This window comes from Providencia sp. PROV205 (assembly GCF_028479505.1).
In the GTDB taxonomy this organism is placed as follows: domain Bacteria; phylum Pseudomonadota; class Gammaproteobacteria; order Enterobacterales; family Enterobacteriaceae; genus Providencia; species Providencia huaxiensis.
In genome coordinates this window covers 57,672-115,342 of sequence record NZ_JAMPNU010000001.1, presented here as the reverse complement: position 1 = coordinate 115,342, position 57,671 = coordinate 57,672, and the positions used below count along the sequence as shown (strand labels likewise).

Annotated in this window: 54 protein-coding genes and 1 other annotated feature (2 of these 55 cut by a window edge); of the genes, 25 read left to right on the top strand and 29 right to left on the bottom strand. The window is 39.8% G+C overall.

What is annotated here, in order from left to right; translation table 11 throughout:
* The 3 genes from rlmC to PR800_RS00525 all read right to left on the bottom strand — a co-directional run.
* A protein-coding gene (gene rlmC, locus PR800_RS00535) for a 23S rRNA (uracil(747)-C(5))-methyltransferase RlmC (protein ID WP_272529938.1) crosses the window boundary here: on the bottom strand, positions 1-37 show its 5' portion. 1,097 nt of this gene lie to the left of the window's left edge; 37 of the gene's 1,134 nt are visible here — the first part of the coding sequence; its start codon is at positions 35-37; its stop codon lies off the left edge, out of view.
* 9 nt (positions 38-46) lie between these two features.
* Positions 47-562 carry a YbjN domain-containing protein gene (locus PR800_RS00530; RefSeq protein WP_102138430.1) on the bottom strand — a complete coding sequence of 172 codons (516 nt, stop codon included), beginning with the start codon at positions 560-562 and terminating at the stop codon, positions 47-49.
* Between the two features lie 152 nt (positions 563-714).
* Positions 715-1,038 (bottom strand): YbjC family protein, encoded by a 324-nt coding sequence (locus PR800_RS00525; protein WP_272529937.1) that lies wholly within the window; start codon positions 1,036-1,038, stop codon positions 715-717.
* A gap of 160 nt (positions 1,039-1,198) precedes the next feature.
* Between PR800_RS00525 and PR800_RS00520 the strand changes: the two genes are divergently transcribed.
* Positions 1,199-1,462, top strand: coding sequence for a GrxA family glutaredoxin (locus PR800_RS00520; RefSeq protein WP_004256424.1), 264 nt, complete (start codon positions 1,199-1,201; stop codon positions 1,460-1,462).
* A gap of 247 nt (positions 1,463-1,709) precedes the next feature.
* Here the strand turns inward: PR800_RS00520 and PR800_RS00515 are convergent, their stop codons facing one another.
* Positions 1,710-2,138: a secondary thiamine-phosphate synthase enzyme YjbQ gene (locus tag PR800_RS00515; RefSeq protein ID WP_102138427.1), complete on the bottom strand. Its 429-nt coding sequence runs from the start codon at positions 2,136-2,138 to the stop codon at positions 1,710-1,712.
* 196 nt (positions 2,139-2,334) lie between these two features.
* On the opposite strand from PR800_RS00515, the gene ybjG reads away from it, so the two are divergent.
* The 3 genes from ybjG (at position 2,335) to PR800_RS00500 (ending at position 6,556) form a co-directional block, all read left to right on the top strand.
* Positions 2,335-2,943 (top strand): undecaprenyl-diphosphate phosphatase, encoded by a 609-nt coding sequence (ybjG, locus tag PR800_RS00510; RefSeq protein WP_102138426.1) that lies wholly within the window; start codon positions 2,335-2,337, stop codon positions 2,941-2,943.
* Positions 2,944-3,797: 854 nt separating this feature from the next.
* Positions 3,798-5,114, top strand: coding sequence for a serine/threonine transporter (locus tag PR800_RS00505; RefSeq protein WP_102138425.1), 1,317 nt, complete (start codon positions 3,798-3,800; stop codon positions 5,112-5,114).
* Between the two features lie 74 nt (positions 5,115-5,188).
* On the top strand, positions 5,189-6,556 hold the full coding sequence (locus PR800_RS00500; protein WP_102138424.1) for an L-serine ammonia-lyase: 1,368 nt from the start codon (positions 5,189-5,191) through the stop codon (positions 6,554-6,556).
* Positions 6,557-6,634: 78 nt separating this feature from the next.
* Here the strand turns inward: PR800_RS00500 and PR800_RS00495 are convergent, their stop codons facing one another.
* On the bottom strand, positions 6,635-7,840 hold the full coding sequence (locus PR800_RS00495; RefSeq protein ID WP_166266484.1) for a serine hydrolase: 1,206 nt from the start codon (positions 7,838-7,840) through the stop codon (positions 6,635-6,637).
* Between the two features lie 217 nt (positions 7,841-8,057).
* On the opposite strand from PR800_RS00495, the gene PR800_RS00490 reads away from it, so the two are divergent.
* A complete protein-coding gene (locus PR800_RS00490; RefSeq protein WP_102138422.1) occupies positions 8,058-8,681 on the top strand; it encodes a glutathione S-transferase family protein in 624 nt (207 codons plus the stop codon).
* Here the strand turns inward: PR800_RS00490 and PR800_RS00485 are convergent, their stop codons facing one another.
* Positions 8,682-9,509, bottom strand: a complete 828-nt coding sequence (locus PR800_RS00485) for an SDR family oxidoreductase (RefSeq protein WP_272529935.1) — start codon at positions 9,507-9,509, stop codon at positions 8,682-8,684. It lies immediately after the preceding gene.
* Positions 9,510-9,777: 268 nt separating this feature from the next.
* Positions 9,778-9,905: a sequence feature (His leader region), on the top strand.
* 53 nt (positions 9,906-9,958) lie between these two features.
* Here PR800_RS00485 and hisG point away from each other — a divergent pair.
* From hisG to hisIE, 8 genes are read left to right on the top strand one after another with little or no spacing between them, the layout of a single operon-like run.
* Positions 9,959-10,858, top strand: coding sequence for an ATP phosphoribosyltransferase (hisG, locus tag PR800_RS00480; protein ID WP_004256451.1), 900 nt, complete (start codon positions 9,959-9,961; stop codon positions 10,856-10,858).
* A gap of 6 nt (positions 10,859-10,864) precedes the next feature.
* Positions 10,865-12,181, top strand: coding sequence for a histidinol dehydrogenase (hisD, locus tag PR800_RS00475; RefSeq protein ID WP_166266478.1), 1,317 nt, complete (start codon positions 10,865-10,867; stop codon positions 12,179-12,181).
* Between the two features lie 3 nt (positions 12,182-12,184).
* Positions 12,185-13,255 (top strand): histidinol-phosphate transaminase, encoded by a 1,071-nt coding sequence (hisC, locus tag PR800_RS00470; protein WP_166266476.1) that lies wholly within the window; start codon positions 12,185-12,187, stop codon positions 13,253-13,255.
* 13 nt (positions 13,256-13,268) lie between these two features.
* Positions 13,269-14,336 carry a bifunctional histidinol-phosphatase/imidazoleglycerol-phosphate dehydratase HisB gene (gene hisB, locus PR800_RS00465; protein ID WP_166266474.1) on the top strand — a complete coding sequence of 356 codons (1,068 nt, stop codon included), beginning with the start codon at positions 13,269-13,271 and terminating at the stop codon, positions 14,334-14,336.
* A complete protein-coding gene (hisH, locus tag PR800_RS00460) occupies positions 14,336-14,929 on the top strand; it encodes an imidazole glycerol phosphate synthase subunit HisH (protein ID WP_115167675.1) in 594 nt (197 codons plus the stop codon). The genes hisB and hisH overlap by 1 nt, the downstream gene beginning before the upstream one ends.
* Positions 14,930-14,934: 5 nt before the next feature.
* Entirely contained in the window at positions 14,935-15,672 is a 738-nt protein-coding gene (gene hisA, locus PR800_RS00455; protein WP_102138415.1) for a 1-(5-phosphoribosyl)-5-[(5-phosphoribosylamino)methylideneamino]imidazole-4-carboxamide isomerase, read from the top strand.
* Positions 15,654-16,430, top strand: a complete 777-nt coding sequence (hisF, locus tag PR800_RS00450) for an imidazole glycerol phosphate synthase subunit HisF (protein ID WP_004909328.1) — start codon at positions 15,654-15,656, stop codon at positions 16,428-16,430. The genes hisA and hisF overlap by 19 nt, the downstream gene beginning before the upstream one ends.
* Positions 16,424-17,035, top strand: coding sequence for a bifunctional phosphoribosyl-AMP cyclohydrolase/phosphoribosyl-ATP diphosphatase HisIE (gene hisIE / locus PR800_RS00445; protein ID WP_102138414.1), 612 nt, complete (start codon positions 16,424-16,426; stop codon positions 17,033-17,035). The genes hisF and hisIE overlap by 7 nt, the downstream gene beginning before the upstream one ends.
* A 34-nt stretch (positions 17,036-17,069) precedes the next feature.
* On the opposite strand, the gene PR800_RS00440 is transcribed toward hisIE, so the two are convergent.
* Both PR800_RS00440 and PR800_RS00435 read right to left on the bottom strand, forming a co-directional pair.
* The gene (locus tag PR800_RS00440; RefSeq protein WP_102138413.1) at positions 17,070-18,056 is read right to left on the bottom strand and encodes an ABC transporter substrate-binding protein; all 987 of its coding nucleotides are present in this window, start codon (positions 18,054-18,056) and stop codon (positions 17,070-17,072) included.
* 63 nt (positions 18,057-18,119) lie between these two features.
* Positions 18,120-20,297, bottom strand: coding sequence for a TonB-dependent receptor (locus PR800_RS00435; protein WP_272529933.1), 2,178 nt, complete (start codon positions 20,295-20,297; stop codon positions 18,120-18,122).
* A gap of 332 nt (positions 20,298-20,629) precedes the next feature.
* Here PR800_RS00435 and PR800_RS00430 point away from each other — a divergent pair, with 332 nt between their 5' ends.
* Entirely contained in the window at positions 20,630-21,127 is a 498-nt protein-coding gene (locus PR800_RS00430) for a YbaK/prolyl-tRNA synthetase associated domain-containing protein (protein WP_166266462.1), read from the top strand.
* A gap of 48 nt (positions 21,128-21,175) precedes the next feature.
* Here the strand turns inward: PR800_RS00430 and PR800_RS00425 are convergent, their stop codons facing one another.
* Positions 21,176-21,817 carry a CatB-related O-acetyltransferase gene (locus PR800_RS00425; RefSeq protein WP_102138410.1) on the bottom strand — a complete coding sequence of 214 codons (642 nt, stop codon included), beginning with the start codon at positions 21,815-21,817 and terminating at the stop codon, positions 21,176-21,178.
* A 301-nt stretch (positions 21,818-22,118) separates the two neighbouring features.
* On the opposite strand from PR800_RS00425, the gene PR800_RS00420 reads away from it, so the two are divergent.
* Positions 22,119-25,268 (top strand): M66 family metalloprotease, encoded by a 3,150-nt coding sequence (locus PR800_RS00420; RefSeq protein WP_272529932.1) that lies wholly within the window; start codon positions 22,119-22,121, stop codon positions 25,266-25,268.
* Between the two features lie 72 nt (positions 25,269-25,340).
* Here the strand turns inward: PR800_RS00420 and PR800_RS00415 are convergent, their stop codons facing one another.
* Both PR800_RS00415 and gndA read right to left on the bottom strand, forming a co-directional pair.
* The gene (locus PR800_RS00415) at positions 25,341-26,537 is read right to left on the bottom strand and encodes a multidrug effflux MFS transporter (RefSeq protein WP_166266456.1); all 1,197 of its coding nucleotides are present in this window, start codon (positions 26,535-26,537) and stop codon (positions 25,341-25,343) included.
* Positions 26,538-26,728: 191 nt separating this feature from the next.
* Entirely contained in the window at positions 26,729-28,135 is a 1,407-nt protein-coding gene (gene gndA / locus PR800_RS00410) for an NADP-dependent phosphogluconate dehydrogenase (RefSeq protein ID WP_166266453.1), read from the bottom strand.
* Between the two features lie 242 nt (positions 28,136-28,377).
* Here gndA and PR800_RS00405 point away from each other — a divergent pair, with 242 nt between their 5' ends.
* Both PR800_RS00405 and PR800_RS00400 read left to right on the top strand, forming a co-directional pair.
* Complete coding sequence (locus tag PR800_RS00405; RefSeq protein WP_272529930.1) at positions 28,378-29,961, top strand: TerC family protein; 1,584 nt, start codon at positions 28,378-28,380, stop codon at positions 29,959-29,961.
* Positions 29,962-30,144: 183 nt separating this feature from the next.
* A complete protein-coding gene (locus tag PR800_RS00400; protein WP_102138405.1) occupies positions 30,145-30,684 on the top strand; it encodes a hypothetical protein in 540 nt (179 codons plus the stop codon).
* Between the two features lie 79 nt (positions 30,685-30,763).
* On the opposite strand, the gene asmA is transcribed toward PR800_RS00400, so the two are convergent.
* From asmA to apbC, 6 genes are all read right to left on the bottom strand, one after another.
* Positions 30,764-32,602, bottom strand: coding sequence for an outer membrane assembly protein AsmA (asmA, locus tag PR800_RS00395; RefSeq protein ID WP_166266444.1), 1,839 nt, complete (start codon positions 32,600-32,602; stop codon positions 30,764-30,766).
* Positions 32,603-32,730: 128 nt separating this feature from the next.
* On the bottom strand, positions 32,731-33,312 hold the full coding sequence (gene dcd, locus PR800_RS00390; protein WP_004909269.1) for a dCTP deaminase: 582 nt from the start codon (positions 33,310-33,312) through the stop codon (positions 32,731-32,733).
* Positions 33,313-33,350: 38 nt separating this feature from the next.
* A complete protein-coding gene (gene udk, locus PR800_RS00385) occupies positions 33,351-33,995 on the bottom strand; it encodes a uridine kinase (protein WP_102138403.1) in 645 nt (214 codons plus the stop codon).
* A 178-nt stretch (positions 33,996-34,173) separates the two neighbouring features.
* Positions 34,174-35,130, bottom strand: a complete 957-nt coding sequence (gene htpX / locus PR800_RS00380; protein WP_102138402.1) for a zinc metalloprotease HtpX — start codon at positions 35,128-35,130, stop codon at positions 34,174-34,176.
* Positions 35,131-35,216: 86 nt separating this feature from the next.
* Positions 35,217-35,777: a LemA family protein gene (locus tag PR800_RS00375; protein WP_004909264.1), complete on the bottom strand. Its 561-nt coding sequence runs from the start codon at positions 35,775-35,777 to the stop codon at positions 35,217-35,219.
* A 223-nt stretch (positions 35,778-36,000) separates the two neighbouring features.
* The gene (apbC, locus tag PR800_RS00370; protein ID WP_102138401.1) at positions 36,001-37,113 is read right to left on the bottom strand and encodes an iron-sulfur cluster carrier protein ApbC; all 1,113 of its coding nucleotides are present in this window, start codon (positions 37,111-37,113) and stop codon (positions 36,001-36,003) included.
* A gap of 258 nt (positions 37,114-37,371) precedes the next feature.
* Between apbC and metG the strand changes: the two genes are divergently transcribed.
* The 4 genes from metG to cdd all read left to right on the top strand — a co-directional run bounded on the left by metG (position 37,372) and on the right by cdd (position 41,797).
* The gene (gene metG / locus PR800_RS00365) at positions 37,372-39,399 is read left to right on the top strand and encodes a methionine--tRNA ligase (protein ID WP_210843584.1); all 2,028 of its coding nucleotides are present in this window, start codon (positions 37,372-37,374) and stop codon (positions 39,397-39,399) included.
* Between the two features lie 142 nt (positions 39,400-39,541).
* A complete protein-coding gene (locus PR800_RS00360) occupies positions 39,542-40,009 on the top strand; it encodes a CidA/LrgA family protein (RefSeq protein ID WP_166266438.1) in 468 nt (155 codons plus the stop codon).
* Positions 40,009-40,704, top strand: a complete 696-nt coding sequence (locus tag PR800_RS00355; protein WP_102138398.1) for a CidB/LrgB family autolysis modulator — start codon at positions 40,009-40,011, stop codon at positions 40,702-40,704. The genes PR800_RS00360 and PR800_RS00355 overlap by 1 nt, the downstream gene beginning before the upstream one ends.
* A 205-nt stretch (positions 40,705-40,909) precedes the next feature.
* Positions 40,910-41,797 (top strand): cytidine deaminase, encoded by an 888-nt coding sequence (cdd, locus tag PR800_RS00350; RefSeq protein WP_004256516.1) that lies wholly within the window; start codon positions 40,910-40,912, stop codon positions 41,795-41,797.
* Positions 41,798-41,954: 157 nt separating this feature from the next.
* Here cdd and PR800_RS00345 read toward each other — a convergent pair whose 3' ends face one another.
* The 5 genes from PR800_RS00345 to PR800_RS00325 form a co-directional block, all read right to left on the bottom strand.
* Positions 41,955-42,605 (bottom strand): hypothetical protein, encoded by a 651-nt coding sequence (locus PR800_RS00345; RefSeq protein ID WP_272529922.1) that lies wholly within the window; start codon positions 42,603-42,605, stop codon positions 41,955-41,957.
* Complete coding sequence (locus tag PR800_RS00340) at positions 42,592-43,260, bottom strand: hypothetical protein (protein WP_272529920.1); 669 nt, start codon at positions 43,258-43,260, stop codon at positions 42,592-42,594. Before PR800_RS00340 ends, PR800_RS00345 begins: the two co-directional genes overlap by 14 nt.
* Positions 43,261-43,413: 153 nt before the next feature.
* The gene (locus tag PR800_RS00335) at positions 43,414-44,796 is read right to left on the bottom strand and encodes a serine protease (protein ID WP_272529918.1); all 1,383 of its coding nucleotides are present in this window, start codon (positions 44,794-44,796) and stop codon (positions 43,414-43,416) included.
* 10 nt (positions 44,797-44,806) lie between these two features.
* On the bottom strand, positions 44,807-45,529 hold the full coding sequence (locus PR800_RS00330) for a hypothetical protein (RefSeq protein ID WP_232368199.1): 723 nt from the start codon (positions 45,527-45,529) through the stop codon (positions 44,807-44,809).
* Positions 45,530-45,600: 71 nt separating this feature from the next.
* Positions 45,601-46,206 carry a hypothetical protein gene (locus tag PR800_RS00325; protein ID WP_272529915.1) on the bottom strand — a complete coding sequence of 202 codons (606 nt, stop codon included), beginning with the start codon at positions 46,204-46,206 and terminating at the stop codon, positions 45,601-45,603.
* 430 nt (positions 46,207-46,636) lie between these two features.
* Between PR800_RS00325 and PR800_RS00320 the strand changes: the two genes are divergently transcribed.
* Both PR800_RS00320 and PR800_RS00315 read left to right on the top strand, forming a co-directional pair.
* A complete protein-coding gene (locus tag PR800_RS00320; protein WP_102138392.1) occupies positions 46,637-48,334 on the top strand; it encodes an NAD-dependent malic enzyme in 1,698 nt (565 codons plus the stop codon).
* A 161-nt stretch (positions 48,335-48,495) separates the two neighbouring features.
* Positions 48,496-49,377, top strand: coding sequence for a rhomboid family intramembrane serine protease (locus tag PR800_RS00315; protein ID WP_272529912.1), 882 nt, complete (start codon positions 48,496-48,498; stop codon positions 49,375-49,377).
* Positions 49,378-49,441: 64 nt separating this feature from the next.
* Here PR800_RS00315 and PR800_RS00310 read toward each other — a convergent pair whose 3' ends face one another.
* The 5 genes from PR800_RS00310 to PR800_RS00290 all read right to left on the bottom strand — a co-directional run bounded on the left by PR800_RS00310 (position 49,442) and on the right by PR800_RS00290 (position 54,288).
* Positions 49,442-50,224, bottom strand: coding sequence for a sulfite exporter TauE/SafE family protein (locus PR800_RS00310; RefSeq protein WP_102138390.1), 783 nt, complete (start codon positions 50,222-50,224; stop codon positions 49,442-49,444).
* Entirely contained in the window at positions 50,224-51,069 is an 846-nt protein-coding gene (locus tag PR800_RS00305; protein WP_102138389.1) for a MurR/RpiR family transcriptional regulator, read from the bottom strand. Before PR800_RS00305 ends, PR800_RS00310 begins: the two co-directional genes overlap by 1 nt.
* Before the next feature lie 15 nt (positions 51,070-51,084).
* Positions 51,085-52,446, bottom strand: a complete 1,362-nt coding sequence (locus PR800_RS00300; protein ID WP_102138388.1) for a PTS transporter subunit EIIC — start codon at positions 52,444-52,446, stop codon at positions 51,085-51,087.
* Between the two features lie 60 nt (positions 52,447-52,506).
* A complete protein-coding gene (gene murQ, locus PR800_RS00295) occupies positions 52,507-53,424 on the bottom strand; it encodes an N-acetylmuramic acid 6-phosphate etherase (RefSeq protein WP_239979130.1) in 918 nt (305 codons plus the stop codon).
* A 168-nt stretch (positions 53,425-53,592) separates the two neighbouring features.
* The gene (locus PR800_RS00290) at positions 53,593-54,288 is read right to left on the bottom strand and encodes a carbohydrate-binding family 9-like protein (protein WP_206275898.1); all 696 of its coding nucleotides are present in this window, start codon (positions 54,286-54,288) and stop codon (positions 53,593-53,595) included.
* Positions 54,289-54,655: 367 nt separating this feature from the next.
* On the opposite strand from PR800_RS00290, the gene sanA reads away from it, so the two are divergent.
* Positions 54,656-55,360 (top strand): outer membrane permeability protein SanA, encoded by a 705-nt coding sequence (sanA, locus tag PR800_RS00285; protein ID WP_004256559.1) that lies wholly within the window; start codon positions 54,656-54,658, stop codon positions 55,358-55,360.
* A 20-nt stretch (positions 55,361-55,380) separates the two neighbouring features.
* On the opposite strand, the gene yeiB is transcribed toward sanA, so the two are convergent.
* Both yeiB and folE read right to left on the bottom strand, forming a co-directional pair.
* Positions 55,381-56,526 carry a DUF418 domain-containing protein YeiB gene (gene yeiB / locus PR800_RS00280; protein WP_210848336.1) on the bottom strand — a complete coding sequence of 382 codons (1,146 nt, stop codon included), beginning with the start codon at positions 56,524-56,526 and terminating at the stop codon, positions 55,381-55,383.
* A gap of 3 nt (positions 56,527-56,529) precedes the next feature.
* Positions 56,530-57,189, bottom strand: coding sequence for a GTP cyclohydrolase I FolE (gene folE, locus PR800_RS00275; RefSeq protein ID WP_004256561.1), 660 nt, complete (start codon positions 57,187-57,189; stop codon positions 56,530-56,532).
* Positions 57,190-57,638: 449 nt separating this feature from the next.
* On the opposite strand from folE, the gene moeA reads away from it, so the two are divergent.
* Positions 57,639-57,671 carry the 5' end (the start) of a molybdopterin molybdotransferase MoeA gene (gene moeA, locus PR800_RS00270; RefSeq protein WP_239979128.1) on the top strand. It continues 1,209 nt past the right edge of the window, so 33 of the gene's 1,242 nt are visible here — the first part of the coding sequence; it begins with the start codon at positions 57,639-57,641; the stop codon falls past the right edge of the window.

Below are 57,671 nucleotides of genomic sequence, written 5' to 3'. Positions count from 1 at the left end.
AATGGCACTGCCCTGCGGCATATTTTTCACAGTGCATAACAGAGACTTAGTGGATAATTATCGAAGGTTTGTCGTCAAGGGAATGCTCAGAGTCTTCATCAACATTGTCATCATCTTCGCTGAAATCATCCTGACTCGCATACAGCAAATTATTGCTAAAGATTTCAAATACAATGGCTGAAATTTGGTCTTCTGCTTGCTGTAAAAAATGGCCGAATTGACGATACGTCATCCCTGCTTCTAATGAAAATGATTGGCTAACAATCAATTTAGGCAAGTTTTCATTGTTTATTTCAAGGAAAACTTTCGCTGTTAATGAGCTGGCATTGATTTGGCTGATATTCGCCACTAACGTCACAATCGCTGTCGGTTTAAGCTCAGCTAATGCAGATAACACCAAAACATTATTTAAAATATCGAGCTTCGCATCAAAAATACCGTCGATATTTTGCATATGGGGTAAATGTAATGCAGAGCAGGAATCACACTCGAAATAAGAGGTTTTGAGTTGGTCTAGCCATTCACGTAGCTTAGTGATGTCAGGGTAACAAATAGAATCCATGGGCAATAACCTTCTTCAACTCAAAATAGTCGTGCAATATCGATTTGTTAGGGTTTTGGCACATTTCCCCCTAACGAAAAAAACGAATAATTCTCACATATTGTAGAGCGAAACACCAGTAAAACTGCGCTTAATCTACTTATTCATCAGGTTTATTCAGGTTTATTATCTACAGAGTCTGACTTTTTAGATGCGCTCTTTTCTGGCTGTTTATGATCAATACCCAAAAAACTCAGACCATGAATTGCTCGCCAGACAATGTTGATCATTGCAGGCACCAAACAACCAATACCGACCATAATCATGCTCACGATCACCCCTGACTGCATTAAAGGCTCTGGCAGTGTGATGTAGTCATTTAGTGCTAACAAAACAATAATAAGCAGAATGATCCCCACACCTTCTAACACGATAATGGGCTTTGGCATATCAGCCAATGAACGCATTGTCCCTTTAGATTGAGGTTTATGACTCATTCTTTTTCTCCTCTCATTATTGTGTCTCTTTCTCAAACTGTGAATTATATGCCATACCTATAGGTATAACAGGAAAATTCGACTTTTATTTCATAAGTTATATAGGCATAGTATTGAGCATTGCAATTAGAATCTGAGCTCAAGATAAAAAGGAGATACTATGTATACTGTTATTTTTGGTCGTCCTGGCTGCCCATACTGTGTTCGTGCAAAAGAACTCGCTGAAAAACTGAAAAATGAGCGTGAAGATTTTGACTACCGCTATGTTGATATTCAAGCTGAAGGTATTTCTAAAGAAGATTTATCTAAAACTGTCGGTAAACCTGTTGAAACCGTTCCACAAATATTCATTGATGAGCAACACATCGGTGGGTGCACAGATTTCGAAGCTTACGCTAAAGAAAACTTGAATCTATACAAGTAATTAGTCACATCCGTTTTTCATCCCAACAAGCAAAGTTGTTCACTTATTTATAGGTGTTAACACTTTGCTTGTTCTTTTTGTGCTATTTAAGCCAAATTTAATAAAAATATTGCACTTTTTTTCATCTAAGTGAGAACTTTCTTTTTTAGACGGGGTCTTAATTAGTGCCACTGCTTTTCTTTGATGTCCCCATATTGAGGAGCCCGATAGCCAACTGTTTGTTTTCATGCTATCGGGTTTTTTGTTTCTAACGGCTGGGTTCGCCTTGCAATGTAATGATTAACCTACGCTTTCCACCATGATTTCTATGTTCACATAAATAAATCCCCTGCCACGTTCCCAAATTTAAACGCCCTTTCGTAATCGGAATCGTTAAACTTGCACCCAATAAACTGCTTTTTAGGTGCGCAGGCATATCATCACTTCCTTCATAATCATGCTTATAATAAGGCTCATTTTCAGGAACGGCCTGATTAAAAAAACTCTCGAAGTCTTCTCTGACAGTGTAATCCGCATTTTCATTGATCGTTAAAGATGCCGATGTATGTTGAATAAAAATATTGGCTAAACCAACCTTAATTAAGCTAAGTTCAGGAAGCTGCTTGAGAATTTCTTCTGTCACTAAATGAAACCCTCTTACTTTTGCGCTAAGTTGTATCTCTTTTTGCCACCACATCACTTCTTCTCCCTTTTACTTATCTAAGTCTGTTACTGCACTAAATAATTATTGAGTAATAGTTAAACCGCAAGTAAATTTGTCGCACAAAGCTTTCAATAATAAGACAAAGGGACTTTACCTGCTCATTAAGAAACTTTAATCTCCCTTTAATACCTATTCTGTCTTACTAACTATCTGTCCGAGGTACTGAACTGTGCTGGAACAACTTAACCTTGATCTATTCAATTTGATCAATGCTACTCCAGAAACTGCAAGTGGAACCATTGCTGTAGCTAACGTGATTGCAAAACGCTTAATTCTGTTATTTCCACTATTTACTGTTGCTTGTTGGTTTTGGGGCGCCCAGCCAAATATGACTCGCCAACGTGCCTTTGCCTGCAAAGCGGCCATTGCTATTGTCATTGGTTTAGCAATTTCGTGGTTAGTAGGCTATTTCGCGCCGCATGACCGCCCATTTGTCATGGGAATTGGCACCAATTTCTCTGAACATAAAGCCACGCCTTCATTCCCGAGCAACCATGGCACGATTGTCTTTACATTCGCTTTCGCGTTTCTTTTCTGGCTAAGGACCTGGGTAGGGCTTGTCATGATGATCCCCGCTATTGTCATTGCTTGGTCGCGTATTTACCTCGGTGTTCACTGGCCTTTAGATATGGCAGGCGCCTTTATACTTGCGATTGTCGCATGCGGTTTAGCTCAAATTCTCTGGTCTATTGGTGCGAATAAAATTCAATCACCTATTACTCAGCTATATAGTTTCATTTGTGCCCCTCTTATTCGTAAAGGTTGGTTTCAGCCATAACAACCTATATCCAAATACTGGCATTAATTAATGCCAGTTCATTTCCCATGATAAAAACTGAGCTAGATCAAAGTTTCTGTTTATTTTTATATTCAGCATTAAAATCTTTTTGAAGTTATCAATAAAATTATTAAAACAATCAGTTAACAAATATTTTGTTACCTATTTTAATTATTTTTTTCGTTGCGAAAAAAGTGGCAAATATAAGCATGAAAAAAATTCAAATTAATTAATATATAGCACTATCTCTTCCAACTCCCAAACTAATTAATCACGCAAAGAACCATTCTAAAAACCAAAACAATAACCATAATTATCAACATATTACTGAGAAATAAAATCGACTGAATCGTACTTCCATTACAGTACAGTTCAATATTTATATTGATATGGATGATATTTTAATCAGCTCAATTTTAATCATTAATATAATAATATTTTTTCAGCAGAATTTAATTCTGTCAAAAATTAAGAAAATCTAAACTTATTTAATTAGCATTTAGCCTCTAATAAAAGCAAGCCTAACGCAAATTTTATTAACATTTTTATAAAATATGATTATCTATCGCAATCTAAGGAGATATTTCTCTTTTGAGATAATGATCACGGCATTTTATTCTGGTAAACTATAAATTCACACCCTCAAAATCCACTTTTAAAAATTTATGATAAAAATGCAAAACTGATTGAAAATAAATTTAGACCTAATATTAGTTTTATTTCCAATCAGATTGTTACGCAAAAGAAAACAATTGTTATTGAGTAATTGTTCGTACCAAAAGATTAAAAGTTCGTAATGCATTTGCCGTTACGCTAAATGATTTTTTTTTTGACTTATATTTTCGGAGACTATTATGGATGCAACAAAAGTTGGTTCCATCGACAAAACAGCCTCGCAAACAGTAACTAGCAATGCTTGGCGCAAAACTGACACAGTATGGATGCTGGGTTTATATGGTACAGCTATCGGTGCTGGGGTACTGTTTTTGCCCATCAACGCAGGTATGAGTGGTTTATTACCTGTTTTACTGATGCTGGTATTAGCCTTCCCAATGACATTTTTTGCTCACCGTGGGTTAACACGCTTCGTTCTGTCTGGTTCAAAACCGGACGGTGATATTACTGAGGTCGTAGAGGAGCATTTTGGTCGCACAGCAGGTAACTGGATTACCCTACTCTACTTCTTTGCTATTTATCCTATTCTTCTTGTTTATGGTGTTTCCATTACCAATAACGTCAATAAATTCTTAACCGAATTATTAGGCGTTGGCGCACCACCACGCTGGCTACTTGCCTTGATCCTTGTAGGCGGAGTGATGGCGATTGTGGCATTCGGTGAGAAATACATCGTAAAAGTCATGAGTATGTTAGTGTTTCCATTTATCGCCGTGCTGGTTGCATTCTCACTGTATATGATCCCACATTGGTCTGGTGATGTACTGAATACATTAACTTGGGAAGGTATCACTGAAGCAACAAAAAATACCGGCGGACAAAGCATCTGGGTCACTATTTGGCTGACAATCCCAGTGATGGTATTCGCATTTAACCACTCGCCGATTATTTCTGCTTTCTCCGTTGCAAAACGTGAAGAATACGGTGATGCAGCTGAACAAAAATGTTCACGAATTCTTGCTTCTGCACACATTCTGATGGTGCTGACCGTTATGTTCTTCGTGATCAGCTGTGTCTTTACCTTATCTTCAGCAGATCTTGCACAAGCTAAAGCACAAAATATCAGTATTCTTGACTACCTGTCTGGCTATTTTGACCAGCCATTCATCAAATATGCAGCTGCAATCATTGCCTTTATCGCAATTATTAAATCTTTCCTAGGTCACTACTTAGGCGCACGTGAAGGTTTCAATGGCTTGGTTGAGCGTGCTTACCGTGCAAAAGGTAAAACAATTGATGTTCGCAAGTTAAACCGTGGTACTGCTATCTTCATGTTAGTCACAACATGGATAGTAGCAACATTAAACCCAGGTGTGCTAGATATCATCGAGAGCCTCGGTGGCCCAGTAATCGCAATTTTACTGTTCTTAATGCCAATGTATGCAATTAGCAAAGTACCTGCGATGCGTAAATACTCAGGTAAAATCAGTAATATATTTATTGTAATTATGGGTCTGGTCGCTATCTCTGCGGCAACATATAAGTTATTCTTCTAATTGAAGCCACTAGGTAGCGTCCTAAATGGAAGCTACCTAATTTCAATGACTTTCTACAAAAGGAAGCACTGAATATGATTAGTGTATTTGATATCTTCAAAATTGGCATCGGCCCTTCAAGTTCCCATACCGTCGGCCCAATGAAAGCGGGCAAACAATTTGTTGACGACCTTATCCAGCAAGAAATACTCACTCGCACAACACGAATTGCAGTTGATGTTTATGGTTCGCTCTCTTTAACAGGTAAAGGCCATGCAACGGATATGGCAATTATTATGGGCCTTGCGGGTAACTTACCGGATACCATTGATATTGACGCTATTCCTGCTTTTATGCGTAATGTTGAGCAAACTGAAAGGCTCTCCCTTGCTCATGGGCAACATGAAGTTGATTTCCCTACTGAAGGTGGCATGAATTTTCATACTACCAACCTACCGCTCCATGAAAATGGAATGAGTATTACAGCATTCAGTGGTGATGATGTTATTTACAGCAAAAATTACTATTCTATCGGCGGCGGTTTTATTGTCGATGAAGAACATTTTGGCCAGTCAGACGAAAATGCCGTTCAAGTCCCTTATCCATTTAAATATGCGGCTGACCTGCAAAAACACTGTAAAGAAACCGGTTTATCGCTTTCCGCGCTCGTGATGCAGAATGAATTAGCACTGCGTAGTAAAGAAGAAATTCAGCAATATCTCTCATCCATATGGGATGTCATGAAAGCGGGTATTGAGCGCGGTGTCACAACTGAAGGCTTATTACCTGGCCCATTGCGTGTTCCTCGTCGTGCAGCGGCTCTACGTCGCCAATTGGTCACAACAGATAGCACTAATATGGACCCAATGGCGGTAATAGACTGGATCAACATGTATGCCCTTGCTGTTAACGAAGAAAATGCAGCGGGTGGTCGTGTTGTAACAGCGCCAACTAACGGTGCTTGTGGCATTATACCTGCCGTTTTAGCTTACTATGATAAATTCATTCGCCCGGTGAATGAAAATTCCTATACCCGTTATTTTTTAGTTTCCGGTGTCATTGGTGCGTTATATAAAATGAATGCGTCAATTTCTGGTGCAGAAGTTGGTTGCCAAGGGGAAGTGGGTGTTGCTTGTTCGATGGCCGCTGCGGGATTAGCCGAGCTAATGGGCGGTAGCCCTGAGCAAGTCTGTATTGCGGCAGAGATTGCCATGGAGCATAACTTAGGCTTAACCTGTGACCCTGTTGGTGGACAAGTACAAGTACCTTGTATTGAACGTAATGCCATTGCTTCCGTTAAAGCCGTCAATGCAGCCCGTATGGCACTGCGTCGCGTCAGTGACCCACGAGTTTGCCTCGATAAAGTCATTGAAACCATGTATGAAACGGGTAAAGACATCAACGCTAAGTATCGTGAAACCTCCCAAGGCGGCTTAGCGATTAAACTGGCTCACTGCGAATAGTTTGTGTCTTAATCACCTCGATAAAAATGCCTGCTAATGCAGGCATTTTTTGTTCACATCATTTTCATTTAATCATTATTAACCGAAAATGGCACTCCACCAGCCACTAATCGTTTTCATGATGTAATCCCAAATACGACCGAAGAACCCCGCTTCCTCAACGGCACTTTTTGCAACTAAAGGGTGCTGTTCGATGACTTCATCATTAAGAATAAAGTTAATCGTACCTACCGCTTGGTTCTTAGCCAGTGGCGCTTCAAGTGAATCATTGGTCAGTTGAATATCCACTTTTAAGTTTTGCAGCTGCCCTTTAGGAATAGTAACAGAAACATCATCGGCAACGCCTAAATCAACTTCTGAAATATCACCAAACCAAACGCGTTGTTTTTTCAGTGTAGCATCAGCCTTAATTGGCGTGACAGTTTCAAAGAAGCGGAAGCCCCATGTCAGTAATTTTTCACTTTCAGAAAAACGCACACGGTCACTTGGCGCCCCCAACACGACTGAAATCAAACGCATATCACCTTCTGTTGCAGAGGCGACTAAGTTATGGCCTGCTCCACTCGTGTGCCCAGTTTTTACGCCATCCACTTTTAAATTTTGGTTCCATAACAGACGATTACGGTTTGGTTGACGAATTTTATTAAAGGTAAATTCTTTTTCCTTGTGCAGTGCGTATTCATCAGGCACATCGCGGATCATTGCTTGGGTTAACAATGCCATATCCCGCGCTGTACTATATTGCCCTTCTGAATCTAGACCATGAACCGTTTTAAAATGGGTATTCTTTAAACCAATCTTTTGCACGTATTGATTCATTAAACTCACAAATGAGTCTTGGCTACCTGCAACATAATCGGCAAGAGCAATACTGGCATCATTCCCTGACTGGATCACAATCCCTTTATTTAGATCCAATACAGAAACACGGTCTTTAGGCTTTAGAAACATCAAAGAGGAGCCTTTAAGAACAGGGTTACCCGTCGCCCACGCATCTTCCCCTACTGTGACCATGTCTTGTGGCGTGATTTTCCCTGCATTGACGGCCTGGCCAATCACATAGCTGGTCATAATTTTTGTTAAACTTGCGGGATCTAAGCGTTCATCTGGATTCCCAGACGCTAAAATTTTACCGCTATTATAATCCATCAAAACAAACGCTTTTGCATCGACTTGAGGAGCAACCGGTGTCTGCGCCGCATAAGCACTGGTACTTACGGCAACCAAAAGACTCAACCCAATTCCAGCTCGGCGGGTTTTTAAAGACAACATTTTCTTACTCATCGGTTATTCCTTCACTTAATTCTGTACATTTAAATTACTGTCATTGACTCAACATCACTAAACGAGAACCCATCGCTGTGACAAAATTTGATAACTAGACCTAATATAAGACTTTAATTTCACTGAGGCCACTGATAACAAATAAACATTTGCCTCTGAGTAAATTTAATCTATCTTAACCATGGTCGATGCCAAAAAATCAATTTAGGAGACTGCCATGTTAACTGTTTGGGGACGCGTCAACTCTTCCAATGTCAAAAAAGTACTTTGGTGCTTAGAAGAATTAAATATCGCTTACAATCAAAAAGATGTGGGTGGCCCATTTGGTGGGCTAGATACACCTGAATATATAAAAATGAATCCAAACAGCACAATTCCAACTCTACAGGATGATGACTTTGCGCTGTGGGAATCGAATGCGATTTTACGTTACCTTACGGAAAAATTTGATCATTCTCACTTATTACTCGCACAAGACCTACAAGAACGAGCGGCCGCTGATAAATGGATGGATTGGAGTGGTGCTAATTTATTCGACCACATTAAACAGATGATGAACAAGATTGTTCGTGTCCCAGAAGCAGATAGAGACCCAGAACAAGCTAAAATTATTTATGGCAATATCAACCGGTTACTAACCATTGCTGATAATGCATTAGCTAACCAAGCCTATTTCAGTGGTAACAAATTTGGTATCGCTGACATTGCTATCGCACCACTATTTTACCCTTGGCATGAAATTGTCACGCAGCGCCCTGAATTTAAAAATTTGGAGCGCTGGTACCAGCAACTGACCACACGCCCTGCGTTCCAAAAAATTGTCATGATCCCGATTAAATAATCACAGGGTCATATTCATCAAACTTGGGTTTGGGTACTGGTATTCAAACCCGAGTTCTTGGCAAATTTTATTACCGTTAATGGTTTTCCCCACTAACGTATTCTTCTCTTCAATAAATTGAGGCGGGGTTAACCCGATAGATTGTGCTGCATGAGTATAAAATTCGGCTCGTGTTGGGTGGACGGGCGCACAGAGGTTATAAATATGTCCCCCTTGCGGTTGCTGGAGCAATAATAAAATGGCGGCAATCACATCATCTTGATGCACCATATTCACAGGTTGGTTTGCCCCCTTAACCCCAGTTTTCCCCGCTAAAAAACGTCCTGCATGGCGTTTTTCACCGACTAATCCCGCTAATCGCAGAATATCCACCGATATGTTCGGTAACTGATGCAACCACTGTTCTGTCGCCACCAAGGCTTTAGCTGATTCCGTCACTCCATCCAATGGGCTATTTTCAGTCATTTCGCCATTTTGTTCCCCATAAACTGCCGTAGATGATGTGAAAATAACTTTAGGCACCTGAAATGCTATCGCGCTATTTACCAGTGCTTCAACCGCGGTCACATAGTATTCAGTATTAATTTTAGATGGAGGTAGCAAAATGATGATAGCATCACTTTGTTCCATCAATTGTGCTAAATCATCGTCATCACATTCAAGTTCTGGGGTTAATTTCAATGCATAGCACTCTATTCCTACCGCTTGAGCGGCTTCAATACCATCTGGTGTTGTTTTAGTTCCAACCACATGAATGCCTTGAGACAATAAGGCCTGAGCAAGAGGTAACCCAACCCAGCCTAACCCGATGATAGTGACTTTCTTCATATGATAACTCCCCAATCGTTCAACTGACTGAAATTAATCACAGAGTAGCTGAAAACCATAAAACTTCCGAATACAATTTCTGAGGGATTTATCACTATAAAAAGTGAACAACTAATTATTATTGGTTATTTTTAAAAAAAAGGTTGCATTCATAGGGGGAAATCGGATAGGTTGAATACCAATGAGTATTTAGTTAGCACAATGAATGTTTAGTCATTCACTTAAATAACAGAACGGAAGACATTATGAATCGTATTTCACGCAACCATCATCATCACCATCATCCTGACTAGTCTTTCGGGCGATGTGTGCTGGAAGACGTTCAACGAATCTTCCGGTGGCTGAAATGCGAATTGAGAGAACCCTCGGAAGATAATCTTCCGAGGGTTTTTTTATTCTTGAACAAAGAGTTACTAAACAAAAAATTTTAAAGGGATAAGGGTAAAGTCATGTTGGATAAATCACGTTTACGTATTGCAATACAGAAATCAGGTCGTCTGAGTGAAGAATCAAGAGAGTTACTTTCTCGCTGTGGCATCAAAATCAATTTACAACAACAACGTTTGATTGCTTATGCAGAAAATATGCCTATTGATTTACTTCGCGTTCGTGATGACGATATTCCAGGGCTGGTCATGGACGGTGTCGTTGACTTAGGGATCATCGGTGAAAACGTTCTTGAAGAAGAGTTATTGAATCGTCGTGCTCAAGGTGAAAACCCACAATACAAAACACTACGTCGCCTCGATTTTGGTGGGTGCCGCTTATCTCTCGCTGCCCCATTAGATTTCAACTATACCGGTGCAGAGTGCTTAAATGGCTCACGTGTTGCAACCTCCTACCCACACTTGTTAAAACGCTATTTCGACCAAAAAGGCATTCAATTTAAATCATGTCTGTTAAATGGTTCAGTCGAAGTCGCTCCGCGCGCTGGCCTTTCTGACGCCATCTGTGACCTCGTCTCTACAGGTGCAACACTTGAAGCAAACGGCCTAAAAGAAGTGGAAGTCATCTACCGTTCTAAAGCCTGTTTAATTCAACGCGATGGTGAAATGTCGCCTGAAAAACAACAGCTTATTGACCGTATGATGACCCGTATCCAAGGTGTCATCCAAGCGCGTGAGTCCAAATACATCATGTTGCACGCGCCAAGTGAAACACTCGAAGAAATCATTGCCTTACTGCCGGGTGCTGAACGCCCAACTATTTTACCGTTAGCAGGCGAACAAAGCCGTGTGGCGATGCACATGGTGAGCTCAGAAACGCTGTTCTGGGAAACCATGGAAAAACTCAAAGCGTTAGGGGCAAGCTCTATTCTTGTCCTGCCAATTGAAAAAATGATGGAGTAAGCCGTCATGAAAATGGGATTTAACCAACCTGTTCGCTGGTCGGCTTGTAACCAAGAGCAGCAAAGCGCTTTGCTGCTTCGCCCTGCAATAGCGGCTTCTGGTAGCATTAGTACTGCGGTTAGCCAAATTATTGACCAAGTCCGTAACGAGGGCGATACCGCCCTCAAAGCACTGAGCCGTCGTTTCGATAAAACTGAAGTCGAAACGGTGCGTGTTCCTGCAAATGCTGTTGACGCAGCAGAGGCTCGTCTTGGTGATGAAATCAAAACAGCAATGAAAACAGCGATTGGCAACATTCGTCGTTTTCACGAAGCCCAAAAACCCACTCCGATTACAGTGGAAACACAGGCAGGCGTCGTGTGCCAACAAGTCACACGCCCAATAGATGCAGTCGGTTTATATATTCCAGGGGGGTCGGCCCCTCTGTTATCAACGGTCATGATGTTGGGAACCCCTGCGAATATCGCTGGCTGTCGTAAAATTATTTTATGTTCACCTCCACCTATCGCCGATGAAATTTTGTATGCAGCGAAACTGTGCGGCATCAGCGATATTTTCCAAGTAGGTGGTGCGCAAGCGATTGCTGCAATGGCATTTGGTACCCAAAGCATTCCTGCGGTTGATAAAATTTTTGGCCCCGGTAATGCCTATGTCACTGAAGCAAAACGCCAAGTCAGCCAAAGCCATGATGGAGCAGCCATTGATATGCCTGCGGGTCCTTCCGAAGTGTTGGTCATTGCTGATAACGGTGCAAACCCCGCATTTACCGCATCTGATTTGCTATCTCAAGCAGAGCATGGCCCTGATTCACAAGTTATTTTATTAACTGACGATGAAAGCTTTGCCCAACGCGTGATTGAAGAAACAGAAAAACAATTAGCGCAACTTTCACGTGCAGAAATAGCGAGAGAAGCCCTGAGTGCCAGCCGTGTCATCATCGCTGACTCCATCGCTCAATGCGTTGAAATTAGCAACCGTTATGGCCCTGAGCACTTAATACTGCAAACTCGCAATGCCGATGACCTGGTCGATGCTATCACAAGTGCCGGCTCTGTGTTTGTTGGCGACTGGTCGCCAGAGTCGGCTGGCGACTATGCATCAGGCACCAATCACGTATTGCCTACTTATGGATATACCTCAACCTATTCAAGCCTTGGGCTCGCTGATTTTATGAAGCGAATGACAGTCCAAAAGCTGTCAAAGCAAGGCTTATTAGGCTTAGCCGACACCATCGAAACGTTAGCTCAAGCAGAGCAACTCACGGCTCATAAAAATGCCGTTACCTTACGCGTTAACGAACTAAAAAAACAAAATCAGGAGTAAGTCATGAGCCAACCATTTAATGCCGCCAGTCTTGCACGTGAAAATGTTAAAACCATGACACCTTATATGTCTGCACGACGTCTAGGGGGAAATGGAGACGTTTGGCTCAATGCCAATGAATACCCGATTGCACCTGATTACCAATTCAGTGAACGTAACCTTAACCGTTACCCTGAATGCCAACCGGTTGCGGTGATCAATAACTATGCGGCTTATGTCAAAGTTAAACCAGAACAAGTGCTCGTTTGCCGTGGGGCCGATGAGTCCATTGAGTTGCTGATCCGCGCATTTTGTGAACCAGGCAAAGATGCGGTAATGTTTTGCCCGCCAACCTATGGCATGTACAGCGTCAGTGCAGAAACCTTTGGTGTTGAACAAAAGAAAATCATGGCGTTGCCAGACTGGGCATTAAACGTTAATGCGATCCGTGAAAATCTATCCAATACCAAACTGATTTATATTTGCAGCCCGAATAACCCAACAGGCAATATCATCGACAATAAAGATTTACGCGAAGTGCTAGATATGGCTGCGGGCCGTGCGTTAGTCGTCGTCGACGAAGCTTATATTGAGTTCTGCCCACAATACAGTGTAGCAAGCTGGTTAGCACAATATCCAAACTTGGTCATTTTAAGAACCTTATCCAAAGCCTTTGCATTGGCCGGTTTACGTTGTGGTTTCACCTTAGCCACCCCTGAAGTAATTGAAGTGCTATTAAAGGTTATCGCCCCTTATCCTTTATCAACCCCTGTTGCGATGATTGCAGCTCAAGCTCTTGAACCACAAGGCATTGAGACAATGAAAAGCCGCGTAACAACGATAACAGAAAACCGTATTGCACTTCGTGAAGCGCTGCGCGACTTATCGGTGGTTGAACACGTTTATCCGAGTGAAACTAACTATATTTTGGTACGTTTTACCGATGGTAATAAAGTGTTTAAAGCCCTGTGGGACCAAGGCATTATTTTACGTGACCAGAGCAAACAACCCGGTCTCATTAATTGCCTGCGTATTACTGTTGGGACAGAAATAGAAAATACCCGTGTTATTGAAGCTATTGCAGCACTTTGCTAATTAGGAATGACTCATGAGCCAGAAAATTTTATTTATCGACCGTGATGGAACATTAATTACCGAGCCGCCAACCGACTTCCAAGTTGATAGCTTAAGTAAACTCGCCTTTGAAAAGGCGGTTATTCCTAGCTTACTTGCTCTGCAAAAAGCCAATTACCGCTTAGTGATGATAACCAATCAAGACGGCTTAGGCACCGATAGCTTCCCAACCGCAGATTTCGAGCCACCGCATAATTTAATGATGCAGGTATTTGAGTCCCAAGGCGTTAAATTTGATGAAGTGTTAATTTGCCCACATAAGCCTGAAGATAACTGCGTTTGTCGTAAACCTAAGCTCCAGTTAGTCGAACGCTATTTAGATAGCAACGTGTTAGATAGCGAAAATAGCTATGTGATTGGTGACCGTGAAACAGACATTCAACTCGCTAAAAACATGGGTATCAAAGGGTTACGTTATAGCCCAACAGAACTTGACTGGGAAGCTATCACCCAGCAATTAACTAAACGCGACCGCCATGCACTGGTCAAACGCGTCACAAAAGAAACCAATATTCAAGTCGAAGTCTGGCTGGACCAAGAAGGCGGCAGCAAAATTAGCACTGGCGTGGGCTTCTTTGACCATATGTTAGACCAAATCGCGACTCACGGTGGTTTCCGGTTAAACATTGAGGTCAATGGCGACTTGTTTATCGATGACCACCACACCGTTGAAGATACCGGTCTTGCACTAGGTGAAGCGCTGAAAGTGGCACTTGGAGATAAACGCGGTATCGCACGTTTTGGTTTCGTTCTCCCAATGGATGAATGCCAAGCGCGCTGCGCGCTGGATATTTCTGGCCGCCCACACCTTGAATACAAAGCCGAGTTTAAATACCAACGCGTCGGTGACTTAAGCACAGAAATGATTGAGCACTTCTTTAGCTCGCTTTCCTATGCGATGGGCTGCACGTTACACCTGAAAACCAAAGGGAAAAACGATCACCACAAAGCAGAGAGCTTATTTAAAGTTTTCGGCCGCACACTGCGCCAAGCAATTCGTGTTGAAGGGGATACGTTACCTAGCTCGAAAGGGGTTCTGTAATGAACGTTGTCATCCTTGATACCGGCTGTGCAAATTTAGCCTCTGTAGCCTATGCGGTAAAACGCCTAGGCTATGACCCTGTGGTGAGCCGCGATACCAACACTATTTTACAAGCCGACAAAGTCTTTTTGCCCGGTGTCGGTACGGCTAGCGCAGCCATGGAAAAGCTGACTGAACGCGAATTAGTACCGTTAATCAAAGCACTGACCCAACCAGTATTAGGTATCTGTTTAGGTATGCAATTACTCGGTTCTTTTAGTGAAGAAGGCCAATCTACGGTGCCACTACTGGGGTTAATTGATAGCCCTGTACAAAAAATGGATGCCAATGGGCTTCCTGTTCCACATAGCGGCTGGAACCAAGTAAAAGCCCTAGCAGGAAACCCACTGTTTCGGGATATCCCTGATAACGCCTATTTCTATTTTGTACACAGTTATTCGATGCCAATTTCCAGTAATACCATCGCACAAACTCAGTATGGCAACCCGTTTAGTAGCGCGGTGAATCGCGATAACTTCTACGGTGTCCAATTTCACCCAGAACGTTCTGGCACCGCAGGCTCACGCTTGATTCAAAACTTTTTGGAGATGTAATTACCATGATCATTCCTGCATTAGATTTAATTGATGGCACGGTGGTGCGGTTGCACCAAGGGGATTACGCCAAGCAAACTGATTATGGCAATGACCCGCTCCCACGTTTGCAGCAATATGAAAAAGAAGGGGCAAAATTATTGCACCTCGTGGATTTAACGGGAGCTAAAGACCCACAAAAACGCCAAATTTCACTACTCAAAAAATTATTAGCAGGCGTCAGTGTTCCAGTACAAGTTGGTGGTGGTATTCGTACCGAAGAAGATGTTAAAGCCTTACTGGAAGCTGGAGCGACCCGTGTTGTCATTGGCTCAACGGCTGTCACTAAGCCTGAGCTGGTCAAAACGTGGTTTGAGACCTATGGTGGCGAAGCCATTGTCCTTGCCTTAGACGTACGTATTAATGACCAAGGCATAAAAGAAATCGCCATTAGCGGTTGGCAGGAGAATTCAAATCTAACGTTAGAACAAGCCATTGAAATATATCGTCCTTATGGCTTAAAACATGTCCTTTGTACGGATATTTCCAAAGATGGAACATTGGCGGGTTCTAATGTGAATTTATACCAAGAAATTAGCCAAAAATTCCCTGATATTGCTTTTCAAGCATCGGGCGGTATTGGGGATTTAGACGATATCGCGGCTATTCCGCCATCTGGTGCAGCCGGCGTAATTGTTGGCCGTGCATTATTAGAAGGTAAATTCACCGTTGCGGAGGCAATCAAATGTTGGCAAAACGCATAATTCCTTGTTTGGACGTTCGCGACGGCCAAGTGGTTAAAGGTGTCCAATTTCGCAATCACGAAATCATCGGTGATATTGTTCCATTAGCACAGCGCTACGCCCAAGAAGGCGCAGACGAACTGGTGTTTTATGATATTACCGCCTCTTCTGATGGCCGAGTGGTAGACAAAAGCTGGGTTGCCAAAGTCGCTGAAGTAATTGATATTCCTTTTTGCGTCGCGGGTGGTATTAAAAGTGTCGATGATGCCGCACAAATTCTCTCTTTTGGTGCTGATAAAATTTCCATCAACTCCCCGGCATTATCCGACCCTACATTAATCAGCCGTTTAGCTGAACGCTTTGGCGTACAATGTATCGTTGTTGGTATTGACACTTGGTTTGATGAAAGCACAGGTGAATATCTCGTTTACCAATTTACCGGTGATGAAAAACGTACCACACAAACCACGTGGAAAACCCTTGATTGGGTAAAAGAAGTGCAACAACGTGGCGCGGGTGAAATTGTGTTAAATATGATGAACCAAGATGGTGTACGCCAAGGGTATGATCTACAACAACTCAAGAAAGTCCGCGAAGTCTGCCAAGTGCCCTTGATTGCCTCTGGCGGTGCAGGCGAAAAAGTGCATTTTCTTGATGCCTTCACTGACGCAGGTGTTGACGGTGCTTTAGCCGCTTCTGTATTTCATAAACAAATTATTAATATCGGTGACTTAAAACAATACCTAGCCGAAAACGGAGTTCAAATTAGAGTATGTTAACCACAGAACAATGTAGCCAACTTGCATGGCAAAAAGTCGATAACCTGATGCCTGTTATCGTACAACACGCCGTTTCAGGTGATGTGCTAATGCTTGGGTATATGAACCCTGAAGCATTAAATGTCACCTTAGACAGCCGTAAAGTCACCTTTTTCTCTCGCACAAAGCAACGTTTGTGGACGAAAGGCGAAACCTCCAATAATTTTTTAAATTTAGTGGATATCTACCCAGACTGTGACAACGATACGCTGCTAGCTCTCGCGTTACCGGATGGCCCAACTTGCCATAACGGCACACAAAGCTGCTTCGCACCCGCACAAAGTGACTGGGGCTTTTTGTTTGAACTAGAAACCTTGCTCAAAGAGCGCAAAACTGCTTCTCCTGAAAGCTCTTATACCGCGCGTTTATATGCAAGTGGTACTAAGCGTATTGCGCAAAAAGTGGGTGAAGAAGGTGTTGAAACCGCATTAGCGGCAACCGTTAATGACCGCGCAGAATTAACCAATGAAGCGGCTGATTTGATGTACCATTTAATGGTATTACTGCAAGACCAAGAACTTGATTTAAGTACGATAATCAAACGATTAAAAGAGCGTCACCAGTAATCGATAAACTGCCAGCCTCGCTGGCAGTTTTATTTTATGGGTGCAAAATATTATCAATTTGTGCATCACTCAGCGAAATCCCAAAAAACTTCAGGTAGAAATCTGCTGTCTCTTGTTTCATATCGATATCCGCAAAGCGCTCTGGGTAAAGAGTTTGCGCTAACCACAGAAACTGTAATGCTTCTTCTGAGGTTTCACGGCACCACCAAAACATCCCTTTTGGGTTGACATACACCTGTTGATTTTTTACCGCGCTAATGGCTTTCCATTGGGAAGACGTTCGGATGATATTGGCATCTTCTTTATTCATTGCAACGATTACATCGGGATTGGCCGCAATAATCGTCTCCAGTAATACCTCACCTGAGTTATTTTTCTTATCCGAAAACCAAGTTTCAGCCACATTTTTGGCTCCCGCCAAATCCATCCAATCTTGATTTAACGAAGGGCGCCCCGAGGTAAATAACGTATTTCCCATACTATGATAAACCCTACGTTTTTCTGTATCTGTTAGCCCGACTAAGCGTTCATTTACCAACCTGACATTACGGTCAAAATAGCGTTGATATTCAAGCGCTTTATTTTGTGCATCTGGTCCTAGTTCTTTTGCTGTCGCTTGAACTCTAGCTTGTAAAGCTTGCAATGAATTTGCAGGGTACTCTACAACTTTTACCCCTGCACTTTCCAATATGTCCCGTTGAGGGACTTCCATGCCTTTCGCCACAAACAATAATTGTGTACGCAAAGAAATTATTTGCTCTGGATTTAATTGGTTGCTAATACTGATAACTGGAACATTATCAATATTGGGTAACATTTGACGAAATAGTGGAATTCTTTTCGCTATCACCGATGTACCAACGATTTGCTCGCCATAACCCAACATCATAATAATGGTATTTTGTGCTGGCCACGGTGTTGCAATACGCAACTCGGGGTTATCCGTTTTTGCATTTAACAAGCTACTGACTAGTAGCCCGGCAAGCAAAATAATGGATTGTAAGAAAGTTATTTTTCTCATCTTAATGCCCCTTCTTTACTTCATAATAAAGAAGGGTGCTCCTTACGTTTATTGTTACGACCATTAAAAATCAAATGTGATGGTTGCGCGGACTTCACGGCCAGAGCCTAAGAATGCGCTATTTCCACCACCTTGGCCGTTATTACCTGATGGGAAAATAGATGCCCAATAACGTTCGTCAGTGACATTATCGACCGATAGGCGAATAGTGGTAGGAATCTGGTTGATTTTTGTACTATAGCGAGTTCCTAAATCTAACGTCGTGTAGCTACCAATCCAACTTGAGTTAGTATCATTTGCCGCTCGCTTACCGGTGTAATGTACATTTGCACTGTAAACCAACTCAGGCATAGCTGGCAGCGCATATTCAACTAGCATATTAGCTTGGACTTTTGGAACTCCAACCACTCGTTTGTCCCGAGTGGTTCGAGAGCCTGTGTCTTTCAGTTTAGGGTCTAAAAATGTTATGCCGCTATAAACGTTTAACCCCTGCCACACATGACCTGTAGCGGTTAACTCAAGCCCCCTATTCACTTGCTTACCTTGTTCACGAAACACACTATGACTATCCACATAAGCAAATGGCCGCTCTAAATGAAACAGTGCCGCACCAAGGTTTAAATCAGCCACATCAGCTTTAACCCCAACTTCATATTGCTTACTACGATATGGGTCTAAAGTCTGCCCTTCATTTTTAACGCCTTGTCCTATCGGAGCCGTATCCCCTTCCTCCAATGAGTCTGCATAACTTACATAAGTCATCAATTGTGGGGTGATTTTGTACATCACGGCAGCATTTGGGCTTAACCCCTTGGAGTTAGTTTGGCTGGTTTTATGGTTCTGTTTGTCAAAACTACGACTTTCTATCCAACTTTGGCTAAGATAAAACATCGCTGACCATTGTGGGTCAAATGTAACGGTATCGCCGATAGTGATACTTTGTTGACTATTTTCCGCAGATTTATAGCGTGAGCCACCCGTGTAAATTTTACCATTTGCAGGTTCTATCAATGAAGATGGGTGGTACATATTCGTTGAGCCAAGGTCATAAGCCGTAGCAGCTCCCTTTGCACTATAAATAGACCAAACATAACCATTCGTCGCGAATGACAAATCGTGTCCAATAGACCCCGTGTCTACATGGCCATTAAGTGTCACTGAATTACTAAGTACACGAAAACGCCCAGAAGCCGGAGAGTCACGGAGTGAGCGCTTAATATCACCTTTATCATTGACCAACATACTGGTCACCGTGCGCATCGCTCTATCTGCTTGTTGATATCCGACTGCGGCATTCAATGTCCAATCTTCATTAAAATCATGAAGTAAGCGAGTGCTCACTGTATCTGTAGTTAAATCATTCCCCGCAGTGTGCATAGCTAAATTTTTATCTTGCGGATTAGGTGCTTTTGGTAAATTAATTTTAGGACCATAGCTGAAGCTCCCCACATAACCTTTTTGTACAAAATTATAGTGGCTAGCATTGAGCTGTAACTGTGTCCCCGGTTGAATGTTCCAATCAAAGGCAACAGAAGCCAACTTACGACGTAGAGTGCTATCCTTTAAATTTCCCGTTCCTTCTTCATCCATTAAGTTTAAACGATAACCAAAGCGCTTATCTGTATCAAAATACCCCCCAAGATCAACATGGCCGCTATAGGCATTACGGCTTTGATAACCTAAAGATAAGCGTTGAATATCTTCAGGGCGTTTTGCCGTGAAATTGAACTGACCAGCCGGGCTAGAAGGGCCGTACAAAGACCCCGTGAGGCTATTAATAATGTCCACCCTATCCAACATTTCAACCGGAAATGCCGTCGTTGAGACGACATACAAGCCATCTAACCGACTATTAGCTACGACACTTCCTTGCATCCCACGGCTTTGTGGACGTCCCACATCCATTCCCCCACGTGCTTGCATTTGGGTACTCGGGGCATATTTAAGTAATTCACTGATACTTTTCGCTTGCTGGTTATCAATCATTTCACGACTGATTGTTGTTGTGGAATAGGGAGTATCAATCCAATCCAAATCCCCTAACGGGCCTAAATCAATTTGAGAGGTAAAGAAGCCCGCTCCGGCTTGAGCTTCTGTTGTGACATCCCCTGAAGCCGCTGTCACCAACATTTTGTCTTGCTTGGAGCTTGTAAGCTGCTCAGAGACTTGCGCAGCAACAATTGATGGGGCGATCCCTGCAATAAGAGGTATTAGAATATATAAATTTATTTTACGTTTCATGTTATCTGTTTTCGTTATATAAAACTTTATATTACCGAGAATAAAATGCACCGTAAATGATCAAACTCAATTCTTAACAATATGTATTCTCATTATCCTATTGAAATATTGTTTTATAATTATTTGAATTTATTAAAAATAAAATAGCAGACAGAATATCCAATAGATAAAATCACCATTCAGATAGCAATACAGATTAAAACAGCATCTGATATGCAATTTAAAAAATTTCCCAACCCTATGATTTTTAGTTCATTTCTTTTTACGATTGTATCTCTCAATGAACTTGATATCATTCCCTTCTATTGATGTGGTTTTAAAGGGAAAAAACGGTGTCTGAAAATTCTATTTTTTTGCAACTCACACAATTACTTGATAAAAATAATGCAAAATATCGGGTGATGGAGCATCCTACGGCAGGTAAATCAGAAGAAGTGGCAAAAATACGTGGTACGCAACTTGGGCAAGGGGCAAAAGGGCTAGTATGCCATGTAAAAGGAAATGGGATCCGCCAACACGTATTGGCAATTTTACCTGCTGATAAACAGGCTGATTTAAGTAAGGTTGCCACAGCAATTGGTGGAACCCGCGCATCTTTAGCAAGCCCAAAGGAAGTCGATGAGCTCACTCAATGTGTGTTCGGGGCTATTCCACCTTTTAGTTTTCACCCCAACTTAAAATTAATTGCTGACCCGCTATTATTTGAACGTTTTGAAGAACTCGCCTTTAATGCAGGTACATTAGAGCGCTCTATTATTTTAAATACAGAAGATTATCAAAGAATAGCCACACCGACTTTAGTTGAGTTTATTCGCACAGAAGAAAATTAGTTTTGTATTAAAAAAGGGTATTCCACAGAATACCCTTCAATAAAAAAACTAACTAATCAATCGCTGATCATATTCCTGACTGGCATTTTTTAATGCCACAAAATCGGAACCACAAATAAACCGCTTTAGTGCAATAAATTTCTCTTCTGGCCAACCATAAATTTTCAATGCGAGTAATTCAGTAATAATATCTGGCGAAAAACGATGTTTTATTACCTTTGCAGGGTTTCCACCGACGATGCAATAAGGCTCAACATCTTTAATTACCACGCTATTCGTTGCGATAACTGCGCCTTCACCAATTTTAACACCAGGCATAATAAAGGCACGCATGCCTACCCATACCCCATCACCAATGATTGTATCCCCTTTTCCTATATAAGCTTCCTCAATATATTCAAGAAATGGATACAAACAAAACCAATCCATGCGATGTGTATGGTTTCCCCCCATTAAAATAACAGCTTCGCTACCAATACAAACGTAATCACCAATATAGAGTTGGTCGACATCCCACGCTAATTGCCAATCTCGACTTTGTTCGTCCCCCTGTAAATAGCGCACAACTGAATTTTCAAACCCACCATCCCAGCAGTCACTATAGTAGCTATGTTGGCCTTTAACATGAATGTTAGGATTTTGTACGACTTCGTGTAGCAGTTGATATTTTGACCAATGTTTTTGATTCATGGTAATAAAACCCTTAATTTGTTTATCGTTACCATAGAACGCTTTCTATGGTGATGTATCCGCGTTCAAAACACATCACACTGAGTAATCATTGGTTTTTTTAGTAATGAGTTATTCATTTTAACCTCACTAATTTTAATAAATTTAGTTTTCTAACTAATGGTTAGCCTTCCAATGCTTAGAGTATCATTTAGGAGTAACTATTAAGCAATTAATCTTTTTTTTAAAGATATTTTATTTTACCATCAATTACAACTTCTAGCTGCTTCCACGAAACAATAGATAGAGAAGATAATATTGCATGCTGAATAAACACTTAATCCCCGTCTCTCCTTTATTATTTATTAATAGCTTAAATAACTACACACCATCAATTAAAGACAATTATTCATTTACAGATACTAAAAATGAATTTAATTCTATTATCGATTACTTTCATTTAATATCCGAGATAAATAAATCCTTCGATAACCTCTCATTTTTACAAAGTGAAAAAACAAAACATTATTTCAATAACAACCGACATACTAGTGATGTAAAGGGGGAGTTAAAAGGAAATGTATTTTTCGCTCAAGCTAATATTCTTCCAGCCAAGATCCATATCGAAGGGGACTGTAAACCTAAATTAGTTAAAGAGCGAAAAACTTTAATTATGTTTAAGCCACATGCATACATCCCTGAGGCTAATGATATTCAATTAAACATTTATGATAAAAATAATTATTTAATAATGAACAAGCCATTATCCCCTCCTTCCAAACTACCCAAATTAGCCAATAATAGCATAAGAGAAACTAATTTATCATCTCATGATTTTAAATCATCGGTAAAATTTGACCTCATCATTAGGTCTAATAGTGAATTAATTGAAATATCGAAAAATCAAAACCACTTACATGAAACGATATTAAATAATAATAAAATAAATTTAAAGCTCAACCATAACAGTATAGAAAAACCATTTATTCTTCATAACAATATCAGCTATAAAGGTAAAACTATAGCATTACACAATACTAATAATAATGAAGTTGAAGTTAACTATGGTAATAACACCTTAACACTACCGGCAAAATCAGCCACTCGTTTTATCTGCGATGAAAATGGATATTGGCTAACAAAAAATGATGTAAAAAAAATAAAATATTACAGCCCTCCTAAAAAAGCACACCCAAATACGCTTCCAGTTATCGATTTTGAAATTGGTAATCTACCCGACATAGATAGAGAAAAAATAGATGCAGAGTTCTTTGAGGATATCTTAGAAAAAAACTCCACCATAAAAATAACTAAAATGGATTATGATAGAATCAAAAAATTCACACTATCGCAGAATAAAAATTTTGCATCTAAAAAAATCATATTTACATCAGAAGCTGAAGAATCCACGTTCATCCAAACTAAAAATAAAGTTTATGAGCTAAAAAAAGACGGGTTATTACTATTCCATTGTGATTTAAATGGAGTATGGAAAAACATTTCAATTACTGATAACAAATCAATAATTAACAACTCACACCCTAGTAAATTCGCTATCACTCTAGATGAAAATAAAGCGATTATTGAAATTTCTAAAAATCAAAAACATTTCAACCAATTAATAAAAAACAATAATTCGATGAAAATATCAACGAGTGATGGTAATTGGAGCCATGACTTCACTCTTAATAAAAATGATGCATTTCATAATAAAAAAATACTGTTTAGCTCGAATGCATCATATAGCAGCTACATTCATTATGGAAAAAACACCTTACAGTTACAAACAGGTGAAAGCATCCTTTTTGTCTATGACTTAGATAAAAAATGGGTTCCTATTAATAAAAATAGTAAAGAAAGTTTTATTAATAACTTAGAATATATCGAAAATACATGGTCTACTACAGTCCCCAAGGAATATATCCATCCAGAGATAAAACTTGAATTTATTTATCAAGGTCAAAAAAGCATGTTATCTCACATTGATGTAGGTGCGCCAAATGAGTTACTCATTAATACTTTTGATATTGGGTTGCTTACACCACCAAGAGACACACTTCTTTTTCTAGATAAATTTGAACTGAATCGTCAATATTATCAAACGATCCCAGTCAAAAAACTCATTGTTTCTCGTTACGAACCTATCCATTTATTAAAAGTGGTTATGCCTGACGGTCAAGTTTTTACAGATAAAGCCCCCGATGAAGGAGGAGGCCATAGTGGTAGCATGAGGGAGTCGATCACTAAAGACTTTTATGCTAATGGCGTTAATATGGCAAATTATGGTGTAAATAGCTCGGCTCCAGATTCTGATTCTTTTGTTCCAACATCCCAGATAACTGCCTATAACTCTGTTGGAATGTATAAAAATGGTAGAGTCGTCCACGGCTGGTCTGGTGGTGGAGGTAAAGCGACGTTAAATAGGACAGATAATAACGAGCTTAGTCATGAATTCGGCCACAATTTTGGCTTAAGTGATTATTATGGGGGAGATGAAGGCGGATCTCATACAACCGCAAATAAAAAAAATTCAACTTGGCTGTGGGATTCAGATAATAACTATTTTATTCCAAATACATATCAAGATGGTACATTAAACCATGATGCAATGAGTGGAGGTGAAGCTTATGATACTCGTTACAACGTTTACACTGCTTACACCCCTAACTCCTTTATTGCAATTCAAAAAAGATTGGAAAATAACTATGTATTTAGTCCTGAATCAAAAACAGGGTATAAAAAATGGGACCCAAAGACAAAAGAGATGGTAGATACATATTTAGAACTTTCACAATTTAACGCCATCGAGTTTACTGCAGTAAATGGTTCAGACATTACAATTAATGATTTAAATTCACTATTAGAAAAAAGCAGTAATGTTAATATTTATAATGGGAATGGTTATCACGCCCCGAAAATTAACATTCCACTCGCAGATAAAAATAATAGGAATTCTGTTTTAAGAATACAATCATCTGCAGATTGGGATAGTGAAATTCATATTAACAACCAAATTGAATCAATCAAGAAAAATGATTCAATATGTTATATTTCAGATGGCTACACTTGGAATCGAAACGATAACAATAAAACAATTCTCTACAAAATTCCCTATAAACAAGGAGTACCTGTAGTAACATTAATGGGCTTTTATGACCCTAAAAAAGTCATCGATAGCTATATCTATCCTTCATTATATGGATCATATGGCATGGTTTATAACTGCGATAAAGAAATAAATACTCGCATTCCATATTTAGAGGTTATTTTAGAAAATGGGACAACAAGCCAGTACCAACTTCATAACTTCCGTTCAAATGAGGATATGATGAATAAATTCCATATTAATATTGAACGAAGTTTAAACCCTATAAAAGCTAATCTTTATATTGATAATAAAATTGTGCATTCTAGAGAAATTGAAATCAAAAAGAACAGATTACTGACAACGATTAATGGCGAGATTGCATAATATTATCCAAGTTATCACTAATTATCTAAGCCAATTAGTGATAACTACATATAACATATTGAAATAACAATATTAAATTGTTCTCGTCGAGGCTGATTTAGCAAGCAATAAGCTCGTTTTTCTTGCAAGTAAACCGAATAAACATCCAACTAACATAACTAACGCCAATGACATTTTTGGCGCGATAGGCAAACCGATAGCGCAAAGTCCCAGTGTCGCTCCCCCTGCCATTTGAACAAACCCCACTAAGGCAGATGCGGTGCCTGCTTCATTACCAAACGGTTCTAAAGCATAACTGGTTGCCGTTCCCATCATAAAGGCCAGCCCTGTACAAGCGCAAGCGACAGGTAACATATAAACTAACCAATGGCTTTGTATTTCTATCGGTAATACGACAAAACCTAGCAATAACCCTAAGCAGCCAAATGCCATCATTGAACTACCAACTAACAAACAAGTTGGTCGCCCTATTTTATGAATAAAATAATTAGCGATATAACTGGCAAACATGATCCAAAAACCATTAATACCAAATACAATAGAAAACGCGAGCGGAGTTAACTGGGCATCCCCCATCAGCACAGTAGGGGCAAGAGAAACATAAGTCAACGCCATTCCCATCGTACCCGCATTGACTAAGGCAAACACCATAAAGTGGCGATCCCCCAAAATTCGGCCATAGGTTTTCAGCGGGATAACTTTTGCTTTTGGCAAATTAGCCGGGCGAGTTTCAGGTAAAAAGGCAACAATCAGCACTAATATGACTAACGCATACAAAGCAAGAAACCAAAACGGTGCTCGCCAGCCCCACGCTTCTGCTAACAGGCCTCCGAGCAACGGAGCTAACGCAGGAACAATATTCAATGTTCCATTCAAAAAACCAAAAGCACGAGCCGCTTCCGTGCCATTCATACGGTCACGCACACAACTAAATGCCACTACCGAAGTACAACAGACTGCAACCCCTTGCAATAAACGCGAGGCAATAAATACCACGGGGGTTGTTGCTGCAATAGCAACACCTGCACCAATGATGTACAGCACTATACCCAAAATCGCGATAGGTTTTCGGCCATACCTATCCACTAATGGGCCTGAAATTAACTGCCCTAAGCCTAAAACTAAAATAAACAAGGCAATTGTAGATTGGATCACCGACTCACGGCTTCCTAAATCCTTCGCAATATCAGGTATTGTAGGCAAATATAAATCAATCCCTAATGGGCCAAGTAATACTAATAAAAGTACTAAGATAAGAAAATTACGCATAAACCATGCCTAGACTCGATAAATGTAGTTTAGAAAATATTAGATGTAATAAATAATAAAAAAACAAAAATCACCGTATAATTAATGAGTTACTTATAATTATAAATTAAACATTTTACGGCTCTTCAAAAGTGAAAAAAGGCGCTAAACCTAGCGCCCTTTGGGTTATCAAAGATTAATGATAACGAATTTTATTCCATCCACTCAGTATGGAAAACACCGTCTTTATCAGTACGCTTATAAGTGTGAGCACCGAAGTAGTCACGCTGTGCTTGGATTAAGTTTGCAGGCAATACCGCTGAACGGTAGCTATCATAATAAGAAATAGCCGCGGAGAATGTTGGTGTTGGGATACCATTTTGTACGCCGTAGCAAACAACATCACGCAGTGCTTGCTGATATTCATCAGCAATTTGTTTGAAGTATGGCGCTAACAGTAAATTGGCAATTTTCGCATCTTGGTTATACGCGTCCGTAATTTTTTGCAGGAACTGCGCACGAATAATACAACCTGCACGGAAGATTTTTGCAATTTCACCGTAGTTTAAATCCCAGTTATATTCTTCCGATGCCGCTTTCAGCTGTTGGAAGCCTTGTGCATAAGACACAATTTTACCTAAATACAGCGCACGGCGAACTTTTTCAATAAAGTCTTTTTTATCGCCTTCAACGGCTTTCAAGGTTGGACCCGTTAATACTTTGGATGCCGCAACACGCTGATCTTTTAAGAAAGAAATATAACGCGCAAAGACAGATTCAGTAATTAAAGTTAGAGGGATACCTAAATCCAGCGCACTCTGGCTAGTCCATTTACCAGTACCTTTATTAGCAGCTTCATCGAGGATCACGTCAACCAGATATTTCCCCTCTTCATCTTTTTTCTTGAAGATATCTGCAGTGATTTCAATTAAATAGCTGCTCAGTTCACCTTTGTTCCACTCAGCAAAGATGCCCGCTAATTCTTCGTTACTGAGGTTCAATGACCCTTTTAGTAATGAATAGGCTTCTGCGATTAACTGCATGTCACCATATTCGATACCATTGTGAACCATTTTCACATAGTGGCCCGCACCGTCTGCACCAATGTAGGTCACACAAGGTTCGCCTTCCGCTTGCGCTGCAATTTCTCTTAAGATTGGCGCAACTAATTCATAAGCTTCTTTTTGGCCACCTGGCATAATTGAAGGGCCTTTCAGTGCGCCTTCTTCACCACCAGAAACACCAGTACCGATGAAATTAAAACCTTGCTCGGATAATTCACGATTACGACGGATAGTATCAGTGAATAAGGTATTACCACCGTCAATTAAGATATCCCCTTTGTCCAGATGAGGAGTCAGCGAGGCAATTGTTTTGTCCGTTGCTTCACCCGCTTTTACCATCAACAAGATGCGGCGAGGTTTTTCCAGAGAGTCAACAAACTCTTCAATCGTATAGTTGGGAACTAATTTTTTCCCTGGATTTTCGGCAATCACTTCGTCTGTTTTATCTTTAGAACGATTAAAGATAGACACTGAGTAACCACGGCTTTCAATATTGAGCGCAAGGTTACGCCCCATGACTGCCATTCCGACAACACCAATCTGCTGCTTTGACATGAACAACTCCTGTCTGATTAGGACTAAGTCAGCCTCGACCGTGCTGACATTCTGTTAACGGGATCACATATTAACCTAGGATTGGACAGCATGGTAGTTATTGATGCAATCGATGACGTATACAAGGCCATTTTTGTCAAGAATTGTCCAATTAACGTGATTTTTTATTGATATTTCATTCAACAAACCGCATTATTCATTCGTCGGTATAAGCCGTCATATCAGAAGGTAAAACAAACTGTATGGAATGGATCGCAGATCCTTCGATTTGGGCGGGCCTCGCTACCCTTATCGTTCTAGAAATCGTTCTTGGTATTGATAACCTCGTCTTCATCGCCATTCTGGCCGATAAGCTCCCGCCAAAGCTGCGTGATAGAGCCCGTGTAACTGGACTTTTATTAGCCCTGATTATGCGTGTAGTTCTTCTATTTAGCCTGTCATGGCTCATTACCCTCACGAAACCAATATTAACTCTCTTTGATCACGCCTTTAGTGCTCGAGACTTGATCATGTTAGTGGGTGGTTTATTCCTCTTGTTTAAAGCCACAATGGAGTTAAACGAGCGGTTGGAGGGGAAAGACGAACACACCAATACCCAAAGAAAGACATCGAATTTCTGGGCTGTTGTTGCACAAATTATTGTTCTTGATGCCGTATTCTCATTGGACTCTGTGATCACCGCTGTCGGTATGGTTGACCATATCGGTGTAATGATTGCTGCTGTAACCATTGCAATGGTATTAATGATTTGGGCAAGTAAACCGTTAACTAGCTTTGTTAACCAGCACCCAACCATTGTCATACTGTGTTTAAGCTTCTTACTAATGATTGGTTTCAGCTTAGTTGCCGAAGGTTTTGGTTATGCCATTCCTAAAGGTTATCTATACGCTGCAATTGGCTTCTCTATCATGATTGAAGTCTTAAACCAATTTGCCCAATTTAACCGTCGTAAGTTCCTAACAGGCTCTCGCCCACTACGTGAACGTACGGCAGAAGCAGTATTACGTATTCTTAGCGGTAATAATGAGCGTGGGGAATTAGACCCTCACACCTCAAACCTTATCGCAGATAATCAATCGGTTTTTGACCCTCAAGAACGTTTGATGATTGCTCGCGTACTTGGCATGGCCCAGCGCAACGTTGAAAGTATCATGACTTCGCGCCATGATGTGGACTATCTCGACATTAATAAATCTCCTGCAGATTTACTGCAATTAATGGAGAAGAACCCACACTCACGTTTAGTTGTCATCGATGAAACTATCAGCGATGAACCTGTCGGTGTTGTGCATGTGATGGATTTGGTTAAGCAGCAATTAAAAGGCCAGCCATTAAACTTACGTGCGCTAATTACCCAACCATTAATATTCCCTGAAGGGTTATCACTATTAAAAGCGTTAGAGCAGTTCCGTAAGGCGCATACTCACTTTGCCTTCGTTGTCGATGAGTTTGGTTCTATCGAAGGTATCGTGACATTGACCGACGTAATGGAAACCATCGCAGGTAACTTGCCAGTGGGTGATGAAGAAAATGACTCTCGCCACGACATTCAAAAACTGGATGACGGTACCTGGATTGCCAATGGTTTTATGCCACTTGAAGACTTGATCATGTTTATCCCGATGGAATTAGACGATAAGCGTGAATATGAAACTATTGCAGGTCTTTTAATGGAGCACTTACAGCGCGTTCCAGAAGTGGGGGAACAAGTCACCATCAATGGTTGTATCTTCCAACCTCTTGAGGTTAACAGCCACCGCGTCAATAAAGTGTTAATCACTCCACCAGCCCCTGAAGGGGATGGTTATGAGTTTGAAGATGACTAATTAGCACGTGCTTTTTGACTAAGTACCAGCCTATATGGCTGGTATTTTTTTGCCTAAAAACCGCAGATATTATCCCTTTAACCATTAACAATAAAAACAGTAGCGTTTTATTAAAGATAATAACATTGAAACACTGAATAATTCGACCAGTAAAATACAATTAACTTTAATAAAGGCCATGTTATGAAAATTAAAACTCCTCAACAAAATACAAATATCCAGAATGTAAATAGAAATACAAGTAATTCATCGAAAGGTATAAGTGGACATACTAACAACGTTAGTAACAATAATCAAAAATGTCCTGTTACTACATCAGAAAAAACCGTTAATAAAAAAGATGTTAAACAACTGAATAATGCCATTACAAAGCTGTTAAGTGATATTACTTCAAAAATTAACGATTTTAAAAACAACAAAGAAAATGGGGCATTCTCTAAGGATAATATCAAAGATTTTGGGGACAGATTAGATACTATACAAAAAGACATCTTTAAATATCAAAAGCTGTTAAATAGCTCTTCATACAAGCATCATAGTTCGAAGCAAAAAACACTCGATCGTGCACCAGGTCAAGTAAAAAACGTGGAGGCTCAGATAGCAAAGTTAAAAAAACAAGATAATGTCAGAATGAATCAGACTCACCAAACTTACATAGATAATAGTGAAAAACATGATAACCTTCTGATGGGCAAAAAAACACTATCCAAATTTGAATTATAAATTATTACCATCAAATGGAGCCACTTATTTTAAGCGGCTCCATTTTTATACTATTCATATATGAAGCATAAATTTATCTTCACAATGAATTCAATAAATCATTGAGCCCTTTATTTTCTTCTTTCTTTAGGAAGTTACCAATAGCTTCTTTAGCTTGCGTCCGTAACTCATTACGCAGTAGTTTTTCCACATCTAATTGGTATTTTAAATTGTGCCAGCTGCCATAAATTCGCAGAGGAATAGTCATAGCTTGCAACTGTTGAACTAAACGTGAATCACCGCCCCATCCATTAGAAATATTAACCCCTAAATTGACATCAATGGTTTCATTAGGAATATTCATCCGACCTTGTCCGCTAATGTTAACTAAGGGTGAGACCGCATTCATAGAGGAAATATTCAAATTACCTTTATTTAATTTTCCTGTCACAGTGAAGGAATCAACCTCAGTGAAATTTCCCGAATTGACGGGTGCATTAATCTTATTGGTTACTCTGGAAACGGATTGCTGAATTAATAGCGGAATATTCAGCCCCTGTAATTTTGCGTTTCTTAGTTCAAAATTAACCGGCCCTTGCCATTGGTTTTTCACTGCATAATCGTCATAACCAACACCGGATAACGCAGCATTGAGTGAAATAACCCCGCTTAGTTTTTGTGGCATATTGAAAGCATTTAATAACGGTGTTAGGTCGATATTTTTTAGATCTGGTTTTGCTGAAACATAAGCAGGCGTTGAGCTGTAATTAAACGTCACAGGCAATGAAAAATCACCACCAAAGGCTTTGCCTTGTAATTTTGAAACGGTCAGGCGTGGTGTTTGGTTCTGCGCCTCAAAAATGACGTCGTTTACTATCATTCCACGATAAATCAAATGATTTATCCCTAGGCTAATATTCGCGGTAAAAGTCTTTAACCCTGATAAGTCATACTGCTGAGGATTAGAGCCTGAAATCACAGGTTTAACACCAACGCGGTTATTATTCGTTTCTATTTCTGAATTAATATTTGCCGAAGCGGTGCCTAATAAGTTATCTAAATCCAGTTTATCTGCGGCTAGTTTAATAACAATTTGCGGTGTGTCTGTTAATTGGATACTGGCATCCCCTGATAAGGCGCTTTCATTGGCCGTTATTGCCAGCTTGCTTAAACTCGCACTTTCCACCTTCCCTTTGGTATATAGAAAATCACCCGTTATTTGCCCTTCAATCCCACTTTCAGGTAAATCGACACCACTCAATTTATAGTCGAATTGAGTTAACGCCCCACTAATTTTTTGATTAATATCGGATAAGTTAACATCCGCACGTAAATTAAATACAAACTCTTGTTGGTTTTTATTCAGATTTCCACTGAATTTAACCGCTACCTGATTTTTATCATTTTTCTTCAGTGATAAATCAATATTACGCAGGTTAAATTCATCTTTAGCTGTTTGCCAAATAACTAAACTATTAGAAATATTAATTTTTTCTATATCTAATAACCAGCTACTTTTCTCTTGTGAAGCCGCTGCTGTCGGCGCACCACCTGGTGCTACAGGAGCGTTATGGTGAGTTTGGATTTCGCTCTCTGGCGTTTTTCGGATAACAGCGCCATCGATAACAATTTGCTCAACAGAAAGCTTATGGGAAATAAGTGGCCATAATTCAACATCTAAACGCATATTATCGGCACTTAGAATAGGCTTAGCGGCATTCGGTGCGGTAAGGGAAACTGGCCCAGTAATAATGCTTAAAGTTGGCCATACATGCCAACGCATGTCGCCGTTGAACTCGAGTTGATAACCACTTTTTTTCTCTACTTGTTCAACAAGATAATGACGAAAATCGTTCGGGTTCACTAGCATTACAAGTGTTGTTAGCCCAGCGACAATCACCACAAGTAAAATAATCAGTGTCGTCAAAAAACGTTTCATCCTTCCCTCTCTTTAATTCCGCTTGCGCTCGCCACAAAAATGAACTCACACCTATCCCTGAAAATGGGCGGAAATTACCTATTTAATATCCATTAAAACGCAACAATTTCCGCAAAGTTCACCGGTTATCAGTCTTCGCTGATACGGCTACCAACAGCACCTTGTTGGTTTTTATATTTAGCATCTTGCCGGCTATTATAGGGGCGATCAGCACTACCAGATAACGGCTCAAAGCTTAAAGCACCAATCACCATACCAGGACGCAACGCTAACGGCAATTTACCTGAATTGTAGAATTCTAGCACGATTTGACCATGCCAGCCGGGGTCAATTCGATGTGCGGTTACGTGCACCATCAAACCTAATCTCGCTAATGAAGAACGCCCATCTAACCAACCTACAAGGTTATCAGGGAGCGTAACAGACTCAAGCGTCACTGCAAGTGCTAATTCTCCTGGGTGCAGAAAAAATGGCTCATCTTCATCAAGAACAATTTCATCGCTCATGACACGATCTAATGCCGCATTAACCTCATCTTTAGGGCCACTAAGGTCAATAAATGCAGCCGTGTGTCCTCGAAAAACGCGGAATTGATTTCCTAAACGAACATCTGCAGTTGCACCATTGATTCGTTCAACTGGTGGGCGTGGGCTAATCACTAATTTACCATCATCCATCCATTGAATAATATCGCGGTCACAAAGACGCATGGTTGTTTCCCCCTTCATTATTTTAATTTCTGCGCGGTTTAATCTTGACAGAATTCGCCAATTTTCGCTTTCAAAATATCAATCGCTACACGGTTTTTCCCCCCGCGCGGTACAATGATATCGGCATATTGCTTTGATGGCTCAATAAATTGCAAAAACATTGGGCGAACCGTTTTATTATATTGGTCAATAACGGAATCAAGCGTTCTGCCCCTTTCATTTACATCACGTTTAATACGGCGCATCAAGCAAATATCGAGCGGTGTATCAACGAAAATAGAAAAATCCATTTCACCACGTAAACGTTTATCTGTTAATAACAAGATACCTTCAATGATAATGACTTTTTTAGGTTTAAACGTGATGGTTTTTTGTTTTCGTGTATGAGCGACATAGTCGTATTGTGGAATTTCTACTGCTTGACCACTTTTCAGTGATTTAAGATGTTCATAAAGCAAACTGTGGTCCATCGAGTTGGGATGGTCATAATTTACCTTAAGGCGTTCTTCCATTGGGATCTCGGTTTGGTCTTTGTAATAGCAATCTTCTGGAATAACACCGATATTATGATCACCGACCTGTTCTCTTAACTCACGGTATAACGTGCTTGCAATTAAGCTTTTGCCAGATGCAGAGGCTCCCGATATACCTACAATGGTACAGTGATGCGCTATGTCAGTCATAAAATGATAACCTGGTTGAATATTAGAAATGAAAATACACAACAGTAAAATGTCATGTTGGCGGAATTATAGGGGGTAATGGCGTGTTGTTCCAGCATACCTCAACAAAGTTCGCTAAAAAAACACCCATTTGAGAGGAAATGCCGTAAATCAAAGCGTACAAAATGTCATTTATACACTAAAACTGTTTTTTTCCTTCTAATACTGCAATGCGATTTTCAATCGAGGGGTGGGTTGAAAACACAGAATCCCCTTTATTAAAAATATAAGCGGCTTTTCGGTAAGCTTGCCCAGTCGTGCTGTTATCATATTCATGGGTTTCATGGTTACCTGAGATTTTTTTCAGTGCGCTTATCATGGCTTGGTTATCTGAGGTCAAATCCACCGCTGCGGCATCTGCCATATATTCACGGGTACGAGATAAATAAAAATAGAGGATTTGTGTTATCCACGGTAAAACAAAATTCAGAACTAATAGGATCATTTGCGCTTTATTCGCGGCATTATTGCGGCTGCGCCCTGCCGTACGAATAAAAATCTGACTAAATAAATTAGTCACGGTTAAAATCACGTTGGCCAAAATGCCAACATACAAGGTTAATTTCGAATCACCATGAATAATATGGCCAACTTCATGAGCAAGAACCGCTTGAACCTCTTGTCGATTAAGCGTTTGCAATAAGCCTCTTGTCACTCCCACAAGTGCATTTCGATTATTCCATCCTGCGGCAAAAGCATTCGGTTCATCCGTTTCTAAAATATATAAACGGGGAATATAGCCTAAACTGGCACTTAAACTTAATTCTTCAATAATATTGAAAAGTTGCTTCTCTTGGGGACTGTTCGCATTTTCTTGGGTGATTTCTCTGGCATTCATCCCTGCTAACATCATTTTATGGCCTCTAAAATGAATATAAACTAACCCAAGGAAAGTTAAGCCTAAAACAATAAAAGTAGCGATAGGTAATTCATGGAATGTCACAAACATCATTGCATTATCGACTAAATCCAATTGCTCATTTGGATGCGTTGCAACATCAGCCAGTAAGCCAATGATTAGCATTAAAAAAATATAGCTCATCACCACCAAACGTGTACGAATATTATTTTTACGAATGACGTTTCTAAAATCCATAATGTGACCTGTTATCTACCGCTCATAAAATATCGGAACACCATAAGGCATTCCGATGATTTATCACTTCAAAGGCTAAGCGCTTTTTAATCGAAATTAATACGACGAGATTCCTCAGTCTTAATGGTTTCTTCATCAAGACGCCAATATTCCTTTGAAATTTTTAAGCTAGGAATAATGCCAACAATTAGCGCTGCTGGCATAGAAGCAATATACGCATTATAAGTTTCTAATGAACGGTTATAACCACGTTTAGCAAATGACAATTTATTTTCTGAAGAAACAATTTCTTCTTGTAAATTTGCCATAATGGCATCAGATTTTAGCTCAGGATAAGCTTCAACTGCGACATTAATCGCCCCACTTGTCACCATTTTTGAAAGCGCATCTTCGGCTTCACGGGCTTTATCCCCTGTCGCATTTTGTGCTTGCGTCCGTAGCTCAGTAATTTTACTGAACACTTCGGTTTCATGGCTTAAATATTTTTTAACTGTTGCTAATAAGCTATCAAATACTTTTCCACGACGATCTAATTGAACTGAAATCTCTGTTTCACTCGAAATAACAGCTTCTCGCAATGCAACGATACGGTTATAAAAATAAATAACGATCAGCACCACGACAACAATAAAAATTAAAAATTTCATAGTCACCTTTTCGGGTTACCCGTAGAAAGAAAACTGATTAAATAAAAGATGTGGCTATTCTACGCGAACATGACTCAATAAAGAAATGTTCCGCGAACAATTCAGAAAAATAGAAGGTTAAAAGAAACGTGTTTAGTAAAGAAAAGCATCAACAATAAATAAGGCTATCCAGTGGTAAAACTAAATAGCCTTTTTGCTCTATAACTAATTAAGCTGCAACCAGTTAAACGGCACGGAAAGAAATTTCTGTTGGGATCTTATCCCCTTCCCAATACATCAAGGCTGAAATACCTGAAGCAATTTCACGGTAGATATCTGCAAATTCACCTTCTGGATCACGCATGACAGTAGGCTGGCCACGGTCAAGGTCTTCACGTAAAGAGATATGCAGAGGCACCTGCCCCAATAATTTAGTATGGTATTTCTCGGCTAATTTCTCAGCACCACCGGTACCGAAAATTGGCTCAACATGGCCACAATTACTGCAAATATGCGCGCTCATGTTTTCAACGACACCCAGTACTGGGACATTGACTTTCTTAAACATCACGATGCCTTTCATGGCATCAACCAAGGCGATATCTTGTGGTGTTGTCACCACCACCGCCCCTGTTACAGGGATGTTTTGGGAAAGTGTTAATTGGATGTCACCTGTTCCTGGTGGCATATCGATAACTAAGTAATCCAAATCAGGCCATAACGTGTCCTGTAGCATTTGCATTAATGCTTTACTTGCCATTGGGCCACGCCAAACCATGGCGTTGTCATCCGTTACTAAGTAACCGATGGAGTTGGTTGCCAAGCCATAGGCCATAATTGGCGCCATGTGCTGACCATCTGGAGAGGTTGGGCGCTCTAAGGTAGTGCCTAACATGTTTGGAATTGATGGGCCGTAAATATCCGCATCCAAGATACCGACTTTTGCCCCTTCTTGCGCCAGCGCGAGCGCTAAGTTCACAGAAGTACTGGATTTACCAACACCACCTTTACCTGAACTGACGGCTAAGATATTACGAACACCATTAATACCCGGCAAATCATTCGCACGTTTTAATGTGGTGATATCATGGCGCAGTTTCCATTCAACAGCATGAGCCCCTGTTTGTTGCTTTAATTCAGCGGTTTTTTCACTAATTAAAGTTTGAAACGGCCCTTTCCAAACGAATGGCATTACTAATTCGACATGCAGCACGTTGTCCAACATTGCACAATGATGTAACGCTTTGATAGAAACCAAATTACGTTGCAGTGTTGGGTGTGTAAATGAAGCCAAAACTTTGGAGACTTGTTCAGTCAGCAGTTCTGGTTTGTTCTGCTCGGGGGATTTATCGTTCATCCCGGCTCCTTTATTTATATTTTTGAACTATGTATATCCTAGAATAAGTTACAGAAAATTGGGCGGATATACTTTGACTGAGATTAATCATAACAGAGAACAGGAAGAAAGTTATTATATCGAGATAGGAAAAGCCACGAAGAGGTAAAAATTCTTTTCAAACAAATTTCCAATTAATATTTTATACCCCTAGCAGCGATGGTTTTGATCGGTTAACATCAAAGACCCTTTTCAAATAATGGAAGTAAGAAAGTTACTATGTCTCAAGTCGCGAATAAATTACTGGTAACCTGTGCGTTACCCTATGCTAACGGTTCAATCCATCTTGGTCATATCCTGGAACACATTCAGGCTGATATTTGGGTCCGTTATCAGCGAATGCGCGGCAAAGAGGTTCACTTTATCTGTGCCGATGACGCGCACGGAACTCCAATCATGCTTAAAGCTCAACAGCTTGGCGTAACGCCAGAAGAGATGATTGCGGCAGTGAATCAAGAGCATCAGAACGATTTTGCTGGTTTCGCCATTAGTTATGATAACTACCACTCCACACACAGTGAAGAAAACAAAGTTTTATCAGAGCTGATTTACGGGAAACTGAAAAATAACGGTTTTATTAAAAACCGCACTATTTCACAGCTTTTCGACCCAGAAAAAGGCATGTTTTTACCGGATCGCTTCGTTAAAGGCACTTGTCCAAAATGTAAAGCCGAAGACCAATACGGTGATAACTGTGAAGTGTGTAGCGCAACCTATAGCCCAACAGAGCTGATTAACCCACGTTCAGTGATTTCTGGCGCCACACCTGTCATGCGTGATTCAGAACATTTTTTCTTTGATCTTCCTGCATTTAGCGACATGCTTCAAGCGTGGACTCGCTCAGGCGCATTACAAGAACAAGTCGCCAACAAAATGCAAGAATGGTTCGAATCAGGCCTACAACAATGGGATATCACCCGTGATGCACCTTATTTCGGTTTTGAAATTCCAGATGCGCCAGGTAAATATTTCTATGTCTGGTTAGATGCCCCTATCGGTTACATGGGCTCCTTTAAAAACCTGTGTGACAAACGCGGCGACCTCGACTTTGACGAGTTTTGGAATAAAGATTCGAAAACTGACCTTTATCATTTCATTGGTAAAGATATCGTCTATTTCCACAGCCTGTTCTGGCCCGCTATGTTAGAAGGTAGCCAGTACCGTAAACCGACAAATCTATTTGTGCATGGTTATGTCACCGTCAACGGTGCAAAAATGTCTAAATCTCGCGGAACATTCATTACCGCCCGTTCGTATTTAGATCATTTAGATGCTGACTGCTTGCGCTATTACTATGCCGCAAAACTGTCTTCTCGTATTGATGATATCGATTTCAATTTGGAAGATTTCGTACAGCGCGTCAACAGCGACATCGTCAATAAAGTGGTTAACTTGGCATCACGTAATGCGGGCTTTATTGCTAAACGCTTCAATGGCAAATTATCGGCAAATCTGGCTGAGCCTGAGCTATACCAACAATTTATTGATGCTGCTAACGTTATTGGCGAAGATTTCAGCAATCGTGAGTATAACAAAGCGATCCGTGAAATTATGGCATTAGCCGATATCGCAAACCGCTATGTTGATGAAAAAGCCCCTTGGGTTGTGGCAAAACAAGAAGGTAAAGATCAAGAACTGCAAGACATTTGCTCGATGGGCATCAACTTGTTCCGCGTTCTGATGACTTACCTGAAGCCGGTTTTACCCGGCCTCACTGAGCGTGCTGAAGCCTTCTTAAATAGTGAACTGTCATGGGATGCGATTAGTACCCCGTTATTGAACCACAGCGTCGCTCCGTTCAAAGCGCTGTTTAACCGCATTGAAATGGCAAAAGTGGATGCAATGGTTGAAGCTTCAAAAGAGAGCATTAAACCAGTACAACAACTCACAGGGCCACTCGCTGACGACCCAATTCAAGAAACCATCACTTTTGATGATTTTGCGAAAATTGACCTGCGAATTGCATTAATCAAGCAAGCTGATTTTGTTGAAGGTTCAGACAAACTGCTGAAATTACAATTAGATATCGGTGGTGAAACGCGCCAAGTATTTTCTGGTATTCGCTCCGCTTATCCAGACCCTAAAGCTTTAGAAGGCCGTTTAACGGTGATGGTTGCCAACCTCGCGCCACGTAAAATGCGTTTCGGTGTTTCTGAAGGCATGGTAATGGCTGCTGGCCCTGGCGGTAAAGATATCTTCTTACTCAGCCCTGATAGTGGTGCACAACCCGGTATGCAAGTTAAATAACAACGCATTAAATTGAGTTGCTATTCATCAAAAATGGAGGGTTAAAGACTCTCCATTTTTTATTGGCTTTTTATTGTGATCGGTAGCACAATAATAAAGTTAATTGTATGATGAATAGATATTACATTACAGGACCAGTCTCATGTCATTTAAACAGGTACTGATAACGGGATGGCAGTATTTGCGAGCTTTCGCAATACTCTACCTTTGCCTAATTATTGGAAACCTTATCTCAACACTACTTCCATTCTCCATCCCCGGCAGCATTGTCGGCATGTTAATTTTATTCATATTGCTTGCGTTACAAATTATCCCCGCGAAGTGGGCACAACCCGGTTGCAGCATTTTGTTGAAAAACATGACCATCCTGTTTGTTCCTATTGGTGTTGGCATAATGAATTACTATGAATTAATTAGCCAACAAATGGTTCCTATTATCGTTTCCTGTGTGGTTAGTACCTTAATCGTTATGGTCGTTGTCGCCATCAGTTCCAACTATATTCATAAGGAACGCCCTGTCGTTGGGGCTCAACCTGATGACGTTCCTTTACCCCCCGAAGACCCAATTTCTTCGGTCATTAATAATGATAAAACTAAGGGGAATGAATAATGTTAGAACATATTTGGTGGTCATTGCCGCTGACTATTGTGGTGTTTTATTTGGCTCGTAAGTTGTCGACCACATTTAAGTTACCGATTTTAAACCCACTATTAATTACTATTGCGGTATTGATTGCGCTATTGGTCGTCACAAATACTTCTTATGAGCACTATTTTGCAGGTAGCAAAATACTCAATGATTTACTACAACCCGCAGTCGTTGCGCTCGCTTTTCCACTTTACGAACAAATGCACCAAATTCGTGCCCAGTGGAAATCTTTATTAAGCATTTGTTTTGCAGGTAGTTTAGTGGCCATGTTCAGCGGTGCTGCCATCGCATTATGGTTGGGGGCAACCCCGGATATAGCGGGTTCTATTTTACCTAAATCGGTAACTACCCCTATTGCGATGGCTGTCGCTGATTCGGTTGGTGGGATCCCTGCGATTAGTGCCGCTTGCGTGTTGTTTGTTGGGATCTTAGGCGCCATGTTTGGCCATAGCTTATTTGATGTACTGCGTGTACGAACCCACGCCTCAAGAGGGCTCGCGATGGGAACTGCTTCCCACGCCCTAGGCACTGCCCGCTGTGCCGAAGTGAATTACATTGAAGGTGCTTATAGTTCCCTTGCATTAATGACCTGTGGGGTTATCACCTCGCTTATTGCCCCGTTTATATTCCCTGTCATTTTACATCTTTTTAGCTAAGCTTAATTCATTAAGCCAATAACCAAATATATGGGTAAGAGGAGTTCAATAGCCTCTTGCTCATACGCACACTGATAAAATATGAGATATATCTCACAACAAAAGAATATGTTTCATATATTACACCCAAAATAGTGACAATTATCACATATAGTTCTACGTATTATTGAATAGAATAAAAACAATTAAATAGGGAGAGTAACTCATGCATTCAAGATTTAAGGCCGCTTGGGCCGAGCTTCCAGAAAAGTTACAGTCAGTACTTAGACCTATCATTGATAAATCTGATTTTCAAGGCATGTTAACGGCGGAACAAGTTAAACAGATTAAAGCTGAAACAAGTGTAGACGACGCTGAGTTAGCCTTTGCATTATTGCCTTTTGCTGCTGCCTATGCCCTCACTCCTATTTCCCATTTTAACGTGGGTGCAATCGCACGTGGAGCAAGTGGTAACTTGTATTTTGGTGCCAATATGGAATTTAGCCATGTATCAATGGGCCAAGTGATCCATGCAGAACAGTGTGCAGTGACACACTCTTGGATGAAAGGTGAAACGCAGATTACCTCAATTACTGTAAATTACACACCTTGTGGCCACTGCCGCCAATTTATGAATGAATTACGTGAAGGTGGTAAAATTATGGTGAATTTACCAGGCCGCACACCTGCGGTACTACACCACTATTTACCCGACTCATTTGGGCCGTCTGACCTCAATATTACCACTTTACTGCTAGACCCTGTTGACCATGGCTATAAAAACCAAAGCCGTGACCGGTTATTAAGTGCAGCAATTGAAGCAGCAAACCAATCTCACGCACCATATAGCCAATCCCATTCAGGAATTGCGTTACAATTAAAAGATGGCTCACTGTTTACCGGACGCTACGCAGAAAATGCCGCATTCAACCCAAGTTTACCGCCACTACAAGCCGCTTTAATTATGATTAACCTTGCAGGTAAAGATATTCACGCCATCGACCAAGCTAAGTTTGTTGAAAAACAAGATGCAATTATCAAACATTGGTATGTTACCGAAAATACATTACAGGCATTGGGTTGCCAAAATATTGAATTAGCTTATTTGGATTAATTTTATATTTATTTAAATATAACGGTTATTGCTGGGAGCTTGAATAAACAGCAATAACCGTATAGTTGCTATTAGAACTTTAATCTTGTTCACAAAACCATTTACCTGCAAAGTGGCCATCCATAATAGAACTCACTAGTTTTGATTAATATATGCCCTAGTAAGTGAATTCATTAAACAATTTTTCTGTTTCATTTATCGTCTCTTCTAATGTAATAACTAAAGGGATCTTTCGCATTTTTTCTAGCCAAGCTTGGCTTTGTTGCTGTTTTATCGATGCAGATTGCGCGGCTTCTTCTTTCATGTCTAGCCAAATGCTAGCAAATAACGCTGATTCACCATTAAGTGATTTATTAGAAAAGCTATTTAATAGTTTCCCTATAATTTTATTCTGTTTATCTATAGATAATACTTCAAATACATCTTTAAATAACCAACCTTCATAAGGAATTCCTGTATTTAACATCGCTTCTTTTTTTATTTTAATAAATTCTTGATGTGTAATATCACCAATTGAAATGTTATCACTTTCTTTCCGATTTTTCATAATTCGTCCATATGCTAATTTTACTTCTTTTTGATACCGACTCCGTTTTTCACTGGTAAATGACTCACCCCGTGCCTTCATATGATTATTTAAAAATTCTTTTTCTAGATAAATAAAAATACTAAAATATTTATCATCCGAATTATTAACCTTTTGAATATTGTCTTTATCAGTAAAAGCATAACCTTTATTTAAAAGGCTTAAACATGATGAAATTATAAAAATTAATGTAATAATAGATTTAGATTTAAATGATATCATGAGAACCCCTTCGATTTTTATTATAAAACTTTGAATCATTAATCATTTCTTCAAACATAAAATCTAACTTTCTCTCTAGCTTATTGACTAAAGCAATCCGCCTCATCTTCTCCAGCCATCTTTTGCTTTTAATTTGCTTGTCTGATAATGGTTTAGCGGCTTCCCTTACCATTGCATACCAAAGCAACATGAATAATTTAGCTTCCTTCGCAGGATCGTTGTTATTCATCACAAAAATGAACTGTTGCCATAGTGTCTCTTTGCTTCTCTCATTAACAACATCCAGAACATCTGCCAAAATCCAAGCATTGTATGGCATTCCCATCTCATTCAAATTCTCGCGATAAAAAACCATAGCTTCTTCATAGCCAAATTTTCTTACAAATGCTTCCTTTGGATACTTTAAGAATTCTAATATTGGGTTATTATCTTTTTCACCCTTAAAAATAACTAATTTTTTTCTATCAAATATTAAATTCTTAGATTCAGAAAAGTATAACATCTGTAGCATAAAGAAAAGACGTGGCGTTTTAACACCTTTTTTTTCACAAAAACTAATTATATTCTTTTTATTATATTTTACATTATTTCCTTGAGGATTTTGGCAAGCACTGAGAAGAAAAACTGAAAGCAAAAATATTAATTTATAATTCATATACATCCTTGTTATTCATAAAGTTAGAAACCAATAATCTTAAAAACAATTATGTAAAAAAACATTGCCCACATACAAACAAACATCAGCAATCACCATTCGATTACAAATAATTAAAATAATTTATTTTATTATAAGTGGACTTTTTAAATATTAATTAAAACTAAAAGATCCTCCAGAAGAATAACCACTATAACTAAATTCAGGTATACTTGGCATTGAGGGTATTGAGTATTTATCATCAAATGAGTCCATTGAATTATTCATTGATGACATATTGTCTCTTAAATTATCAATCATATTTTCAAAATGATGGTTATTTCTTATGGTATCTGTAGGGAAGTCTTTAAATCCGGAAGTTCCCGGAAGAACAACACTCGGGCGTTCTAGATAATAATTTGTTGGTGTTTCATTATCCTTAAACCTATCAAGTAGGTTTGTTGTACGAGGTGCTAATTGTCTATTCGGTTCGGATTTTGGATAAGTGCTTTCCAATATCGATTTATCTACCATATTGTGTGGATACTTAATTGGAGGTGTTGACTTGTTGTTTATTGATGGCATATTTCCCCTTAAATCATCAATCATACGATCATAATGAGCAACATCTGGTTGATAATTAACTGATGGTGAATCAAATAAGCCTGTTTCTGGTAATATATAGTCAGGTCTTTCTAAATAATATTCAGACAATAGATTTTTATGTGTAAATTCCGTTTGGCCACGCCAATCTGTTTGTACTTGAAATGATTCTAAATGTTGTGAAGGATAATCCCAAAATGAAAAACGCTCTGTTCCTCTATCAATTAAAGGGTTTCCTGTATTATATAGAATATAATTATTATATTGCATGTTATCGATAGTTTTCGAAGAAAAAAATGCTCTATATGCTTTTTTTGCTGTTATATTTAATCCATCTATAAGATTATCAATATCAATGGCTTTTCTCATCCAATTATGAATTTTAGGTTGATCTTTTGCTGGAGACTCCTCTAAGCGCTCCAACATAAAACTCATCGTGTTCAAACTCAATAATGTTTCTTTTTCCGTGTCTCCTATTGAATTCAAAGCTGTTTGCCAATATGTTTCCCTATTTTCTTCAGGCATAACATCAAATACAATTTTTAACGTCCATGCGTCTCTAGAATAATCTAAATTATCAAAAACATCGTTATGAATTTGCATTGCTTCAACATGATTAATATCTCCTTTTATTATAAACCCTTCATTATGAAACCTACTATAAAGAGTGACAAGATACCTTTCTGCCATTTTGAATCGAATTTTATCTTCTATATTCTCAATTTTTTTCCCATTTTCTAATTTAAACTCATCTAAGTGATTCATCGCAAAAGCACCTAAAAGAGAATCACCTTTAACCACACTATTTGCTAGCTTCGCATAACGGTCTCCTTTACTTTCTAAATAATCATACATAAGCTCTGGCCTTTTGCTAACCATTAAAATTCGGGTAGCATTAGATAAATCTGTTGATATTAATTCTAAGTTCCCCTGCCTACGACCATTAATATTCATATTTTAGTCCCTAATTTTTAATACGTTCTGATAAAAATAGCCTTACCTTGTCTTGAATAGTTTCCCAATTAACAAGATTTGAAAATTCAAATGAAACACTATATTTAAGACCAAACTCAGGCATTAATGATAATAATTTACAACGCCGATAACTATCATCTAACTGTCTCCATGAACACTCCATTAAAACATTGACTTCACCATTATCTTCATCCCAATAGTAACCATACTTTATTATATTGACATCCACTTTATTACCATTAATATGTTTAAACTCAATAGAAACCTCATTAAAATAAAGTTCTAATTCCTCATCATAATATAGTTCACCCTTTCTTTTAAGCCTCCCCATATTTAGGTATATATTTTTTTTATGACTGAAATATTTTTCAGGGTCACTATTTAATGGCTCAACATAGACTTCTATCATTTTAACATCATGGCTGACTTCACTAAATGGCTTTAAATCTGGCCATGACATCCTCATTGGCAGAATTCTAAAATTAGCCTCACACCCTTTTTTATTTTCAATAAACCTTGGGTCAAAATAACTATACCCTTCATATTCAGCAAATAAAAAAACATACTCGCTAGGAATTTCTATAATATTCTTATTAAACTGCCCACAAACAAAGCCCGGTCTATTTTCTGCATAAACATTTATAGAAATTAATAATAGAAATACATTAATAATTAACTTAAATATATAGCTGATAAAAACACCAAATTCCATAACTTCACCTATTGAACTAATTTAATAATAATTAAATTATAAAAACTAGAATAATAAAATATAATTTCCAATCATGATTTAAATGATATAATTACGCGCTCAAGTCTATTAAGCCATCTTTTGCTTTTTTCGATCTTATCTAAATCCGATACATTTTTCATTTTATTCCAAAGAAATAAAAATACTTTTTTTTCACTTTCATGGGAATCATTCGCCAATGCATTTAGCATGTCATCCCAAATTTTTTGATTAGTTTCATGATCTAAGACATCAAAAACATCTGCAAAGAACCAAGCATCAAAGGGCATGTCACAGGCTGCAAATGCTTTTTTATTTATTTCAGCAGCCTCTTGATAACTAATATCCCTGCGAGTCGTAGTACTGCCATTTTCAAAACGTTTTAAAAGCACTTCTAGATGAGCTAATGCGTGTTCATAATGGTATTTATTAAAATCTTTATTTAATAATGGTTTATTATATTCAACCATCACTTGCTTCATATATTCTCTAATCAAAATAATAAAAATACCTATTTCTTTCTTACTATTATAAGAATTTTCAATATTATCTGATTTTACTTTCTCTTTTTTGTTTGTTAAAAAGCCATTTCCATATGACAGATTGCAAAGAGAAATAATCAATAATATGAATATTATTAATATGTTTTTAATTTTCATCTATGATTTACCCCAAGATTGAAATATAAATTAATAACCCTAAGCTAAAACAGTTAAAAACATGCAGCAATATATGATATTTGAAAATATAATTTCGCTTACAGTAAACTAATTTTTTCACTCACTAACTCATTAAAAATAGAGAAAAAAACATTAAGAAAATTTATCCATAAGGAAGTTAAACCATTGTTTAAAAACCCGCTGAGATAAAAAGAATTCATTCATACTTGGCTAACCGTGATCTACCTACCGTAATGAGTATGCTGTTATCGGCTTTCATTCCCTTTCGCGCTTAAACTCCTTATCATATGCACAATATTTTTCAGTAAATTTTTTAACGCTTTTTTATCATTATTTACTGTACATATTTGCTGTTTAGCTTAGGATCTACCCTGACTTTGTTGATTAATCGTCCGAAGAGTGATATTTCATGGAACATGAGTACGAAACAAAACGCCCTCTCTATATACCCTACGCTGGCCCAATTTTGCTTGAATTCCCTTTGCTGAATAAAGGAAGCGCCTTCACCGAAGAAGAGCGTGCAAATTTTAACTTGCATGGTTTACTTCCTGAACAAGTTGAAACCATCGAAGAACAAGTTGAACGTGCCTACCGTCAATTGATTGATTTTAAATCAGATATTGATAAACACATTTATCTGCGAAATATTCAAGATACCAACGAAACCTTATTTTATCGCCTTATAGATGCCCACCTGACAGAAGTAATGCCAATTATCTATACCCCAACCGTGGGTGAAGCTTGTGAGCATTTCTCTGACATTTATCGTCGTGCACGTGGTTTATTTATTTCTTATCCAAACCGTGAATACATCGACGACATGCTACAAAACGCCACCAAACAAAATGTGAAAGTGATTGTTGTTACCGATGGCGAACGTATTTTAGGCCTTGGTGACCAAGGTATCGGCGGTATGGGTATCCCAATTGGGAAACTCTCTCTCTATACCGCTTGTGGGGGTATCAGCCCTGCTTATACTTTGCCTATTGTTATTGATGTAGGAACCAACAACCCACAGCGTCTGAATGACCCTCTATATATGGGATGGCGCCACCCACGTATTACTGGTGATGAATACAACGAATTCCTTGATGAATTTGTCCAAGCAGTAAAACGCCGTTGGCCAAACGTATTGCTCCAATTTGAAGACTTCGCTCAGAAAAATGCGATGCCTTTATTAACCCGCTACCGTGATGAGCTTTGCTGTTTTAATGATGATATTCAAGGCACTGCATCCGTTGCATTAGGTAGCTTAATTGCCGCCAGCCATGCTGCAGGCAGTAAGCTAAGCGACCAACGCGTGACTTTCTTGGGTGCCGGTTCCGCAGGTTGCGGTATTGCAGAGCAAATCATCGCCCAGATGAAATCCGAAGGCTTGAGCGACGAAGAAGCGCGTTCACGCATTTATATGGTTGACCGCTTTGGTTTATTAACCGATAAACTGCCTAATTTACTCGATTTCCAAGCTAAGTTAACGCAAAACAGTGAGAATTTAGCCAGCTGGGATGTTAACAGTGACTCAATTTCACTGTTAGATGTCGTACGCAATGCCAAACCAACCATATTGATTGGTGTGTCTGGCCAAGCTGGGTTATTCACAGAAGAAATCATTAAAGAGATGCATAAGCACTGTGAACGCCCTATCGTGATGCCATTATCGAACCCAACGTCACGTGTTGAAGCTCGCCCAGAAGATATTATCAATTGGACTGATGGAAAAGCATTGGTCGCAACAGGAAGTCCATTTAGCCCAGTATCTTACAAAGAGCAAGTGTTCCCAATTGCACAATGTAACAACTCCTATATCTTCCCGGGTATCGGTCTTGGTGTGATCGCCTCTGGTGCTAAACGCGTTACTGATGGCATGTTAATGGCCGCCAGCCGCGCTCTCGCCAGCTGTTCACCTCTTGCTAAAAATGGTGAAGGTGCGCTATTGCCTCTGCTATCTGATATCCAAGATGTTTCTCGCATTATTGCTAAACAAGTTGCCAAAGAAGCACAAGTTCAAGGTGTGGCAACCGTCACATCGGATAGCGCTCTTGATGAAGCCATTGAACGTAATTTCTGGAAGCCTGAGTACCGTACTTATAAACGTACTTCGTTTTAATTTGTCATAACGGTATTGATTGAAAGGGGCTCTTTAGAGCTCCTTTTTTGTTTTTTATAGCTCCCGAAAAACGAATGTCTGTTTTCTCAGATAATGATAAATTGCGCTAAACAAATCACTTATTTAAGATAACGGCCATGGCTGATTAATAGGATATTGACATGACTGGCGACCTCAATGCTGCTATTCCACAAAAACCTAAGTTTTCCCTATGGGCAATAGCTCTAACGCTTTTTATTGTAGCACTGAATATTGTTGTTTATTTTTATCAACTCAATTATGCCGCCCCACTCGATTCTCAAGAAAATAACTTATTGTTATTTGGTGCCAATGTTTACCAACTTTCATTAACGGGGGATTGGTGGCGCTATCCAGTTAGTATGGTATTGCACTCAGGTGGTATGCACCTTGCTTTGAATACGTTGGCTTTGTTTGTTATTGGGATTGAATGCGAACGTACCTATGGGAAATTTAGGATGCTCGCGATATACCTATTTTCAGGTATTGGCGCGGCATTTTTTAGTGCTTATTGGCAATACAGTGAAGCCATTAATGCAGTAGCGAACCGAGCATCAATGAATGCGTGGAATAATTTATATTTACCTGATAACACAGTGTATATTACCGTGGGTATTGGCGCATCTGGCGCTATTATGGGGTTAGCTGCCGCTTCTGTAATTGATTTATTAAAAAGAATTAATACCCCAAGTCTCTCTCTTGAAGAACGCAACCAATTAAAACGCCCGCTATATAATATTATTGGGATGATTGCGCTAACTCTCATCAATGGTTTGCAGTCAGGTATTGATAACGCTGCTCATATTGGTGGTGCTGTACTTGGTGCGGCTATTAGCGGTGCTTTTGTGCTTGCGCCACAAGCAACATTTCGGGCAAAACTGCTTTCTAGTGGCTTAATTGTACTTATAGCTGCCACCTTACTGGCAATGACACTCAGCCAGTTTTCTTCCTTACAAGACGAAGACCTAAACTATGAGCGCCAGTTTATTTACCAAGAAATGGCAAAAGAACTTAATCAGCAATAAAAAATACTGTTTTTTGGTAAGAGAGCAGTCCTATTATTGATGCCGCCAATAATAGGACATAAATCTAGAAAGTGAATAAATTCATTGTCATCATAACTGCGCTACAGGTAATTAATAACAATGTAATGTATTGGAAAGTGCGTTCGGATAAACGGATCAGTAAATATTTAGCCAGTGGCATCACAATCAATGCCCCCGCACACAGTATCAGCGCCAATTTTAAATCGGTATAACCGTCTTGCGCATAGGCCAAAGCAGAAGAGCCAGACAACACAGTTGTTACAAAAATCGATGTGCCAATTGCTTGCTTAATATTCAGTTGCATATAGCGCAACAACATTGGGAGAACAACCACCCCACCACCAACTCCAGTTGCACCAAGTACAACACCCGCTAGAACAGCTGGCACAGCCATGGATTTTAGCTGATCTCCTTTTGCCGCTTCTTGTTTGATGATCGAAACAAAAAACATTCGCTGAACAAATAAATAGAGCGAAAAGATAATGGCAGCAGCCACTAACAGGTTAATACCCCACTCGACTTGTTTTTCATACCCCGGTAATCCCCCAAGCCATGTCACAAGCAAACTAGAAAGAAAGGTGCTCGGCAACATAATCGCTAATACAATGAGCGCACCTTTAAAGGGGATATTGCCTAAGCGAAAATGCATATAAGAAGAAGAAACCTTCATTAGCATCGAAAGGAAATTGGCCGTGGCTACGGCTGCTAATGCATTCAGCCCAAAAAAATAGGTCAGTATCGGTAATACAATCACACCACCACCGACACCCGTTGTGCTAATAATCAGCCCAATAAGTGCACCTATCGCTAACTCCGTTACAATCATTAACTCTTGCCTTGTATCAGTGCGCGTCGCCCTTTTTGTAATGCTTCATTTGCATCACTATCTGCTAACGTGAGGTATTTAAAAAATAATGTATCGAAAGTAATCATCTGTAACACTTGGGGGGTGATGATGCCTAATTGGGAATGTTGCTCATCATAAAAATAAGGCAAGGCGAAGTCCGCTAACTTTATCGCTTCATCTTGACCAAACCGCGTCAGTGCGACTGTCGGGCAACCTGTTTCTTTTGCAGCTCGAAGCATGCTATTGATTTCTTGAGTATTTCCACGCGCTGTTACCGCAATTGCAAGGTCTTCCGGCCCCAAATTTGCCGAATAACTTAGCTGAACATGCAAATCATAACTAAACAGTGCGTGTTTATTAATGCGAACTAATTTATGGAAAATATCACTGGCAACAATGGCTGAAGACCCGACACCAAACAGCACGATACGTTTGGCCTGAAACATTTTTTGCGCGATGGTATCTACGACAGATGGCTCAAGTAAATCCAGTGATTTTTCAATAGCCGAAATAAACATTTGCCCTGTTTTGGCGATAATCTGAGAAGTATCATCGTGACGACTCAGATTACCGTATAAACTTTCCGCTTTGTGTTGCTTCTCATCCGACAAATAATCGACTTTAAATTCAGGGTAGCCACGGTAACCCATTTGGCGAGAAAAGCGGATAACAGATGCACTACTGACCCCAGCCGCTTGTGCCAATTCCGCTGCATTCATCGCAATAAGGCTTTCGCGATTATCCAACAAAAATGTGGCAATACGTTGTTCTGTGCCTTTACCGCGTGTCTGCATGCTTTCCAGTTTTACCGTCAGTGTCGACATGGCTTTTCCTTCTAATTATTTTTCTGGATCAGTGAAGCCTATTATCATACTGGCAATGAACCCGACAATCCATGCACCCGCAACAGCAATTAAGAAATCCAGGATTTGGCCATCACCCACTAATGGAATTAATGATAACCCTGCTGTTCCAAAAGGAATGATGATCCCGACATGGAAGAATGCCATTAATGCCCCGCCAGCCGCGCCACCAATACAACCCGCAATGAATGGTTTACCTAATGGCAATGACACACCGAATAATAACGGTTCACCGACACCAAAAATACCCACAGGCAACGCACCGACTAAGGTTTTTTTCAAACGTTGGTTTTTGGTTTTTAAATAAACCCAGAAACACGAGCCCACTTGCCCCATTCCGCCCATCGCTAAAATTGGGAACAAGTAATTCAGGCCAAAAGTTTGCAAAATTTCAGCATGAATTGGGATCAAACCTTGGTGTAAACCCGTTAGTAATAAGAATAAGAAACTGCCGCCTAAGATACCGCCAGTCGCCACGGCGCCACCGCCACTATTTAATAAAGCGACAGAAACCCCTTGAGCCAAAATCTGGTTTAAGTAATGTCCTGCGGGTTGGAACACCACAATTGCGACCATCGCAGAGACTAAAATGGTCACAAATGGCGTCACGATAAGATCTAAGCTTTCTTTAATGATACTTCTAAACCACACTTCAAATTTAGAAGAGAAAACGACCACCATCAGTACCGCAAAAATCCCCCCACTACCTGGGACTAATTTCGAGCCAAATAAGGTGATATCCGCTAAACCTGGCATCGAAAGTAGCCCAGCCATGACCGCACCAATTGAGGTGGAAGCACCAAGCTCTTTCGCGGTATTCACCCCAATCATAATTGAAAGATAAACAAATACTGCGCTACCAATCAATTTTAATAACTTAAATAACTCAGGGAATTGGTCGACAACACCCGGAGCAACCAAGCGGACGATATTGATTAGCCCCATAATAAGACCGCAACCAATCAGAGCTGGAATGGTAGGGACAAATATAGCGGCTAACGTATTTAAAGTACGACGGATCGAGAACGCTTTTTTTTCTGTAGGCTTAGCCGTTTCTGTTGTTGAGGACGAACTACCTTGCATACGTTTGTTCATCACTGAAAAGACTTTTGCTGCGGTTCCCATCCCAACAATCACTTGTTGCTGTTCACCATTGAAAATCACGCCTTTTACGCCTTCAATTTGCTTCAAGGCCTCAGCATCGAATTTGCTATTATCTTTTAAAACTAAACGGATACGCGTCATACAATGAGTTAATGTTGCCACGTTCTCAAAGCCGCCCGCATATTTTTCTATTTCTCTGGCGAGTACTTCCAGATGTTCTATCTTATTAGCCATATTATTCCCCCGGTGTTGGCTAAGCTATATGCTAGCTTTCCATCACGCTATCCCCATTTATTAACGGTGTGTATCTAACATGCTGTCCAATGTGGTATTTGGATGCTGTTGAACGATGTCCGTCGCTTGCTGTGCGTTGATTTGTAACTCATGCATTAAAATTGCGCGTCGTGGATGATAATCCACTTGTGCCAATAGCTCTGCTGCGGTGTGTTCATCAATACCGCAGACCTCACTTACAATTCGTTCTGCGCGGCGCAGTAATTTGATATTACTCGCAACAACATCAACCATTAAATTAGTATGAATACGGCCTAATTTCCCCATCACACAAGTACTTAGCATGCCTAAAATCATTTTTTGCGCAGTACCGCTTTTCATGCGAGTCGAACCTGATAACACTTCAGGGCCAACATCGGGGGCAATCGCCAATTTTGCTACTTCGCTGACTAGCCCTCGGCCTCGCGTAGTAATTGCCACCGTTAACGCACCGATTTCATTAGCATATTCAATGCCCGCTAAGGTAAATGGTGTGCGTCCGCTGGCTGCAATACCCACCACGACATCTTTGGCACAGAGTTGGCGTTTTTTTAGCTCTTCAATCGCTGACTCTACTGAATCCTCAATATTTTCAACCGCTTTTAGCATGGCATTTTGGCCACCTGCAATAATCGACTGCACCATTTCAGGTGAAGTGCCAAATGTGGGTGGGCATTCTGCACTGTCTAACACGGCTAGCCGGCCACTGGTTCCCGCCCCAATGTAAAACAAGCGCCCACCTTGTTTTAAGCATCCGGCAATCGCGTCAACCACTTGGGCAATCGCGGGTAGAACGGCCTGAATGGCCCCTGCAACGGTACTATCTGCTTGGTTAATAACCTTCACCATCGAGAGTGTATCCAACCGTGAAAACTGTTGTGTTTCCTGATTGAATTCATTGTGTAGGCAGTCACTCAGAGTATTTTCGGCTAGAGACATTAAAACGCCCTCATGAAATTTAATTTCATTAAAAAATACATTAAATGAATTTTTATTTCAATTTAAATCACTGCAATTTTGTACAACTTAATTGCGGGTTATGATCTTTCTCACAATAATAGGTCTGTATTGAAAAAATACCGGTGACGAAAGCCACCGGCGATAGCTCTATTTTACGAACTTACAGGTTCCGAAGGCAGATGGGATGTGAAAATCAGGTTTAACAGAATCAGGTTTGATCCAGCTAATCCATTTACGCACTTGCTTAGGTTCACCCGCGCTGAACTCCCCACGTAAAATGGCACACATTAGTGTCTGCTTGTCTGCGTCTTGCCATAAATTAAGTTTGGTAAATTCATCCAAATCAATTTTTCCCGTTAATACATAACCATTTGGCGTTATTTCACCCACGGTTTGTAATGTCTCCCAGTTCCAACTTGGGTCAACTTCACGGTAATAATTAGCTTTTGCATCGAAAGTACGTCCTTTCGGGTCCATTTCAGCCGTGTAATAAGGTTTTAGTTCAGGGCTAGTCGCAAAAAAGAGTTCGACTCGGTCAGAATCTAACACCGCTTGGTCTTTATCTGGGTTATCACCTAACTGAATATCTTTATCATCTGCAATAAAACGGAAATATAATGCGTCATCACTCCACAAAGCGCGAAAATCTGTTTTGGGAGCCGCTTCCTTTTCCCATGGGTACGTAAAATCGGTTAATATTTCTGCTTTTTCCCAGACTTCCGTACTTTTAGTCGCATCATTGAGTGATTTTAACTGATCGGTATGATTGATTTGGTACTCTTTCGCTGCCACACTCGCGGTAACAAACACAGCACTCGCGGCTAATAATGTCGTTAGTTTCATACTTTCCTCACCTATCTAATTAAAGATCTGCTATTCACAAAAACCCGTCAAAGAAACAATATTTCACTTCAAATTAAAAATATAGAATTAAAATTTCATAATATATAGCTTCATTCCATAAAAACTACCATGATGTGAAGCGAATCACTCTTTGATGAGAACGTGATTTACCTTTTTCATCCAATGTCTGATTAATTTTGATTCAATTATTAGGCTTAATATTAGTCAACTTCGATTAGTGTGCAGACATTGACATGACTTTACGTTACGCGACTTGCGTCACTAATTTAAGTCAAGTAGCCTAGAGACACAGGCCTACTGAGGCTGACAATTTCGGATTATGACTCTTTATTATCAAGGCTAGGACATGAGGAAACGTCTGTTTTTTGGTCTTATTATTCTTGCAGGGATCGCATTTACGACCATAATGTTGCTTGATCGCTGGATAAGCTGGGATACCGCCCCCTATATCTATGAAGATGTAGAAAAATTGCCTGCGCGCGATGTCGGGATGGTACTCGGCACATCCAAATATTATGCCTCTGGTGTTAATAACCTCTATTATACCTATCGCATTAAAGGCGCAGCGGAGGCATACCACAGTGGAAAAGTGAAATATTTGCTCCTCAGTGGTGATAATGGCGCTCATAATTACAATGAGCCAATCAACATGCGCAAAGATTTAATTAAAGAAGGGGTTCCAGCCTCCAAAATTGTGCTCGATTTTGCTGGTTTTAGGACATTAGACTCCGTAGTACGCACTAAAAAAGTGTTTGATACCGATAATTTTACGATTATTACCCAGCGTTTTCATTGTGAACGTGCGGTCTTTATCGCCAAACATAAAGGTATTGATGCGCAATGTTTAGCGGTTCCGACACCTTCTGGGATGTATAGAGTGAGAGTGCGTGAAGTGTTTGCGCGGCTAGGCGCTCTGGCAGATTTATATATCTTAAAACGGGAGCCTAAATTTTTAGGTGAACAAGAATCGATCCCAGCCCCGATTAAAATGCCAGCCGGAATTAAAGGCTATCCGGCGGTTTCACCGGATGAAGTCAATAAATTGAAGTAGATATATAGGTAGATAAATACTCATCTACCTATTAACTTTGCTGTTAATTTGCGCCAACACCATTCAAGTGGGCCTTGTCTGAAAAACATCAGCCAATAATAAGAAAACAATACATTTATTCCCCAAATAATGGGAACCAAGACAATTAATTCAACCCGCGTGAATTGACCAAAATAGCCTAATTGGTAAAACAGTGTGGTACAAATTAGCGTTTGCAAAATATAATTACTCAGCGCCATCCGCCCCACATATTGCAGCCCATGGATTACCTTGTTATTTGCGATTTTTTCCCAAAAACCATACACCAAAGCGATATATCCTAAAGATTGGAATGGAATAACTAGCTCATTAATAATGTAACCAATGATTGATGTTGAAAAATAACTCCAATTAAATTGGCTTTGCATGTATAGCGAAACTATTTGGACCAATATCGATGGCAAGATAAATATGTAGGCTATTTGACGGTAGTGTTGAGCGCTAAATTGCCCTTGTAACCAGCCATTTTTCATTAACAGTGCGCCAATAATCATCAATGCCGCTAATTGCCAGCCATATTGGATAACCAACATTTCAACCATTTTGAGCATCTCTGACGCCCGATAAAGCACACCATCCATTCCCCCCGAGGTATGCATCACATATTCAAATGCCAGTTGCTCATCCGAGGTTTGCCAAAAACCGGAGGGATCTATACTACTTCCCAACACGAGCAAAATAACTAACCCAACCAAATAGATTGATAGTGCTATTTTCAATAATAAACTATCATCATATTGATTAAGCAAATAGGTCACTAACAAGCCGGTTAATGCATAAGCCAACAGAATATCACCATCCCAAAAACCAACCCCATGGATCACCCCGAATAGGGCTAAAACAGATAAACGGCACTGGTTCCAACGAAGAGAGCGAGAGTGTAATAAAGCAAGCGTTGCCCCAAATAGGATTGAAAAAATCGCGAGAACTTTACCTTGAAAAAGGACATTGAAAACACCCCAGAGGTAAGCCTCTGAATCGGATGTTGTATTGGTATAGTAAGGGTTTAAATACGCTGCTTGTGGTAAAGCAAATGCAAAGATATTCATTAGCAGAATACCTAAAATTGCTATACCACGAACAGCGTCAAGTTGGTCAATGCGGCTTGACGGTGTCGTTGTTGTCATAAATTATAAGTGACGAACTGCACGTAAAAATTCTTGCCGTGTATTTTGGCTTGATTTAAATAACCCACCAAGTGACGTTGTTGTTGTTGCACTTGTCGCGTCACGAATACCACGAGCTTTCACGCAATAATGCACCGCATCTATGCAAACTGCCACATTTGTTGTTCCCAATAATGTTTGCAAAGCAACCAAAATTTGCTGAGTTAAGCGCTCTTGCACTTGTGGGCGCTGTGAGAAAAATTGCACAATGCGATTAATTTTCGATAAACCAATCACTTTGTCTTTTGGAATATAGGCAACCGTAGCCTTTCCATCGATCGTAACAAAATGGTGTTCACAGGTACTTGTTAGCGTGATATCACGCACCGTGACCATTTCATCCACTTTCATTTTATTTTCAATCAAAGTGATTTTTGGAAAGTTTGCGTAATCAAGCCCTGAAAAAATTTCATCAACATACATTTTTGCGATACGACGAGGGGTATCAGCTAAACTGTCATCGGTTAAATCCAAATTCAGCAGCGTCATGATCTCTGTCATGTGCCCTTCAATCAGTTTCTTACGTTCGTCGCCTGACTTTGGCTGGATACGTAAAGGCGTTTCTAAGCCTCTAGCCTCCAGCGCGGCATGAACTAATTCGGCCTCTTTACTCAGAGATGACATGTGAGCCTCCACAAATGGTATTACTATTTTTATAAAATGCAGGTGTGCGGTACTCTAAAACAGCAGGTACAGATAATCCAGCACAACATAGATAATTGCCGTGAAATAATTGCATTTAACCCTGTAATTCATTCACCCAATGATTACTTTCTTTAAACGGTTTAACACCTTATATAACGTGATTTTTATCACACTTTCTCTCAATCCTTTAACCTTGAATGGTGAAAAACCAATAACCCGCCAATAAGTAACACAATACATAACCTAAGCATTAACCATTCTGTGCATAATTTTGTTTGTGATAATGCCACCTTACTGGTTAAATCTGACCAAAAGCTATCTGTAATCAATTTCTATTCATTCACCCACTAATGGATTTCTGCCATAATATGCATTACGAACACATTTTAAAGCCTCAAGGCAGATAACAATAATGAGGGTCATTATTTATGGATCAGTGTCATACTAACGATTTGATTTCT

Excerpts from the sequence above, each read along its gene's own strand:
- cdd (WP_004256516.1), top strand. The coding sequence starts at position 40,910 with ATGCATTCAAGATTTAAGGCCGCTTGGGCCGAGCTTCCAGAAAAGTTA.
- PR800_RS00485 (WP_272529935.1), bottom strand. The coding sequence starts at position 9,509 with ATGAAGAAAGTCACTATCATCGGGTTAGGCTGGGTTGGGTTACCTCTT.
- PR800_RS00425 (WP_102138410.1), bottom strand. The coding sequence starts at position 21,817 with ATGAATCAAAAACATTGGTCAAAATATCAACTGCTACACGAAGTCGTA.
- hisH (WP_115167675.1), top strand. The coding sequence starts at position 14,336 with ATGAACGTTGTCATCCTTGATACCGGCTGTGCAAATTTAGCCTCTGTA.
- PR800_RS00335 (WP_272529918.1), bottom strand. The coding sequence starts at position 44,796 with ATGAATATTAATGGTCGTAGGCAGGGGAACTTAGAATTAATATCAACA.
- PR800_RS00355 (WP_102138398.1), top strand. The coding sequence starts at position 40,009 with ATGTTAGAACATATTTGGTGGTCATTGCCGCTGACTATTGTGGTGTTT.
- PR800_RS00415 (WP_166266456.1), bottom strand. The coding sequence starts at position 26,537 with ATGCGTAATTTTCTTATCTTAGTACTTTTATTAGTATTACTTGGCCCA.
- apbC (WP_102138401.1), bottom strand. The coding sequence starts at position 37,113 with ATGAACGATAAATCCCCCGAGCAGAACAAACCAGAACTGCTGACTGAA.
- PR800_RS00440 (WP_102138413.1), bottom strand. The coding sequence starts at position 18,056 with ATGAGAAAAATAACTTTCTTACAATCCATTATTTTGCTTGCCGGGCTA.
- sanA (WP_004256559.1), top strand. The coding sequence starts at position 54,656 with ATGAGGAAACGTCTGTTTTTTGGTCTTATTATTCTTGCAGGGATCGCA.
- PR800_RS00315 (WP_272529912.1), top strand. The coding sequence starts at position 48,496 with ATGACTGGCGACCTCAATGCTGCTATTCCACAAAAACCTAAGTTTTCC.
- gndA (WP_166266453.1), bottom strand. The coding sequence starts at position 28,135 with ATGTCAAAGCAGCAGATTGGTGTTGTCGGAATGGCAGTCATGGGGCGT.
- PR800_RS00495 (WP_166266484.1), bottom strand. The coding sequence starts at position 7,840 with ATGAGTAAGAAAATGTTGTCTTTAAAAACCCGCCGAGCTGGAATTGGG.
- PR800_RS00310 (WP_102138390.1), bottom strand. The coding sequence starts at position 50,224 with ATGATTGTAACGGAGTTAGCGATAGGTGCACTTATTGGGCTGATTATT.
- hisB (WP_166266474.1), top strand. The coding sequence starts at position 13,269 with ATGAGCCAGAAAATTTTATTTATCGACCGTGATGGAACATTAATTACC.
- metG (WP_210843584.1), top strand. The coding sequence starts at position 37,372 with ATGTCTCAAGTCGCGAATAAATTACTGGTAACCTGTGCGTTACCCTAT.
- PR800_RS00300 (WP_102138388.1), bottom strand. The coding sequence starts at position 52,446 with ATGGCTAATAAGATAGAACATCTGGAAGTACTCGCCAGAGAAATAGAA.
- PR800_RS00490 (WP_102138422.1), top strand. The coding sequence starts at position 8,058 with ATGTTAACTGTTTGGGGACGCGTCAACTCTTCCAATGTCAAAAAAGTA.
- dcd (WP_004909269.1), bottom strand. The coding sequence starts at position 33,312 with ATGCGTCTTTGTGACCGCGATATTATTCAATGGATGGATGATGGTAAA.
- hisG (WP_004256451.1), top strand. The coding sequence starts at position 9,959 with ATGTTGGATAAATCACGTTTACGTATTGCAATACAGAAATCAGGTCGT.
- yeiB (WP_210848336.1), bottom strand. The coding sequence starts at position 56,526 with ATGACAACAACGACACCGTCAAGCCGCATTGACCAACTTGACGCTGTT.
- hisA (WP_102138415.1), top strand. The coding sequence starts at position 14,935 with ATGATCATTCCTGCATTAGATTTAATTGATGGCACGGTGGTGCGGTTG.
- PR800_RS00405 (WP_272529930.1), top strand. The coding sequence starts at position 28,378 with ATGGAATGGATCGCAGATCCTTCGATTTGGGCGGGCCTCGCTACCCTT.
- udk (WP_102138403.1), bottom strand. The coding sequence starts at position 33,995 with ATGACTGACATAGCGCATCACTGTACCATTGTAGGTATATCGGGAGCC.
- PR800_RS00345 (WP_272529922.1), bottom strand. The coding sequence starts at position 42,605 with ATGATATCATTTAAATCTAAATCTATTATTACATTAATTTTTATAATT.
- PR800_RS00360 (WP_166266438.1), top strand. The coding sequence starts at position 39,542 with ATGTCATTTAAACAGGTACTGATAACGGGATGGCAGTATTTGCGAGCT.
- PR800_RS00530 (WP_102138430.1), bottom strand. The coding sequence starts at position 562 with ATGGATTCTATTTGTTACCCTGACATCACTAAGCTACGTGAATGGCTA.
- PR800_RS00525 (WP_272529937.1), bottom strand. The coding sequence starts at position 1,038 with ATGAGTCATAAACCTCAATCTAAAGGGACAATGCGTTCATTGGCTGAT.
- PR800_RS00375 (WP_004909264.1), bottom strand. The coding sequence starts at position 35,777 with ATGAAATTTTTAATTTTTATTGTTGTCGTGGTGCTGATCGTTATTTAT.
- htpX (WP_102138402.1), bottom strand. The coding sequence starts at position 35,130 with ATGGATTTTAGAAACGTCATTCGTAAAAATAATATTCGTACACGTTTG.
- hisIE (WP_102138414.1), top strand. The coding sequence starts at position 16,424 with ATGTTAACCACAGAACAATGTAGCCAACTTGCATGGCAAAAAGTCGAT.
- PR800_RS00400 (WP_102138405.1), top strand. The coding sequence starts at position 30,145 with ATGAAAATTAAAACTCCTCAACAAAATACAAATATCCAGAATGTAAAT.
- PR800_RS00435 (WP_272529933.1), bottom strand. The coding sequence starts at position 20,297 with ATGAAACGTAAAATAAATTTATATATTCTAATACCTCTTATTGCAGGG.
- folE (WP_004256561.1), bottom strand. The coding sequence starts at position 57,189 with ATGTCATCTCTGAGTAAAGAGGCCGAATTAGTTCATGCCGCGCTGGAG.
- hisF (WP_004909328.1), top strand. The coding sequence starts at position 15,654 with ATGTTGGCAAAACGCATAATTCCTTGTTTGGACGTTCGCGACGGCCAA.
- PR800_RS00520 (WP_004256424.1), top strand. The coding sequence starts at position 1,199 with ATGTATACTGTTATTTTTGGTCGTCCTGGCTGCCCATACTGTGTTCGT.
- PR800_RS00500 (WP_102138424.1), top strand. The coding sequence starts at position 5,189 with ATGATTAGTGTATTTGATATCTTCAAAATTGGCATCGGCCCTTCAAGT.
- PR800_RS00320 (WP_102138392.1), top strand. The coding sequence starts at position 46,637 with ATGGAACATGAGTACGAAACAAAACGCCCTCTCTATATACCCTACGCT.
- hisD (WP_166266478.1), top strand. The coding sequence starts at position 10,865 with ATGAAAATGGGATTTAACCAACCTGTTCGCTGGTCGGCTTGTAACCAA.
- PR800_RS00290 (WP_206275898.1), bottom strand. The coding sequence starts at position 54,288 with ATGAAACTAACGACATTATTAGCCGCGAGTGCTGTGTTTGTTACCGCG.
- PR800_RS00325 (WP_272529915.1), bottom strand. The coding sequence starts at position 46,206 with ATGAAAATTAAAAACATATTAATAATATTCATATTATTGATTATTTCT.
- PR800_RS00340 (WP_272529920.1), bottom strand. The coding sequence starts at position 43,260 with ATGAATTATAAATTAATATTTTTGCTTTCAGTTTTTCTTCTCAGTGCT.
- PR800_RS00305 (WP_102138389.1), bottom strand. The coding sequence starts at position 51,069 with ATGTCGACACTGACGGTAAAACTGGAAAGCATGCAGACACGCGGTAAA.
- PR800_RS00515 (WP_102138427.1), bottom strand. The coding sequence starts at position 2,138 with ATGTGGTGGCAAAAAGAGATACAACTTAGCGCAAAAGTAAGAGGGTTT.
- murQ (WP_239979130.1), bottom strand. The coding sequence starts at position 53,424 with ATGTCTCTAGCCGAAAATACTCTGAGTGACTGCCTACACAATGAATTC.
- PR800_RS00420 (WP_272529932.1), top strand. The coding sequence starts at position 22,119 with ATGCTGAATAAACACTTAATCCCCGTCTCTCCTTTATTATTTATTAAT.
- PR800_RS00505 (WP_102138425.1), top strand. The coding sequence starts at position 3,798 with ATGGATGCAACAAAAGTTGGTTCCATCGACAAAACAGCCTCGCAAACA.
- hisC (WP_166266476.1), top strand. The coding sequence starts at position 12,185 with ATGAGCCAACCATTTAATGCCGCCAGTCTTGCACGTGAAAATGTTAAA.
- PR800_RS00330 (WP_232368199.1), bottom strand. The coding sequence starts at position 45,529 with ATGGAATTTGGTGTTTTTATCAGCTATATATTTAAGTTAATTATTAAT.
- asmA (WP_166266444.1), bottom strand. The coding sequence starts at position 32,602 with ATGAAACGTTTTTTGACGACACTGATTATTTTACTTGTGGTGATTGTC.